Consider the following 57,671-nt stretch of genomic DNA (forward strand, 5'->3'; position numbering starts at 1 on the left):
AACGACACGCTTAAAGCGTGTTTTTTTATGTCTAAAATTTGATGAGTGTGGTGATTTAGCTTATAGGATAAAGATCATCTTCACTGCATGAGGCATTCACTTCTCATAAGCGCAAGCTCCCGCCCCCCTGAGATACACTTTAAAATGTTATAAACTTCTTAAAATAAATCGTTATTACTTAAAACCTTGTTTGGTTTGTGTTAAAACGGCACAAATATTTTTAGGTTGTTACAAATATGACTGAACTTTACCACTGGTTTGATTTAATAGGCATTGCGGTGTTTGCTGTATCGGGCACTTTGCTAGCGTATGAGAAAAAAATGGATGGCTTTGGGGTCGTAGTTTTAGCGACAGTAACTGCTATTGGTGGTGGTACAGTGCGAGATCTAATTTTAGATGTTCCAGTGTTTTGGTTACACGATCAAAGTTACTTTTTTGCCATACTCGCTTCAGTATTTGTTACAACACGCCTTATAAATAAACAAAAGCCGATACCTCATTATATTTTACAAACAGCGGACGCGTTTGGGTTAGCTTTTTTTGCAGTAATGGGGGCGCAAAAAGCACAGCTTGTTGGTATGCCCGATATGACTGCGGTAATTATGGCTGTAATTACAGGCTGCTTTGGTGGATTAATTCGAGATGTGCTTGCACGCGAGATCCCTATGCTATTAAAAGGTGAGCTTTACGCTATTACCTGTATAGCGGGTGGTACTGTTTATACGCTTGGCATTAGTTTTTCGTTAGTAACCGAAATGGCGATGGTATTAGGTATGTTAATGACCTTATTACTTCGTTTAGCTGCTATAAAATGGCAAATCACATTACACGTTTTTAAATATCCTGACTAAACTGGTGTAATCACACCATTTACTAGGATAAGGAATGTCGTTAGCTCGTATATTTTCTCGTGCTCAAGTGGGTATAAATGCCCCTGAAGTTATTGTAGAAGTTCACCTAGGAAATGGTTTACCCGCTTTTCATATAGTAGGCCTGCCTGAAGCGTCCGTTAAAGAATCAAAAGATAGAGTACGTAGCGCACTCGAAAACTCACAATTTGGTTTTCCCGATCAACGAATAACTGTAAATTTAGCCCCTGCCGATTTGCCAAAAGATGGCGGACGGTTTGATCTTGCTATTGCGGTGGGTATTTTAGTCGCCTCTGGGCAAATAGTGTGTCCTGATATTCACAAGTATGAGTTTTATGGTGAGCTTGCTCTTAATGGTGAGGTGCGTGGTGTAAACGCTATTTTACCTTCGGTACTTGCTGCAAAAGAGCAAGATCGTTGCTGCTTTTTACCTCTTGCAAACGACAGCCTAGCAAGCCTAGTTAATGGCGTTAAACGCAAAGCCGTAAGCTCTATTCAAGAAGTGTGGGGGGATTTACTTAATCAACAACCCTTACCATTAAATATAGAGTATCCCGACTGCACACAAGCCCCTGACTTTTTACTTGATTTAAGCGATGTGAAAGGTCAGCCCGGTGCAAAGCGAGTACTCGAAATTGCTGCAGCTGGCGGGCATAATTTATTATTTTTAGGTCCTCCAGGTACTGGTAAATCGATGCTGGCCCAGCGAATGGCAACTATAATGCCTACTATGTCGGACGATGAAGCTATTTCGACAGCTGCGCTTTACTCTATTATTGGGCAATCCATAGATTTAACTAATTGGCGACAGCGGCCATTTCGTAATCCACATCATACTTGTTCAGCTGTTGCCTTGGTGGGGGGCTCTTCGAATCCCAAACCTGGTGAAATTTCTCTGGCACATAATGGTGTGCTCTTCTTAGATGAGTTACCGGAATTCGAGCGTAAGGTACTTGATTCACTGCGTGAACCAATGGAAACCGGTACAGTTACTATTTCACGTGCAGCTAGGCAAATGGAGTTTCCGGCGCAGTTTCAGCTTATTACAGCATTAAATCCAAGCCCAACAGGAAGTCATACAGATAAGCGGGCAACTCCCGATCAAGTTATGCGTTATTTATCGCGAGTATCAGGGCCTTTTATTGACCGTATTGATTTGCAAATAGAACTACCTCGTTTAACGAGTGTTGAACTACAAAGTACTCAGCCGGAGGAAAGTAGTGCTGAGGTTAGAGCAAGAGTTGAAACGGCTTATTATCTACAACTAAAACGTCAAGGTAAGGTTAATGCGAGGCTTAATAATAAAGAAATGAGTGTGCACTGTGAACTTGCGCCTGCAGAGTTGCAATTTTTAGCTAGAGCAAGCGAGAAGTTGTCTTTATCGCCACGCTCTTACCATAGAGTAATTAAGGTGGCGCGTACAATTAGTGATTTAAAAGGCGCTGAAAACATTAGTTTAAATGAGCTTAAAGAAGCACTTAATTACCGCGCATTTGAGCGCCTTATTGCGCAATTAACTAAGTATTAAATAGAAAGCATATAGCCTTTACCGCGTACGGTAACGATGCGTTTTTGATCTTTTTCGTCATTTAATTTTTTACGTAAACGACCAATAAGCACATCAACAGTACGATCGTTTGGACTCCAATCGGGCTGGCCTATTTCTTCAGATATTTTTTCACGGGATGTGGCTTTACCTGCATTACTAATTAAGCAAATAAGCACTTTATGTTCGGCTTCAGTTAAGCGTGACTCAACGCCCGCAGCAGTAATTAATGTGCGGTTATCAGGATGAAGCTTAAAGTCAGCATATTCTATAAACTCTTCGCTTTCGTCGTCTTCTAGGTTAACGGCAACACGCTTATAGAGCGCGCGCATGCGAAGTTCTAACTCAAGTAAATCGACGGGCTTACAAATATAGTCATCAGCACCTTGTGCAAGACCTGCAATACGATCGGCTTGGGAGTCACGACTCGATAATACAATAACGCCAATATCGGTCAGTGTGTTTAATTCTTTTGCGAGCTGAAGCCCGTCGCGCTTTGGTAAGACAATGTCAATTATGGCTAATGATATAGCACCGCGCAGGTTTACCCGCTGCCTTACAATGTTAAGTGCATCAGCGCCAGTGGGGTCTACCTCTATTGTAAATTCGGTATCTGCAAAGTGATTTTGGATGCGTTTAACGAGTAGTTCATCGTCTTCAACCAATAAAACATTAATAGCCATAGTACTTTATTTTGAATGCTTATAGCTCTGTATGGTAGCACCATTAGGTAAATGCTGAGAAGGGGGTTTATTAGTTTTAAGTAACTTAATATTTCAAAGATGTATAAGACGTTATTAGAGGATGAGGTTAGCACCTTTAAACTAATTAAAAGGTGCTAAATAATTAATTCTACTACTAATAAATCTGTATTAAGTTGTTATTTTAAAGGTTCAGGCTCAGTCATTTTTATACATCGAGTCCCACCATTGAGGCTCGTTTTTTAGCTTTTTATCAAAGTATGCGAGCATGGTGTTCCACCAATCAAATCGTTTATCGCGTGCAAAAATTTGATGGTCGGCGCCTTTGTATTCGATTAACTCTACGTCTTTATTAAGCAGTTTAAGCGCAGTGTACATTGTTAAGCTTTCGCCAACAGGTACATTGGTATCGCTATCACCATGAAGAAGTAGCATAGGTGTTGTTACTTTGTCGGCATGAAATACAGGACTATGTTGGCTGTAAAGCTCAGGGTTATTCCACGGGAAGCTATTTTTTGATGCTTCGCCAGAATATAAGTAGCCCCACCAACCTTCACCCCAATACGAGGTAATATTAGAAATCCCCGCATGAGCTATTGAAGCACTAAATATATCGGTTTTAGTTGCCAATAACATGGTCATGAAGCCACCGTACGATGCCCCTAAGTTACCTACTTTTTTACTATCAACATAGTTGTATTTATTTAAAAAGGCTTGTGTGCCTTCGATAATATCGTCTGCGGTGTAGTCGCCCCAGGCATTAACATGCTGCGCTGAAAACTTTTGTCCAAACCCTGTTGCGCCAGTAGGTTGCACTACATAAACAACATAGCCATTTTCTGCCCATAAGTTAAACGGGTACCGGCCTGTAAAACCACGCGTAACTGGTGAAGTACCGCCGTAGTAATACACGAGCGCTGGGTGCTTTTTAGTTTTATCTAAATTGCTTGGAATGTAAACACGGCCCGTTATTTCAACCCCATGTTTATTTTTAAAATTAAACTCTTCTAATGTAGGGAGTCGTGTATTTGCATAGCTACTTGGTTTTGAATCCCATATTAAATCTGTTTTATTTTTACTTACGTTCAGGCGCTTTAGTTGTTGTGGCGCTAAAGCGTTAGTGCCACTTAATAAAATTTCGGTATTACGGTCGTGTGAGTAACTAAATTGTTCAACAATATCCAATCCTGTATTTAACTTTTTAAAGCGCTGTTTACTTAAATCAAATAGGTAAAGTGGTTGAGTGTCTTGCTCTGTTACTTTAATAAGCGCATCGCCGTTTTCTAAAACGTGCAGTTGGCCAATAGCGGGGTCGAACTGTTTACTGAGTGCTTTTACGTTTTTACCGCCTTCAGTAAGTAGATAAATTTGCCCGTCGTAGTTATTAGCAAGCATTGCTTTTGGTAGAGCTCTGCCTGCGCCATTTTTAAAGTCAGGGCCTGCAACTACATAAATGTCTTTATTTGCATATTTAGCTAAATTAAACGTTTTAAATTTACCAAGCGATGAAAGCTTATTTGATTTTAAATCGAGTTCGACTAACTCTGTTTCAGGGTGTGTTGATGCCTGCATTGCCATTACTGGGCGGCTCATTAATACTTTGCCACGGTTACTATTTGAATCTTCAAGGCTGTAAGAAAGAGGACCTTGGCTAAGTGCTTTTGTTAAACCACTTTTAGTATCAAGCATATAAATTTGGCTGGTGGTACGTGCATACGACCAGCGATCTTGTAGACCTTTATAGTGCTTGGTTAAGCTGTTAGTGCTCTCAGGTGATTTAGACCAGCTAAACAAAAGGCTGGTGTTGTTATAAAAGGTAAAGCTATTAGCTCCTTCTAAATCGTTTGCTAATGTTTTTATTGAGAGGTTTTTACGGTTAAGTTGTTTAAGCTCACCATTTAACAAATACACTAAATATTGGTTATCTGGACTCCAAATAATGTTACTTGGTTGGCCTGCTTCAAAGCGATAAAGCGTTTGATTGTCTGAATCTTCAAGTACAGTAACTGTATTTGCTTGATTTTGTGTTTTATCACTATAAGTGCGAGTGGTAGTAACGTACTGCTTGGCATTAGGTGCGAGTGATAATTGGCTAATTGTAGGAGCATCAAACAGTTGTTTTGCAGATAAACGTTTTATGTGTGAAGTGCTGAGCGTAATTTTATCAACCTCGCTTTTAGGTGCAAAATCAAGCGTTACATCGTGCCAATTAGCTACTTGCTGGGCTACTATTAAAACAGTGTGAGTACTGTTATTTAAAGCTAACTTATAGCTATTTTTATCGCCTGTTTGTAGTTCGCCATTAATAAATAACTGCCCTTGCTCAATCCCTTTTAAGGTAAGCGTACCTTGCGTAAAGCGGGTTGTTTCAATATTAAATTTTAGTGCCTGTAACCCACCTAAAGTGAGCGCATTGATTTTATTAAACGGTTGCCAGTTTTGTTTTTTCCCAAATATAGAAAAACTATCGGTGTCTGCTTGTAGTTGCGGCAATAGGTTGTTAATAATCGCACTGCCATGAGGTGTCTGAAAAGGCTTTAACTGCATATCTTCGGCAAGTGGGCCGATAAACTGAATTTTTGATTTATCCAATGGTGCAGCTATTGCAGCAAAGCTTAAGCTGCTAAGTGTTAAAAGAGCTGCTGCGTACTTAAATAGCTTATTTTGATGACACCATGGTGCGCTAAATTTCATTATTATGCCTATTATTATTGGAAGTTTGGCCAAATATAGCATGTATTGTTACCATGCTCACATATCCAATATAGAGGAGAGAAAGTGACTTTACTGATAGTTTATATGGTAGTGGCGATTGTTATTTCGTTTTTATGTTCTGTGATGGAGGCTGTGTTATTAAGTATTTCGCCCAGCTATGTTGCATCACTTAGAAAAAAACACCCTGAGCTTGCTAAACAGCTCGAAAAGCTTAAAAACAATATAGATCAGCCTTTAGCTGCTATTTTAACTTTAAATACAGTTGCCCATACAGCAGGTGCAGCGGGAGTTGGCGCACAAGCGGCTGTCGTTTTTTCCGATGCGGCTGTAGGTATTGCATCAGCCATTATGACATTTCTCGTATTAATTCTTTCTGAAATTATACCTAAAACCTTGGGGGCTAATTACTGGCGAGCTTTAACGCCAAGCGTTACCTACGCTTTGCGTTTTTTAGTTATATCGCTAAAGCCTTTTGTATGGTTTGCTCAAAAGCTAACAAATTTAATGGGTCCAAAGCACGATGAGGCTTATTATATTCGTCAAGAGATAGAGGCAATGGCAGATATAGGCACGGAGTCGGGAGCATTACATCAAGATGAATCTGATATTATCCGTAATTTGTTGCATTTTAAGCATGCAAAATTATGTGATTTAATGACGCCGCGAACTGTTATTTTCAAAATCCATAAAGATTTAACAGTTAATCAGTATTTAAATGAACATGGGTCGTCATCGTTTTCTAGAGTGTTGGTATTTGATAAAGATGCCGATGATATCGTTGGGTTTGTGCATAAAAACGATATTATGCTGGCATTTCACCGCTTAGGCACCGATTACAAAATTAGCAAATTGATTAAGCCTATTTATACCGTACCAACTTCTCAGAACGTATCGTCGTTACTGCAAACACTTTTAACAAAGCGCACTCATATATGCTTAGTTGTTGATGAGTACGGTGACGTGCAGGGTATTGTAACGTTAGAGGATATGATTGAAGCTTTAATGGGGTTAGAGATTGTAGATGAGCGTGACCAATCTACTAATATGCGCGCAGTAGCAAGGCAGCGTTGGCACAAACGTTTAGCAAGCAGTGCGCATATAGTCAGTGAAGAAGATAAACACACTCGGGGTGATAATTAGTTAACCAGCCCCGATTAAATATTAATACCGCTTTAAGCGGGGCTGCCATCAGTTTTTAGCCAATCTTTAGCCCAAGATATAAATTCGTCTTGTGGTTTAGGGCGGCTAAATAAAAAACCTTGTATGGCTAGTTTTCTTCTATAATGCCTTAAATAAACGAGCTCTTCTGGTCGTTCAACACCTTCTGCTACTAAGTCTAAATTATCTTTACTCGTAATATTAAATAACGAACTTACGACCACTTGAGAAAATAAATCTGTTTCTATATGGCTAATAAGTGAACGGTCTATTTTAATTTCAGTAAAAGGAAGATTTCGAAGCTGATTCATATTAGTAAAACCAACACCAAAATCGTCTAGCGATATACCAAAGCCATGCATTCTTAATCTGTTTACTGTTTCTAATTGCATGAGGCTTGAGAGTGCATGTTGTTCTGTTATTTCTATAATTATATTACTAGGTGTGAGTTGGTTTAGTTCTAAAATAAGTAGTAATTTATTAGGGCAGTTTAGGTCATCGAGCTGGGTTGGCGATAAGTTAAAGGCCATTTTAAAATCATGACCTAGTTGTGCTTTCATATTTTTGAATTCGCTGGTGGCCTTTTCAAAAAGAGAAAATGTAATTTGATTAATTAAGTTGTGTTGTTCGGCAGTATTTATAAAACGGCAAGGTAAAATAATATTGTCGTCTTTACTTGATAAAATACGCGCTAACACTTCAACGCTTTCAATTTTATTGTTATCCGCGTTTATTTTTGGTTGGTAAAAAGGCGTTATTTCATCGTTTTTTAATGCATCAATAAGCTCATCTTTTGAAATGGCTGGCTCTTTTAATAAAGTGTGGCTGTTTAATTGCGCCACTTTAGTAAGTAACCTACTAACCTGAGACAGTTGCACTGGCTTTGAAATATTACCAATGAGGTGCGCGTTATGTTGTTTCGCGAGATTGGCAGCTAAGCTAATAACTTTATGGTCCATTTCAGAAACAATTATTATACCGCCTTGATAATGTAGCTCTCCTAAGTGGCGGATTAATTCCATGCCGTCCATTTCGGGCATATTGAGATCAGTAAAAATAGCATCAAAGTAGTTGATATCTTCTTTAACTTTTTCAAGCGCTTCTTTTGCATTCAGGTACGTAGTTATAGTGTTAGACATACCCAATTCGTTAAGTATAGCTTCCATAACGATCAAAATTGCTTTTGAATCGTCAACAACTAAAATATTAGGCACTATCTTCTTCACTGTTATCCCTTTCAATGTATCGCTTGGAGTTACTATAAAAGTAGTAGTGTTTTTTTATTTTGTCAGTATCAAATGCTTTTATTTTGAAAATAGTTACCTAGCACCTTCCCTCGTGTTTTTGAGCTGATTAGGTATACTAGCGCCATTATTTTAAACGGTCTTAATTATGATAAGAATAGATCTTACTTTAGCCGAGCAACCATTTTCGCTTATGGTGTCTGGGCAAAGAATTGTGCAGGTATTTCATGCGCAACAAGCCATTACCTTTGATAACCCTCGTGAAAACTACTATCAGTTTACTTACGATACCAAAAAAATAGGTATCGATACGGGGGCAGTCGAAGAGCAAAGCATTTCGCTCTTTGTAGATGATCAATTTGCAACACAACTTGCGTTGCCAGCACCTACAAAAGGGTCACCTAAAAAAGGCTTTTTAGGGCTAGCTGCGTTAGGTTTTAAGCTTTTTAAAAGCGCTAAGGTAATTAAAGTAGTGCTTGCAGGGGCTTCTGTTGCAGGCTATGCGTGGTTATTTAGTATTGAATTTGCACTAATGCTAATTGGTTGCTTAGTCGTACACGAGTACGGCCATGTGCGAGCAATGAAATACTTTGGCATAAAAACCAAAGGTATTTACTTAATCCCGTTTGTTGGAGGGCTTGCTGTAAGTGACGATAAAATAACAACCCGTTGGCAAGATGTCGTTATATCACTGATGGGGCCTGCATTTGGTTTAATTACCTCGGTACTGGGTGTCGTTTTATATTACGCCACCGAGATGGAAATATTTGCAGGTGTGGCGGTTCTTAGTGCGTTATTAAATTTATTTAACTTGTTACCTATTTTACCGCTTGATGGCGGGCATGTATTAAAAAGTATTAGCTTTTCAATGCGTTCATGGATTGGTTTAAGTGTGTGTTTACTCGGTGTGTTATTTGGCTTATGGCTTAGTTATACATTTGGTTTAATGTTACTGGTATTCTTTTTGTTTGTAGGTGCGCTGGAAATTGTATTTGAATGGCGAGGCCGACATTACTCCCATTTAATACCACTAGATAAATACGGACAAGGTTTTTCAGCGGTTATGTATGCACTGGTAGTTGCAGGCCATGTGGCAGTGATGATGCATTTTGCAGATTCTGACAATCCAATACTGAGTTTGCCGATGACGATTTTATCTAGCTAACAATAAAAAAACAGCATGGTAAGTTTGAAAAATGCTCAATCTGCTGTTTTTTTGCTCGGTTGTTGTTGTTTTTAAAAGTTTTTGTATTTTTATTGTTGTTTTTTTGTAACTGAAGATGTAGCTTACGGATATAAAGTTGTTCAGGGATTGTTCAGGTATGTTATTTAGAAAGGAAGCTATCGCTCAGCAAAGTGAGCGTTTAACGGGGGCGATTACCCTCGCCCAACCTTTATCAATAAAATTAACTGTGCTTATTTTGGCTTGTGTGGCTATCGCAGTTATTACCTTCTTGTTTACCGCGGAATACTCTCGTAAAGAAACTGTGCGTGGCTTTTTAATGCCCAATAAAGGGGTGATCCAAAGCTTTGCTAATCAAGGTGGCATGATTGAGCGGTTGTTGGTACAAGAGGGCGATGCCGTTACTAAAGGTCAGCCGTTGGCGACCATCATTGTGCAGCAAAATAATAGTCAAGGTATTGCATTAAGTACTCAACTTGTTGAGCAGCTAAGTATGCAAATACAACTGCTTAATGACGAAATTACACAAAACCACACCCTACAAAAGCAAGAGTCACTTAACTTGCAGGCACAAAAACGTGCACTAACTAATGAGCAAGCTGCATTACAAAGCCAACTTAAACTGACTGATGAAAAACTAGCGCTACTTAACCGCCAACAAAGTAACCTTAACCAGCTTAATAAAAATGGCTTTTTATCAAACATAGAGCGTGAGCAACAACAGCAAGCACTGTTAGATGCTAAGCAAGAAAAACAAAACCTAGCGCGTTTGCTGATGCAGCAAGAAAACCAGTTAAGCCAACTAAGCTTTAACATTGCCAACGTACCCCAGCAATATACGCTGCGTATAAATAGCCTTAAACGGCAGCAAGCAGATATTCAAAACCAGCTCACACAAATTAAAAGTAACTATCAATACACCATCACCGCAAGTAATAGCGGTACGGTTACTGGGATTCAAGTGGTTGAGGGTGAAACGCTCACCCAAGCCAAACCGCTACTGCATATTATTCCCGAAGGTTCTGAGCTAGTAGCAGAGTTGCTGCTACCAACACGCTCAGCAGGTTTTATACAGCTAGGTAACGATACGCGCCTGCGTTTTGATGCTTTCCCTTACCAACGCTTTGGTTTTATTAACAGTAAAATTAGCCGTATCGACAAGGCGCTCATTACTCCAAATGAAATACGCCTGCCTATCACCCTGCAAGAGCCAGTGTACCGTTTGCGAGCGACACTCAGCCAACAACAAATGCAGGCCTATGGTAAGGCGTTTGAGCTGAAAAGTGGTATGTTGTTTGAGGCAGATATTATGTTGGAGCAGCGCACATTAATCGAGTGGTTACTCGAGCCACTGTACAGCCTAAAAGGGCGCGTAAGTTAAGTGTAGCGTTTTATGAAATAAAGAAAAATTTGAAAGTTTTGGTGGTTTGCTAAATGCAAATAATCGAAAAGGCGGCCAGCTTTAGTTAACTTTAGCGAGCAGCTAAAGCTAGCCTATTAACCGCTCACCTTATTGAAGGGGAGCATATTAACAACCCGACGACTTAACTAAAAAGCGTCGGACTTATGGAGTATATCAAAATGAGAGAGCTAAAGACTAGTGAGCTTCAACAAATTCATGGTGGAGATGGTTGGGATGCCGCTGCTGGCGGGCTAACTGGTGCTGGTGTTGGTGCTACTGCTGTTGGCGTTGCGGTAGCTGTTGGGGCTGTTGTTACAGCACCTGTGACAATTGGTATTGTTGTTGGAGGCGCTGCTGTTGGTGCTATCTATAGCTGGTTTACAAATTAAGGAGCTACAATGAGAGAGTTAAAATTGGACGAATTAAATGCTGTTATCGGCGGTAGCATTAGTCAAGCAGCTGGAGAGGGGGGCGCTAGTGGTGCCGCTACTGGTGCCGGAGTTGGCGCTGTCGTTGGCGGTGCAGTAGGTGGTCCCCCTGGAGCTCTAATCGGAGGTTTGATTGGTATGGGAGTTGGTACGATAATTGGTGCTGCTGATGCAGTAGTTGACTACATGCAGCAGCCGTAATTGGTTAGAATAATGTGGTAACATTGGACTGCAAAGCAGTCCAATTCAATAATAATTTATGGATTAATCATGAAAAAAATTTATTGTTATGCGTCATTGCTAATTAGTTTTAGTTTTTTATTTGTAGCTTTACAAAGTGCTAGTTATTTTATTGCTTTATTAGTTTTTATGATTATTTTGCTAGTAAGCTCTAAAATGTATAAGTTTCAAGTTGGAAAAGAACTAAAGGACTCTTACCGGGGCTTACCTATAGTGAAGTTCATGGCCTTTCTTTTTCAAGATAAAAATATTTTAACATCACAAAATTATACATCATTAAGGATACTCATGCTGAGCGCTACTCTTGGGTTATCTATGATAATAACTTTTTACTTATATAGCGGTGTAATTAGACATCTATTTCTCATTACAGGATGTATATTATTTTCAATAATCTTTTCGAAAGTATTTTTAGGCCGTTACATTAAAAACAGTAGGTAATATGCTTCAATTTAGCCCCGTGAGATCTACTCCTCTCATCCTTCAATCTGAAATAGCCGAATGCGGTCTTGCCTCTATGGCCATGGTGGCGTGCTATCACGGCCATAAGTTGGATATGCCTGCCATGCGCAAGCGTTTTTCGGCTAATCTAAAGGGCATGAACTTACAGCAGCTGATTGAGCTGGGTGATAACTTGGGGCTCGCCAGTCGTGCATTACAATGCCCGCTTGATGAAGTTCATAAACTGCAAACGCCGTGTATTTTACATTGGGATATGAATCACTTTGTGGTATTGACCAAAGTCTCTGGTAAAGGATCTTCAGGTAAGTTTGCAATTAATGACCCTGCTGTGGGTAAACGCAGTTTAAATAGTGAAGAATTTAGCAAGCACTTTACCGGTATTTGTTTAGAGCTCACGCCAACGAGTAAGTTTGAAGCTAAACAAGAAAAAGCGCAGATGAAGTTTACCCAACTTTGGAGCACCATGAAGGGCTTAAAAGCAGGGTTACTAAAACTGATAGCATTATCACTTGTATTGCAGCTATTTGCCTTGATGACCCCTTATTATATGCAGTGGGTGGTGGATGAAGTACTCATTAGTTTTGATGAATCGTTATTAACGGTGCTTGCTATGGGTTTTGCGCTGATTGCTATTATTTCGGTGGTGACTAATGCGGTACGAAGTTGGCTAATTTTACGTCTTTCCAGCCTTTTGAATATGCAAATGGGTGTGAACTTACTCCGGCACTTATTGCGGCTACCGATGAATTATTTTGAGTCGCGCCATGTCGGCGATATTGTCTCGCGCTTTGGCTCATTAGCGCAAATACGTGAGCGTATTACCACGGGGTTTGTAGAAACACTGGTCGATGGCGTGATGGCTATTACCGTATTGATTATGATGCTAATTTATTCGCTAAAGCTCACTGCAATAGTTGTAGGTGCAATTTTGCTTTACACCTTAGTACGTTTAGCGCTTTATAGGCCGCTGCACCAAGCTACTGAAGAAATGATTCAATCATCTGCCAAAGAGCAATCGAACTTTTTAGAAAATATTCGGGGTATGCAAACTATAAAATTGTTTGGTAATGAATCGCAGCGCCAAGGTATTTGGCAAAACCGTTATGCAGAGGTAATAAACAGTGAAATTCGTTTAGGGCGTTTAAACATTAGCTTTGATTCATTTAATAAACTGTTATTTGGCCTTGAAAATGTATTGGTGATTTACTTTGCTGCATTGCTAGTTATGAGCAATAGCTTGTCTGTTGGTATGGTACTGGCGTTTATTGCTTATAAAAACCAGTTAACCAGCCGCTTTGCCAACTTAATTGAGCAAATTATTCAATTCAAAATGATGCGCTTACACTTAGACCGTATTGCAGATATAGCACTCACGAAACAAGAAGCTAATCGTGACGGTGAAATGGCATATACAGGTGATGACGAAGGTAAAGTTAAAGGCCAGCTTACCCTTGAGAATATTTGCTTTAGTTACAGTGAAGAGCAAGCGCCCATTTTAAATAATGTTAATTTAACGCTGAATACGGGTGACTCGATTGCGATTACAGGGCCTTCTGGTGCAGGTAAAACTACGCTAATGAAAATTATGCTCGGATTACTACAACCTACCTCAGGTAAAGTGCTGCTTGATGGTAAAGATATTACCCAACTAGGCCTTAAAAACTACCGTAAACAAATAGCTGCGGTAATGCAAGATGACACGCTATTAGCTGGCTCAATCGCCGATAACATCAGCTTTTTTGACCCACAGCCCAATTACTTGAAAATAGAGACGTGTGCTCGTCATGCGGCTATTCATGATGATATTACCAAAATGACTATGGGTTATAACTCATTAGTAGGTGATATGGGATCAAACTTATCTGGCGGTCAAGTACAGCGTTTACTCCTTGCACGCGCATTGTATCAATCGCCCTGCGTGTTATTTATGGACGAAGCAACCAGCCATTTAGATAAGGATAACGAGGCGAAAATAAGTGAGCAAATTCAGCACTTACCAATCACACGGATTATGATTGCTCATCGCCAAGAAACTATTAATATGGCTGGCAAAGTCTATCATTTAAATGCAGGTGAATTAGTGGACTTAGACCAGCAAAGTGAGAGTGCATAAAACAATCAAGGCGTGTGTATTACACGCCTTTTTATTATGCTTGCCGTTAGTAAAAGCTCAATACCAGCGATATAAAAATCCCTGTTACAAATAGCTGCACTACACAAAAACCCATAATATCTTTTGCTTTTAGGCCCGCTATAGCCAATACGGGTAGTGCCCAAAAAGGTTGAATTAGGTTAGTCCACGCATCGCCCCATGCTACAGCCATTGCAACGCGCGATATATCGGCGCCTAGCTCTTGCGCTGCGGGTATAACAATAGGCGCTTGTACTGCCCATTGGCCGCCGCCAGAGGGCACAAACATATTAACGAGTCCTTCACTTATAAAGCTGTAAAATGGCAAGCTATCGGCATCTGCAATGGCAATAAAGCCTTGTGATATTTGTTGTGCTAACCCTGTATCGACCATCACCGCCATAATGCCAGCATAAAACGGAAACTGAATAACAATACCCGCACCACTTGGAATTGCTTGTTGTAAGCTATTAAGCACATTGTGAGGAGTTTTATGTAGCGTAATAGCTAAAAACAAAAATACGGCAATAACGCTATTAAGGTTTAAGTTTCCGCCAGCAATAAAAAAGTAATAACCTAAATATGCCAAACCTAATAAGCCAATTGTCATACCGAGTAGTTTGCTTTGTTCCAAATGTTGGGCAGGTCTGGTTATTGTTGTGGGCTTAGGTGTTGTCTCTTGTAAAAGAGCTGGGTCGATATATACGCTTTCTTGCTCGCTTGGCAGCATATAGCGATTAACGAGCGGCATAATAATGAATAAACCAACTAATATGGCTATATTAAAGCCCGCAAATAAAGTGTGCTCTGTACTAATAATACCAATGCTGGCCTCTGAAAAGTGACCATCGGTTGCGATGGTTAAAGGAATCGAACCCGCTAATCCGCCATGCCATACAACAAAACCTGAGTAAGCGCTGGCTACTAATAATCGATAATCAACACGAGTATGTTTAGCAATTGCTTTGGCAAAAAGGGCACCAATAACTAAGCCAAATCCCCAATTTATCCAGCTCGCTAAAAGCGAAATAAGCGTGACTAATATAATTGCTTTAGGTGCGGTGCTTGCAAATGTTGCTAGCTTTTCTAATAACTTACTTATAGGTGGCGTACTTGCCAACATATAGCCTGTAATTAACACTAGTAGCATTTGCATAGCAAAACTTAATAAGTTCCAAAACCCACCTCCCCACGCTTGTAATACTTCAATGTTAGTTGCGGTTGTAAATAAGCTCGCACTGACAAGAGTAATTATTGTAAGTAAAATTACAAATATAAAAGGGTCGGGAAGATAGCGCTCTACAATTTTAGTAAAAGGGCGGGCTATTTTATTAAGCATAAGCACAACTGTTTTGGTTATTATTTTAACGCTAATTAATCATGAAAAATCACCATTGGCAAACAGCATTTAGTCTAATATTTGCGGTTAAAAGCTTAAACATTGCTTAAAAGCATCGCTTACAGTAACGTACTGTTTATAGATAATTTACTAACGAAGACTTTGTATTATGCCGGTGATATTTAAAAGGCTAGCGTTACTTGTTCGCGCTCATATAGATCAGTTGAGTTGGCAAGCAGTGGCATTAGCTATTTTGACTCATATGCTATTAACATGGAGCTTACTATTTATAGCGAATGAGAAAGCGTTAACCTCGCTTACTACCTTTTTTTACTATTACACAGTAACAACATCAACAGTGGGATATGGTGACTTTAGTCCAACTACTGATCTTGGTCGTTGGGTGGTTGCATTAATACAAATTCCATTTGGTTTAGCTTTATTTGGTGTTTTGCTAGGAAAAGCAGGACAAACTGTTACTTACTTAATTAGGCGCGCTATGACTGGTGATAAAAACTTTGCCCACAGTAACCACCATATTATTATTTTTGGTTGGCACGACACTCGTACAAAAAAGATGATTGATTACATTTTGGCAGATACGAAACGTACTGACCGTCGTATTTTACTCGCGGTAACAGAGCAAATGGATCATCCTTTTTTAGCTAACGAAAGCGTTGATTTTGCACGTTTAACGAGCTTTACTAATTTAGCTGAGCTAGAGCGGGTAGCTATTCGTAGTGCTGATAAGGTGATTATTGATGGTCAAGATGACGATCAGACATTTACAACAGCCCTGCGCATTAGTCGCTTAGTAAAAGATGATTGTCATATAAGTGCTCACTTTTTGGATGAAACCAAAGTTGAGATGATGTTAGAGCATTGCCAAAATGTAGAGTGTAGTAGTGCAAAATCAGCTGAGATACTCGTACGCTCAATGCAAGATCCAGGTTCGAGCCGTGTGCAAGAGGAGCTGCTATCTACTTTGCATGGTGATACACAATTTAGTTTGAAAATACCAAGCGGCTGCAAAGATATTGAGTTTGGTAGTTTGTTTCATCATTTTAAGCTTGAGCATGATGCAATACTGTTGGGTGTTGCTCATAATTTAAGTGCGCAAAATATGGATTTAAATCCACCATTAGATTACAAAGTAAGTGAAGGCGATATTTTGCACTATATATCGGTAGATCGAGTATTAAGTAGTGAAGTAGACTGGTCGAGCCTAGAAAAATAATGAATGAAGTTGTATTTTTAATTGTTGTTTTAAGTGCTTATATATTACCTGTCGTTATTGTACTCAACAGTAAGCGTACACAGGGTCATGAAAAGAATGGCTGGCTAATGGGAATAATTATATTTTCTTGGTTAGGGTTAATGATGTACTTTGCCATTGTGCCCAAGTATGGGCACAAAAAGAAAAAGGTTAAATAGAGTAGTTGGCCTTTACAGCCGCTTTTACTGGCGTAATTACTCTTCTAGTTGCTTAATTTTATGCTCAATTAAAGGATCGTCAGGTACAAGTTGTTGAGCAACTTCTAATAACTGAATGGCATCATTAGGATGCTCATCTTGATGCTTGAGGGCAACATCTATTAATGGCTGAATATCAATTTTTGCCTGATGTTCCTGTACGTGAACTTCTTTTTCATCAATCAAAATATTATGAGCTTTGCTTAATAGTGTTTGACGGTGAGCTGAGTTTACATTCGCTTTATTAAGGCTTTTGTAATAATCCTCTTTAAAGCGTAAGGTTTTAGTTTGCATACGAAATTGCGCAATATCAATTTGCTGATGCTGGATAAAATCGACGGCTACTTGCTTATAAAATCCAAACTTATTCAAATATGTGGCATGTGTGCCATGTCCCATACCAAATACTCGTAAGTGAGTTAACTGCTTATAGCGCTTAGCGTGCATTCGGTCTATACGATTAGTAGGATCGTAAATAATATAGCCTTGGGCATCTCCTAAATCTAGATCGTGATAATCTTGCTGCCAATCAAACTGCTGAGCTATATCGGTACTAGAGCGGTCATCCCACGGTACTAATTCTTTATTTTTAGTACTTACCGGATGGAAGAACAACACCTGATTTAGCTTTAATAGTTTAGCAAAAGCGCCAACAGCAAATCCGCCACGACTTAAACCATAGCCAAGTCGACAATTAAACGGCGTAAGTAATGTTGATAATTGCTCGAGAAAAAAGATTAAATTACGATTACGAAACCAATTACTTTTACCCAAATGCTGAAAAGCGATTACGTTTACGTTTTGTTTTTGAGCTAAGTGATAACCCCATGGTGCAAAATCAGGATGAAGATCTTGCTCTTGCACGTTAGTGCCAGCTGGGGAAAAGGTAAAAAGCAGGGGTTTATTAACGTCAACAAAATCATACTTAACAAATACATCGCCGAGTAAATCACTACCCGTCATGGGTAATCGAGTTTGTTGCTCATTGTGCGGGAGAGTTAACCATTCATCTAACCAATACAGTAATTTCATTAATCCTCCAGCTATAAGTCAGCATAGATCATATCAAACTCAATGAAATTAGGTCAAACCGATAGGGTATTACTGCGCCATTTTGATTATTACATCCCAGTCATTTTTAGTAACAGGCATTATTGATAGACGTCCGCCCTTTTTAAGTGCGATTTCAGTAATATTGTCATTGGCTTTAATATCTTTAAGGCTAATTAATTTTTTTAAATGGCTTTGATAAGTAACCTCAACAACAACCCAACGTGGTTTGTCGCTGGTGGCTTTTGCATCGTAATAGTCGCTGCTTAAATCAAATTGAGTGGGGTCTGGGTAGGCTTCTTTAGTAACCTCGGCAATGCCCGCTACGCCCACGTGTTTACAGCTTGAATGGTAAATCATGACTGAATCACCGACTTTGACGTCGTCACGCATAAAATTTCGTGCTTGGTAATTACGCACACCTTCCCAAAGAGTCGTTTGTTTTGGTGCGTTTTTTAAGTCATCTAATGAAAACGCATCGGGTTCAGTTTTAAATAGCCAGTAAGCCATAACAGTATTCCTAACAAATATTTACTTCCCACTATTGTATAGTATCATTTGGACACTAGGGTAATGAGGAAGAAATAATGAGCCAAGTATTAGATGATTTATTGTCGTTGTTAACACTTGAAGAAATTGAGCAAGGTTTATATCGAGGACAAAGCCAAGATTTAGGCTTTGGTGCTGTATTTGGTGGTCAAGTAATGGGGCAGGCGCTTTCTGCTGCCAAAGAAACTCTACCTGAAGGGCGAATAGTTCATTCATTACATTCTTACTTTTTACGCCCAGGCGATCCGGCTAAACCCATTGTTTATGACGTAGAAACTATTCGCGATGGAAAGAGCTTTAGTACGCGCCGAGTCAAAGCAATTCAGTACGGTAAACCAATCTTTTATATGACCGCGTCGTTTCAGGGTGAAGAGAGTGGGTTATCGCATCAAGCGACAATGCCTGATGTTCCCGCACCTGAGGAATTACGTTCATCGCTTGAGTTTTACCAAGATAACGCTTCGCATATCCCAGAGGTTATCCGTAATAAGTTTACCCGTGAAATGCCAATTGAAATGCGACCGGTTACTTTTCATAACCCGTTTAAACCAGAAGTTATGGAGCCGGTAAAGCATATTTGGTTTAAAGCTAATGGTGAAATGCCGGACGATCAGCGTATCCATAATTACTTATTAGCGTATGCGTCTGATTTTGAGTTTTTACCAACTGCATTACAACCTCATGGTGTATCGTTTATGCAGCCAAATATGCAAGTAGCTACTATTGATCATGCAATGTGGTTTCATCGTCCATTTAGAATGGATGATTGGATTTTGTATTCAATTGATAGTCCAAGTGCGAGTAATGGGTGTGGTTTGGTACGCGGGCAGTTTTTTGACCGCCAAGGCAACTTGATTGCCTCAACAATGCAAGAAGGGGTTATGCGTCAGCGCTAACCCCTTCTGTAAATGCATTGCTAGTTACACTGATCTTGAACTATATCGCTGATTGACTGCCAGACGCGTGCTGGCAGTAATGTTTTAAGGTGTGCGTAGGTTTCACATAGTTGTGTGCTACCTACTAAGCCCTTATCACCCTCTGTTATTAATGACTCGCCACGTAAGTTTTCGATAAAACTAACAAGTACTTTTTTGTCAAAAAACTCAGGTGTTTTTATGCCGTGCAGTGTACCTAAACGTTGTGCGAGTACTTGGCTTTCTCTTTCAAGCTCGGCTTTTTCAATGCCATCACTTGTTTGAATAAAACCAATCACAATAGCGTAACGTTGTAGGGTAAAGCTAAGTGCTCGTCCAAGCATTTCAAGCTTAGCTAAGCAGTCATTACTGTTCGTTATATGAATGTTATCGCCATCAAACTCAATTAAATTTTGATCGGCAAAATTAGCTAAAATTCGTGTTATGTAGTTTTCATCAAGAGGTTGTAAATACCATTCTTTAGCAAATAGCGGATAAAATGTTTTTACAAGTTGTTGGCATTGAGCAATCGTAGTGCTGTGTTGTTTAAATAGATGTAGTGCAATTAAGCTTGGTACTGCAAACAAGTGCAAAATATTGTTTCGGTAGTAATTAAACAGTACTTTTTCTTTATCGCTAATAGTAATAATTTCGCCAAACTCATCACTGATAACTTCAAACTTATTAAGCTTTAATGCATGCGTTAGTAATTGCTCTGGTGTTTCGTCTGGTGTAGTTACTTTATTACTGTAGCTTGCATCACGTTGTAAGCGCAGATAAAAATCAAGCTGTGCTAATAGCTTTGGTTTACTCAATGCTTGCTTATCATTAACCAGCAATATCATCGCTAGTAAGTTAACCGCATTAAGCGCCGCTGCATTATTAATTTTAACCATTACTTGGTCGGCAAGTTTAGTTACTTGTGGTGCTAACCATTGTGGCTTTTGCACGTCAGTTGGGTGTATTGAATCACGCCAATCAGGTTGGTTATCGTTTAAGTATTGGTTAATAGAGATTGGATCGCCAAAGTTTAAATTACCACGACCATAGTTTTTAAGGTTTTTGATTGCCTTAAAAATACCAAATATAGATTCGCCTTTTTTATCTTTACCATCCAGCTCTTTAAGGTAGGTGTTAATTTCCATGACGTGCTCGTAGCCAATGTAAACAGGAACAATAGATATTGGTCTGTCTATTCCGCGTAGCATTGCTTGTAATGTCATAGATAGCATACCCGTTTTAGGCGGAAGTAAGCGTCCAGTCCGGCTTCGACCGCCCTCCGTGTAAAACTTAACAGAGTAACCTTTAATAAACAGTTGGCTTAAATACTCTTTGAATATGGCAGAATAAAGTTTATTACCTGCAAATGAACGGCGAATAAAAAACGCACCAGAGCGTCTAAATATGCCTCCGGCAGGGAAAAAGTTAAGATTTATACCAGCAGCTATATGCGGAGGTACTAAACCCAAATGATAAATAGAGTAAGTAAGCAGTAAGTAATCCATATGGCTGCGATGACAAGGCATATAAATTATTTCATGTCCTTTATCTGTTAGTTCATGAATTTGTTCGGCGTGTTTAATATCAATACCATTATAAAGCTTATTCCATAACCAAGTTAAAAACCTTTCGGCCACACGTATCATTGCTTCAGAGTAATTAGCGGCTATTTCATCAAGTAGCTTAAGTGCATTTTGACGAGCTTCTGTTTGGCTAATGTTTTTAGCGTTAGCTTCATCTTGAATTGCTTTTTTTATAGTAGGTGACGCTAATAATGAATTAAATAATTGCTCACGAGATGGCATTTTAGGGCCTGTAGCAGCTAGCTTTTGGCGCTTAAAGTGAACACGCGCTACGCGTAATAATTTATGAGGTAACTCGCTTACATCGGCTTTTTCATTGACTAAAAGTGATAAGTCGAGTGGTTGGCTAAAGCGAATAAAGTTATCGCGCCCTGAAAATAACACCACAAAAAACTTTCTAAACCAGCTTGGAGTAAGAGAGTGTGTAATTAAAGTACGTAGTCCTGGCTTTTCTTTACCTGGATCGCGCCCCCATAAAATAGTAACAGGCACCACTTGTACGTTTTGCTGACCGCTTTTTATTAAGTACTCAATAATTTGCTTGCCTTGGGCTAAAGCATTGGTTGGTTTTGCTTCATCACCAAATAACGGTGGAGGATTTTTAATACCAATAAAACGGTCTAAATTTTGAGTCCCTAGCACTTGCTCTTCTGTTGGGCTAGGTAGGCCATTCTTTTTACAAACATGCGCCAGCGCGGCTAAATCAAAACGTGAATTTAAACGCACTATGTAAAATGTAGGGTACTCAGGGTTTAGATCATACTGTTTAATAGGATTTTCTGGCAGCACTTTGCTTTTCACAAATAAGCGACTAAATCCAGCAGACATAACATTTAAACAATAATTAAAAATACGCATCGACTCACCATATTGAGAGTATTAAGGGCAAAATTAGCGCAACAGGATACCATAATATCTAAAAATCCCTTAGTTTGCGCAATTAAGATGTTTAGTTGTTTGTTGACTAGCATCAAAAGCATTAGTTCAAGTATAGCTATTGAACATGTATGGACGCATATTTAATCAAATTAGTATTCATTACATTGTTTCTAAATAGTTGTTGCATTTATCACCAATACCTCTATAATACGTAGGCTTTCAAAATTCCTCTGGGAATTAGAAAGGATAAATTAAGCTTGGATTTCAAGCTAATAAACAGGAGTTCCGATTTGGAACTCAACGTAGATATAATCAAACAGCCGACATCTTAAGTTTTAAGATTGTTTCGGTCGTTTTTTTATGCTCTTTTATATGCTCTTTATATTGAGGTTAAGAATGTCAAATCAACGCATTCGTATTCGCCTAAAAGCTTTTGACCACCGTTTGATTGACCAATCAACGGCAGAAATCGTGGAAACTGCGAAACGCACTGGCGCACAAGTACGTGGTCCAATCCCACTACCTACACGCTTTGAACGTTTTACTGTACTAACTTCACCGCACGTTAATAAAGATGCGCGTGATCAGTACGAGATCCGCACCCATAAACGTCTGATAGACATCGTAGAACCAACTGACAAGACTGTAGACGCGCTTATGCGTTTAGATCTTGCTGCTGGTGTTGATGTTCAAATCAGCCTGGGTTAATCGAAAGATTAGAGAGGTTTTAGGAAAATGGCATTAGGTCTAGTCGGTCGTAAAGTGGGTATGACACGAATCTTCACTGAAGATGGTGTATCTATCCCTGTGACAGTTATTGAAGCGACACCTAACCGCATTGCTCAGATCAAATCTGACGCAACAGACGGTTATAACGCGCTTCAAGTAACCGCAGGCACTAAAAAAGCAAGTCGTGTAAACAAAGCTAAAGCGGGTCATTTCGCTAAAGCTGGTGTTGAAGCGGGTCGCGGTCTGTGGGAATTCCGCCTTAACGGTGGTGAAGGCGATTTTGAAGTAGGCGCTGAGCTTACTGTTGAATTATTCAACGAAATCAACAAGGTTGACGTAACCGGTACTTCTAAAGGTAAAGGTTTCCAAGGTGGTGTTAAGCGCTGGAATTTCAGCATGCAAGACGCTACACATGGTAACTCTCTATCTCACCGTGCTCCTGGTTCAATCGGTCAAAACCAATCACCTGGTAAGGTGTTTAAAGGTAAGAAAATGGCCGGTCATATGGGTGCTGAGCGTGTAACGACTCAAAACTTAGAACTAGTTCGCGTTGACGCTGAGCGTAATTTGCTTTTAGTTAAGGGTGCAGTACCTGGAGCTATTGGCGGTGACGTTATCGTTAAACCAGCTGTTAAAGCATAAGTCCTGGAGATTTAGTGATGGAATTAGCAATTAAAGACGCTTCTGGCGGTCTTGAAGTTTCTGAAGCTACTTTTGGACGTGAGTTTAACGAAGCATTAGTACACCAAGTAGTTGTTGCATACGCAGCAGGTGCTCGTCAAGGTACTCGTGCTCAGAAGACACGTTCTGAAGTAAGCGGTGGTGGTAAAAAACCATGGGCTCAAAAAGGTACTGGCCGTGCACGTGCCGGTACAATCCGTAGCCCAATTTGGCGTTCAGGTGGCGTTAGCTTTGCAGCTAAACCACAAGACCACAGCCAAAAAGTAAACCGTAAAATGTACCGTGGTGCGATTAAAAGCATCTTATCTGAATTAGTTCGTCAAGAGCGTTTAATCGTTGTTGAAAGTTTTGCTCTAGCAGCACCAAAAACTAAAGAACTAGTTGCTAAGCTTAAAGAACTTGAGCTTAAAGATGTTCTTATCGTGACTGAAGAAGTAGATGAAAATCTTTTCTTATCGGCACGTAACCTTTATAAGGTTGACACACGTGATGTAGCTGGTATCGATCCTGTAAGCTTAATTGCTTTCGATAAGGTACTTATTACAGCCGCTGCTGTTAAGCAACTTGAGGAGGCGCTAGCATGATTCGCGAAGAACGTCTTTTAAAAGTGATCCTTGCTCCACATATCTCTGAAAAAAGCACAATTGCTGCTGAAGAAAACAATACTATTGTTTTTAAAGTAGTAAATGACGCAACTAAAGCTGAAATTAAAGTAGCAGTTGAGAAGCTTTTTGAAGTAGAAGTAACGGGTGTTCGCACACTTAACGTTAAGGGTAAAACAAAACGTACTGGCGCACGTTTCGGTCGTCGTAGCGACTGGAAAAAAGCTTACGTTACTCTTAAAGAAGGCAGCGAGCTAGACTTTGTCGGCGGCGCCGAGTAATAAGGGGATAGAATTATGGCACTTCAAAAGTGTAAGCCTACTTCTGCGGGCCGTCGTCACCTAGTTAAAGTGGTTAACTCTGATCTACATAAGGGTAAGCCATACGCACCACTTTTAGAGAAAAACTCTAAATCAGGTGGTCGTAATAACAATGGTCGTATTACGGTTCGTCATATCGGTGGTGGTCATAAACAACATTACCGTTTAATCGATTTTAAACGTACTAAAGATGGCATTCCAGCCACTGTTGAACGTTTAGAATACGATCCAAATCGTAGCGCAAACATCGCTCTTGTATTATATGCAGACGGTGAGCGTCGTTACATTATCGCACCAAAAGGCTTAAAAGCTGGCGATGCAATCCAGTCTGGTGTTGATGCACCAATCAAACCTGGTAATGCATTACCAATGCGTAATATGCCTGTAGGTTCGACTGTTCACAACGTAGAATTAAAACCAGGTAAAGGTGCTCAAATCGCACGTTCTGCTGGTGCATACGTTCAAATCCTTGCTCGTGATGGTCAGTATGTAACATTACGTCTTCGTTCAGGCGAAGTTCGTAAAGTTGAATCTGATTGTCGTGCGACTCTAGGTGAAGTAGGCAATGCTGAGCATATGCTTCGTTCACTTGGTAAAGCAGGTGCAAATCGCTGGCGTGGTATTCGTCCGACAGTTCGTGGTGTTGCCATGAACCCGGTAGATCACCCACACGGTGGTGGTGAAGGTCGTACATCTGGTGGTCGTCATCCTGTGTCTCCATGGGGTAAGCCGACTAAAGGTGCGAAGACGCGTAAGAACAAGCGTACGGATAAATTTATAGTACGTCGTCGTACTAAGTAATATTGAGGAATAGCCATGCCACGCTCTCTCAAGAAGGGTCCTTTTATAGACCTACACTTGCTGAAGAAGGTAGAGAAAGCTTTGGAAAGCGGTGAGAAAAAGCCAATTAAAACTTGGAGCCGTCGTTCAATGATCATACCTAACATGATCGGATTGACCATTGCTGTCCATAATGGTCGCCAGCACGTACCAGTTTTCGTTTCTGACGAAATGATCGGTCACAAACTAGGTGAATTTGCACCAACTCGCACTTACCGTGGCCATGCTGCGGATAAGAAAGCGAAGAAACGATAAGAGGGGAAGATAAATGCAAGCATTAGCTAAACATAAATTCGCCTCTGGTTCGGCGCAAAAAGCACGTCTAGTTGCAGATCAGATCCGCGGGTTACCTGTAGATCGCGCACTAGAAATCCTGGCGTACAGCCCTAAGAAAGCGGCTGTATTAGTTAAGAAAGTACTTGAGTCTGCTATTGCTAACGCAGAGCATAACGAAGGTGCTGACATTGATGAGCTTCGTATAACAACGATCTTTGTGGACGATGGTCCTACAATGAAACGTATTATGCCTCGTGCTAAAGGACGCGCAGATCGCATCCTTAAGCGTACAAGCCATATCACTGTTATGGTTTCAGATAGCTAGGAGTATAAGTAATGGGACAAAAAGTTCATCCTACTGGTATTCGCCTAGGTATATCTAAACCTTGGGTTTCTACCTGGTACGCGAGTTCAAAAGATTTCTCTGCACAGCTTTTTGGCGATCACAAAGTTCGTACATTCCTTACTAAGGAATTAAAAACGGCTTCTGTGTCTAAAATCGTTATTGAGCGTCCAGCAAAATCAATCCGAGTAACAATTCACACGGCTCGTCCGGGTGTTGTTATCGGTAAAAAAGGCGAAGACGTAGAAAAATTACGTCAAGCGGTAACTAAAATCGCTGGTGTACCTGCTCAGATTAATATCTCTGAAGTACGTAAACCAGAACTAGATGCACAACTAGTAGCAGACGGCATTGCCTCTCAACTAGAACGTCGTGTTATGTTTCGTCGCGCTATGAAGCGTTCGGTACAAAATGCAATGCGCATCGGTTCTAAAGGGATTAAAGTTGAAGTTAGCGGTCGTCTTGGCGGCGCTGAAATCGCACGTTCAGAATGGTATCGTGAAGGTCGTGTACCTCTACATACTCTTCGTGCTGATATCGATTACGCAACTTCTGAAGCCTTAACCACTTATGGTATCATTGGTGTTAAAGTTTGGATCTTCAAAGGCGAAGTTATTGGTGGTTTACCACTAGTACAAGAGCAAGAGAAGCCAGCTAAACGCGCACCAAAGAAAGCCAAGAAAAGTGCTAAGTAGAGGTAGCGAGTAATGTTACAGCCAAAACGTACAAAATTCCGTAAAATGCACAAAGGCCGCAACCGCGGTTTAGCGCAAAACGGTAACAAAGTAAGCTTCGGTACTTTCGGATTGAAAGCAACTGGCCGTGGCCGTATGACTGCTCGTCAAATCGAAGCAGCTCGTCGTGCTATGACGCGTCACGTGAAACGTCAAGGTAAAATCTGGATTCGTGTCTTCCCTGACAAACCGATTACAGAAAAACCTCTTGAAGTTCGTATGGGTAAAGGTAAAGGTTCTGTTGAATATTGGGTTGCTGAAATTCAGCCTGGTAAAGTACTTTACGAAATGGAAGGTGTTTCAGAAGAGCTTGCTCGTGAAGCGTTTGACCTTGCTGCTCGTAAACTGCCATTCAAAACAACTTTCGTAACTCGGACGGTAATGTGATGAAAGCTAGCGAACTAAAAGATAAAAGCGTAGAAGAGCTTAATGCTGAACTTCTAGGACTACTTCGTGAGCAATTTAATATGCGCATGCAAGCTAGCACTGGTCAGTTAGCTCAGACACACACGCTAAGAACAGTACGCCGCGATATCGCGCGTGTAAAAACAGTTATTAACCAGAAGGCAGGTCAATAATGAGCGATAAAATTCGTACTCTTCAAGGCCGTGTAATCAGCGACAAGATGGAAAAATCTTTCACTATCGCTATCGCACGTTATGTGAAGCACCCAATCTATGGGAAATTCATTAAACGTACGACTAAGTTACACGTACATGACGAAAATAACACAGCAAAAGCGGGTGACGTAGTTACTATCCGTGAATGCGCACCAATTTCTAAGAATAAATCTTGGACTTTAGTAGACGTTATTTCTAGTCCAAAACAAGCTTAATTTTTAATTAAGTTAGTTTTGTAAAAAAGCCCTGGCATTAGCCGGGGCTTTTTGTTTTCTGGAACTGCCTTGTCTTGAAACGTGTTTACACATTTAGGACTTATACCAATCCGCAATAATACTTAATCATTTTGTGATGCTAAACGTGTCGCTACCTGCTTTAAAAAATGCTCATTTAGAACAACTAAATAGCGAATTTCTGCCTAGCTATCAACACGTTTTTCCAGCCTCAAAATAGATCACTTAATTAAGCGAATTGGTATTATCTTTTTATCAGAAATACAAAAGCATGCAGGGTAGTTTTCTGGTTTGTGTCATCAACTCCGTTGTTGCTATATATTTCTTAGTATCAGAACTAGTGGCTGAATCATAAAAGTTTGATTATAAGCTTACATATCTCAGTAACTTTAATACTGGCTATGGGCATATAAGCCGTAGCGTTACTTTTCTCTTACTTTATTTCAATGTTACAGTTTTAAGGTATCGAAAATAGATATTCAAATATAACTTAATCATTCGCTTGTCTGGTTTTTTTATGTCTAAAACCTCAATTTATCGCCTTAAATGAATATTCTGGTATGATTAGCAAATATGCGCTTTTGAATGAATTTTTGAGGTAATAATGACGCGTAGTTTTGAATTTCATTTAACTGATGAGATTGCCACGGTTACAATGGGTAATCGCGTTGCTGATATTATAGAGCAAGGTGCGGTTATTTATTTACATGGTGATTTAGGTGCTGGTAAAACAACGTTTACACGAGGTGTAGTGCAAGGCTTTGGCCATACAGGTAAGGTTAAAAGCCCGACCTATACACTAGTAGAACCTTATGAGCTTGAGCGTGCAAATGTTTATCATTTTGACTTATACCGCTTAGGTGATCCTGAAGAACTCGAATACATGGGAATACGCGATTATTTCTCAGCAGACGCAATTTGTGTTGTTGAATGGCCTGAAAAGGGTGGTGAATTTATTCCTGTGCCTGATTTAGATATTACTCTAAGCTATGTGGGTAACGAACGTAAAATTGTTATAAATAGTGCGAGTGAGCGCGGTATAGCAATTGTCGAAAAACTAAATAATCAATAATAATATAGTTAAGGCAGTAATTATCCAATGAGCCGAGGTGTAGTTAAACTTTTTATTTATCTTATGGTTATCACCATAAGCTTGCCGCTATGGGCTAAAAACACAATCAATAGTGTGCGTGTATGGCCGTCTCCAGATAGCACGCGCGTGGTATTTGATTTAAATGATAAGCCCGACTTTAGCTATTTCATGCTTAAAAACCCTAGCCGCCTAGTGATTGATTTAGAAAATACTAGCGAGTTAAAAACATTGCCAGGTGTGCCCCCGAAACATCAAATAGTAAGCAAATTACGTTACTCAAAACCTAAAAATAAACAAAGCGTACGTTTAGTATTTGAATTAAGTGCGCCAATAAAGCCAGTGGTATTTGCCCTCGCACCTACAGGCCCTTATAAAAATAGACTCGTTGTTGATTTATACAATAAAAGCCAAGCTACTACAGTTGTTTCTCCTGCTCAAACAGCCGCTAAAAACCGTCAACTAAGCCAAGAGCGCGACATTGTTATTGCAATTGATGCGGGGCATGGCGGCGAAGATCCTGGTTCAATTGGGCCATCAGGCACCTACGAAAAAACAGTTACACTGCAAATTGCGAAACGTTTAGAGCGCATGATTGATGGCGAACGTGGCATGATTTCGCGCATGGTACGAAGCGGTGACTATTTTGTAAAATTAAATACCCGTACTAATCGAGCCCGTGAAAAAAAGGCAGATTTTTTTGTTTCTATTCATGCTGATGCATTTACAAGCCCTGGGCCAAATGGTGCCTCTGTGTGGGTTTTGTCATTAAGACGTGCTAATTCAGAAATAGGTAAATGGATAGAAGATAAAGAAAAACACTCCGAGCTTTTAGGTGGCGCTGCTGATGTAATGAAAGATGCCGCCAATGAAAAATATCTAGCACAAGCGTTGCTTGATATGTCGATGGACCACTCTATGAAAACTGGCTTAAATGTAGCTGACGAAGTGGTTAAAGAGCTTCGTAAGGTTGCCAAACTGCATAAAAAAGATCCCCAGCATGCGAGCCTTGCAGTACTAAAATCACCAGATATTCCATCTATTTTGGTAGAAACAGGGTTTATATCTAACCCGCGAGAAGAAAAGCTACTTAAAAGTCCTAATCATCAAGAGCGTTTAGCTAAAGCTATATTTACTTCAATTAAAAATTATTATTTGAAAAATCCGCCGGATGATTCTTTATTTGCTAAATTAAAGTCGCAATATCCAACAAAGCATAAAGTACGCCCCGGTGAATCTTTAAGTATGTTAGCGAGTCGCTATGGCGTTACAGTCAATAAATTAAAACAAGTTAATAAGCTTAGTTCTAATACCTTATTTATTGGGCAAGAGCTCGATATACCTCAAAGTTAGTCATTATTAGCGCAATGTTTGCTAGGAAGTCTCATGAATATTGAAATATTACCCGCGCGTTTAGCCAACCAAATTGCCGCAGGCGAAGTGGTTGAGCGCCCAGCGTCGGTAGTAAAAGAGCTTGTTGAAAATAGCTTAGATGCTGGCGCAACGCGTATTCAAATTGATATTGAGCGCGGCGGCCACAAACTTATTCGTATTCGTGATAATGGCGCAGGGATAAGTAAAGATGAGCTAACGCTCGCACTTTCTCGCCACGCGACAAGTAAATTAAAATCACTTGATGACCTTGAAAACATTTGCTCACTTGGCTTTAGAGGGGAAGCACTTGCGTCAATTAGTTCTGTGTCGCGTTTAACGCTGAGCTCAAAACCAAAAGAGCAAGAAGCGGCTTGGCAAGCTTTTGCAGAAGGCCGCGACATGGCCGTTCAAGTAAAACCTGTAGCGCATCCCGATGGCACAACCATTGAAGTAAAAGATTTATTTTTTAATACTCCAGCACGTCGTAAATTTTTACGCACCGAAAAAACTGAATTTAGCCATATTGATGAGTTGATAAAGCGTATTGCGCTTAGTCGCTTTGATGTCTCTATTACACTAACTCACAACGAAAAAGTAGTAAGGCAGTATCGTGCCAAAACTGATCCCTCTCAGGCTATAACACGCGTAGCACAAGTTGCAGGCAAGGCCTTTGCCGAGCAAGGTTTGCATATTCAATCAGGAGAAGGCGGTTTACAGTTGCATGGTTGGGTGCTACCTGTAGGCTCAGCTAATACGACTCAGTACACTTATGTGAATAATCGCATGATGCGCGATAAGCTTATTTTGCATGCTATACGCCAGGCATTTGAAGAAGTAAGTGGAACACAAGAATTACCCGGTTTTGTCATTTATATTGATATTGACCCGCGACAGGTTGATGTAAATGTTCACCCTGCTAAGCATGAAGTGCGTTTTCATCAAGGGCGGTTAATTCATGATTTTATATTGCAAGCTATTAAGCAGGTAGTAGTGCCATTGCAAGGCGAATTCACTAACGAATCAGCGAGCACAGCAGCAGAACTCACGCCAGCGTTCATTGAGTCAACGCATAGCAGTGCTAATAATATAGAAAGCGAAGGAGTGTTTGATTACCCTAAATCGCAATTACAGCCCTCTTACTCTGGAAGTGCTGGTAGCTCAAGTTCGTCCTCAGGTACTAGAAGTGTTGGCGGTGCATACCGTGCTGCACCAAGTACGAGCCATCATGACGTAAATGCGTTTTATCAAGGAGTGAGTGAGCAACACGCCGCGCATTTTGATAATGCAGCCAATATATCTGCAGCACCACACCAGTCCGTATCTGTGGATAATGTCTTAAAAGCTGTTTCTATTATAAGCGTTAGTGAAGGAGTGTGTGTCTTTAGTGAAGAGCAGCAATTGTATTGCTCACATTTTAAATATGCATTAGTTGATGATTGGCATAATCAAATTAAAGAGTTCGGAAGTTTAGAAGGGAAAGCCCTTTTGTTACCAGTGCGAGTAAACTTAGAAAAAGAAGATTGCTTACTTATAGAATCCCAGCAATCGTGGTTTACCTTACTTGGTTTTGAACTTGTAATAGAAAAACAATTTGTAATGGTTAAAAAATTGCCAGCGTGTTTATATTTACTTGACGTAAGTGCAGCGGTAGGTGAGCTACTTGATGCGTGTAAAGCAAAACTTGAAAATATAGAAAATTGGTTAGAATGGCAAATGAAATGCGTGCCGACCCGATTTTATTTAAGCAATGTATTTTTAGCGCAACAAATGCGCTTACAAAATAATCCACAAACTATTGAACGCTTGCGTAAAAAAGCAGTTAAAATAGAGCTAAATCACTATTTAACGCAATTAGAGCAATTAGATTAAGGTATCAGTGTTGAGTAATTTACCAGTTATATTTTTAATGGGTCCAACTGCAGCAGGTAAAACAGCATTGGCAATCTCGCTGTGCGAGCATTTAAATACAGAAATAATCAGCGTAGATTCAGCGCTAGTGTATAAAGGTATGGACATTGGTACAGCAAAACCTGATGCGGAAGAATTAGCCAAAGCTCCGCATCATTTAATTGATCTACTTGACCCGAGTGAAACGTATTCAGTTGCAGATTTTAGGCGCGATGCAGTGCAAAAAATTGACGAATTTCACAGACAAGGTAAAGTGCCTGTATTGGTTGGAGGTACAATGCTGTACTTCAAATCTTTAATTGATGGTTTATCGCCTTTACCTGAAGCAGATACAGAGATAAGAGCAGAGTTAGAAGCGCAAGCGAAAGAATTTGGCTGGCCTCATTTATATAAAGAATTAGTTAAAGTTGACCCAAAAGCAGCCGAAAAAATAAGTGAAAATGATTCACAAAGAATTAATCGAGCTTTAGAGGTTTACAGGTTAACTGGTAAGACCATGACTGAGTTGCAAATGCAAAAACAGCCGGCTTTACCTTATACTTTTCATCAATTTGCGATTGCACCGCAAGAACGCAGTGAATTACACCGCCGAATTGAAGAAAGGTTTAAAATAATGATTGATCAGGGGTTTGAAAATGAAGTTTCGACCCTATATCTACGTAAGGATTTACACCCCAATATGCCTTCTATTCGTTGTGTTGGTTATAGACAAATGTGGGATTACCTTGCGGGTGAAACAAACCATGATGAAATGGTTTTTCGTGGCATCGCAGCAACACGTCAGCTGGCAAAACGGCAGTTAACGTGGCTCCGTAGTTGGCCTGATGTTACTTGGTTAACAACAGGCGACGAAGAAAACTTGCATCGTGTAGTAAGTTCGCTAAGCTAGTAGTAGTTGAATATTGTTTTTTATCAAATAAGTTCAGCCACTTAATTATAATAACACCTAGAACGAAGGAACAATAACATGGCAAAAGGCCAATCGTTACAAGACCCATTTTTGAATGCACTACGACGTGAGCGCATTCCAGTATCAATCTTTTTGGTAAATGGCATAAAATTACAAGGCAAAATTCAGTCATTTGACCAATTTGTTATTTTACTAGAGAACACCGTAAATCAAATGGTTTATAAGCATGCAATTTCTACAGTTGTCCCTGCTCGCGCAGTTAACTTCCAAGCAGTTCAAGGGAGTGAAGACACTGAAGAGGCAGAAGCTGGAAACTTTTAATTAGGAGCATAATGTTTGTTTGACCGCTATGAATCCGGCGAACAGGCAATTTTAGTTCATATCGACTTGCCTAAAGAAGGAGATCGTGAAGATCTTCACGAATTAGAAATGTTGGTATCTTCTGCTGGTGTTAGTAGTTTGGCGGTTGTGCAAGGCAGCCGTCAAGCACCACATCCGAAACTATTCGTCGGTACCGGTAAAGCAGAAGAAATAGCTGAGATTGTCAAAATCCACAAAGCAGATGTCGTAATTTTTAATCATCAACTCAGGCCATCACAAGAGCGTAATTTAGAGCGCGTTTGTCAATGTCGTGTGCTTGATAGAACGACGCTAATTCTTGATATTTTTGCCCAACGCGCACGTACCCACGAGGGTAAGCTGCAAGTTGAATTGGCTCAACTTCGCCATATGTCGACTCGATTAATTCGAGGCTGGACTCACCTTGAACGTCAAAAAGGCGGGATTGGTTTACGTGGTCCTGGTGAAACTCAACTTGAAACTGACAGAAGATTACTTCGTGCCCGTATTCAAAATATTCGTGCACGTTTAGCTAAAGTTGCAGTGCAACGTGAACAAGGTAGGCGAGCTCGTACTCGCAACGAAATACCTACAGTTTCATTAGTTGGTTATACCAATGCGGGTAAATCTACATTATTTAATCGAATTACAAATTCAGATGTATACGCGGCCGATCAGTTGTTTGCCACGCTTGACCCGACTCTACGTAAGCTTGAGTTAGGTGATGTTGGCCCTGTTATCTTAGCTGATACAGTGGGCTTTATTCGTCACCTACCACATGACTTAGTTGCTGCTTTTAAAGCAACGCTTACTGAAACTCGCGAAGCTGATTTGCAGTTACATGTAATTGATGCCGCAGACTCACGTCTGCAAGAAAATATTGAACAAGTACAATCGGTGCTTAAAGAAATTGAGGCCGATGAAGTACCACAGCTATTAATTTATAATAAAATTGATGCGCTGGATAACGTAAGCCCACGTATTGATCGAGATGACGAAGGTCAACCTATAAGAGTATGGCTTAGCGCTCAGACTGGTGAAGGGTGTGAATTACTTAGCGAGGCTATCAGTGAGTTACTAGCTAAGAAGATGTTTAACGAAACATTATTTCTTACGCCATTGTATGGTCGCTTAAGAGCTGCATTGTTCAGTTTAAATGCAGTGCATGAAGAGCAATTTGATGAGCAAGGTAATTGGCTGTTAGATGTTAGAATGCCAATGGTTGAGTGGAATCGTTTAATTAAAGAATTTGGTCCTGAAATTGCTGGTTTTATCAACCGTAATTAAAAATTGACGTTTTAATGTCGGTTTTTGTATGAGAAACGCGGTAGATTTGTTAGATTTAACACAATTTCCTAATTTATTTAGATAACAATGGAGTATAGCTATGGCCTGGAATGAACCGGGTAATAATGGCAATGACAAAGATCCGTGGAATAATAAAGGCGGACGTGATCAAGGCCCACCTGATTTAGACGAGGTGTTCCGCAAGTTTAGTAACAAGTTCAGCGGCTTATTTGGCGGGAAAAAATCCGGCAATGGTAGCGGCGGTGGACTTGGCGGAGCCGGTATTTCATTCATACTTATTATCGCCGTTATTGTATGGGCGTTAAGTGGTATTTATACGGTTAAAGAAGCCGAGCGTGGTGTGGTTCTACAATTTGGTAAATATGACCGAATTGCTGATCCTGGTTTGCGTTGGAAAATGACTTTTATCGAAACGGTAATCCCAGTAGATATTGAAGCTGTTCGTTCATTATCGGCTTCTGGTTTTATGCTTACTGAAGACGAAAACGTAGTGAGCGTTGAGTTTCAGGTGCAATACCGTGTTATTGACCCATACCTTTATGAATTTAGCGTAACTAACGCTGATAGTAGCTTAGAAGAAGCGCTAGACAGTGCCCTGCGTTATGTTGTGGGCCATGCAAAAATGGACCAAGTATTAACTAATGGCCGTGAGGTTGTTCGTCAAAATACATGGGATGAGCTTAATAAGATTATCGAACCATATAACTTAGGTTTAATTGTTACTGACGTGAACTTTAAAGACTCTCGTCCACCAACTGAAGTTAAAGATGCATTTGATGATGCAATTGCTGCACAAGAAGATGAAGAACGTTTCATCCGTGAAGCAGAAGCATATGCTCGTGAAATTGAACCGCGTGCTCGTGGTCAAGTAACGCGTATGACTCAAGAAGCGGAAGGTTATCAAGAGCGCATTACATTGGAAGCACAAGGTGAGGTAGCTCGCTTTGAAAAGCTTTTACCTGAATATCAAGCAGCTAAAGAAGTTACTCGTGAGCGCTTATACATTGATGCAATGGAAGAAGTGTTAGGGAGTAGTTCTAAAATATTGGTTGATGTTAAAGGCGGCAATAACATGATGTATTTACCTCTTGATAAAATCATGGACAAGCAAGGAACCGCAACACGAGTTGCACTTCCAAGTTCAAGTGATATTCAAGACTTACGTAATAAAGTTAATACGTCGCGCAATAGCTCTGTTAATAGTGGCAATGACCGCTTTAACAACGACCGCTTCAATGATGGGAGATAATCATAATGAAAAACTTTAGTTTAGTAATACTATTAGCTGCCATTGTTATGTCTTTCTCATCGGTATTTGTTGTACCTGAAGGGCAAAAAGCAATTGTAATGTTATTCAGTAAAGTACAAAAAGATAGCGACGACAAAGCGATTGTATATGGCCCAGGCCTACAATTTAAAGTACCATTTTTTAGCCAAGTACGTCGTATTGATGCACGTATTCAAACGCTAGATGGTGCGCCAGATCGCTTTGTTACTAGCGAGAAAAAAGACTTAATTGTTGATTCGTTTGTAAAATGGCGAGTTAATGACTTTAGTGCTTTTTACTTACGTGCTCGTGGCGATAAGCAATATGCTGAAACGCTACTTAAGCAAAAAGTAAACAATGGTCTTCGTACAAACTTTGGTACACGTACAATTCGCGAAATTGTATCAGGTGAGCGTAGCGAGTTGATGGAAGAAGCGTTAGTACAAGCTTCTGAAAGTGCACGTGAGCTAGGTATTGAAGTACTAGACGTACGTGTTAAGCAAATCAACTTACCACAAGAAGTGAGTAGCTCTATTTACCAACGTATGCGCGCTGAGCGTACTGCGGTTGCAAAAGAGCACCGTTCTGAAGGTCAGGAAAAAGCAGAGACTATTCGTGCGGGAGTTGACCGTCGAGTAACTGTAATGCTTGCTGATGCTGAGCGTAATGCACGTTCTGTACGTGGTCAAGGCGATGCTGATGCTGCAGGCATTTATGCTAATGCGTATAACAAAGACCCTGAGTTCTTTAGTTTTGTACGTTCACTTGAAGCTTACAAAAAGACTTTTAAAGATAAGCAAGATGTTATGGTGCTTTCACCAGATAGCGACTTCTTCCAATATATGAAAGGCGCTAAAGCTCAATAGACTTTACGTTAATTATTTAAAAGTTAAAAAGCCTCGCATTTGCGGGGCTTTTTGTTAAATACAAACTAGTGCGTTAAATCACTGTTATTTATGTGGTTATTGGTCAATATTTGGATATAACAATTGCCCGCAGAAAAAATAAGCTGAACAGGGGTGATCTTTACTTTAGTTTTCTGGTAAAATCTCGTCCTAATTTTCTCTAAGTGAATTTACGATGGGTAAAAACGTTGTTGTATTAGGCACCCAATGGGGTGACGAAGGAAAGGGTAAGGTAGTTGATCTCCTTACAGACAAAGCATCTTTAGTAGTTCGTTATCAAGGTGGCCACAATGCGGGTCATACTTTAGTTATCGAAGGTGAAAAGACGGTTCTACACCTTATTCCATCGGGTGTATTACGTGACAATGTTAAATGTGTGATTGGTAATGGTGTAGTTTTATCACCAGAAGCGCTAATGAGAGAAATTGGCATGCTTGAAGAGCGCGGCGTACCAGTACGCGAGCGTCTTTTAATAAGTGAAGCATGTCCGCTAATCTTGCCTTTCCATGTTGCATTAGATGTAGCCCGCGAAACAGCTCGTGGCGATAAGCCTATTGGTACAACTGGCCGTGGAATCGGTCCTGCGTACGAAGATAAAGTAGCACGTCGTGGTTTACGCGTAGGCGATTTATTTAATCCTGAAGTATTTGCAGCTAAATTAAAAGAAGTGCTTGAGTACCACAACTTCACTTTAGTTAACTACTACAAAGTAGATGCTGTAGATTTCCAAAAAACGTTTGATGATGCAATGGCTGTTGCTGATATCTTAAAAGCAATGGTTGTAGATGTAACTGAGCTTTTAGATCAAACGCGTTTAGCAGGCGAAAACATTTTATTTGAAGGTGCACAAGGTACGTTACTTGATATAGATCACGGTACTTACCCTTATGTAACATCTTCAAACACTACCGCTGGTGGCGTTGCGACTGGTGCAGGTTTTGGTCCATTAAACCTTGATTACGTTTTAGGTATTATTAAAGCGTACACGACACGTGTTGGTTCAGGTCCTTTCCCTACAGAGCTTTACGACGGTCTTGATAAACAAGATCCAGTTGGTAAGCACCTAGGTGATAAAGGCCATGAGTTTGGCGCTACAACAGGTCGACTTCGTCGTACTGGTTGGTTAGATGCAGTGGCTATGCGCCGTGCAGTTCAAATCAACAGTATTTCAGGTTTTTGTTTAACTAAGCTTGATGTTTTAGATGGCTTAGAAACACTTAAAATCTGTACTGGTTACAAGCTTGAAGATGGCACAGTTACTAACGTAACACCATTAGCGGCTGAAGGTTACGATAAAGTAACACCAGTATACGAAGAAATGCCAGGTTGGTCAGAAAACACTGTTGGTGTAACTAGTCTTGACGGTTTACCAAAAGCTGCGATTGACTACATCAAACGTATTGAAGAAATTACGGGTGTTCCAATTGATATTATTTCTACAGGTCCTGACCGTGTAGAAACTATGGTGCTTCGCAATCCGTTTGCGTAATTACCATTAGATTAAAAAAAGCTGCTTCGTGCAGCTTTTTTTGTGTCTAAAATTCACCTTGGAACGATCTTTGTATATTATTTAATAAGTTTATTTATATAAGTGGTGAATATGCGTTTATTTAATCGTAATTGCGTACTAAGGCTTTCGTTAATACCGCTGTCTTTATTTATTGCAACCAACAGCTTAGCTACAGAAAGCCCTGCTGCTGTGCCGCTGTATACAGAATCAGAGCTAATTGCGTTAATAAATAAAAATACGCATTTAGCGCGCGTAAAGGCAGATGATTGCCAGTTGGTGCAAGATATAGAAGCACGAGCCAATAAAATGGCATTGCCGTCTTATCAATTTTTATACGGCGATATGCTGGCTTATAACGTGTGCGTTGATCGCAATGTAGAGTTAGGTGTGTATTACATGCGAAAAGCAGCTGAGCAAGGCTTAGCGGCAGCGCTAGAGCAATTGGGACGATACTACGACACTGGTCGCTTAGTTCAGCAAGATAAAGCAATGGCAATTACGTATTTGCGTGAAGCCTCGTCGCAAGGCAATTTAAAAGCACAGCTACGTTTAGTTAAATTATTTAATGATGGTTATGGCAGCCCGCGTGATTTTGAAGATGCCTATCGTTGGCTATTCAATTCTATGGTGGCAGATAAAGCGACTCATAGAAAAATTGAGCGAGCGCTGACTAAGTTAGCGCAAAAAATGCCAGATAGTGTGGTTGCTCGAGCCCGCCTTCCTATTTAATGGCTGTTAAAAACAAAACCCTAACTTTTTAAGTTAGGGTTTTTTAGTTTTTACAGTTTGTAAAAGTATTTAACTGTCTTCTTTAGCCTTTGTTTGCGGGTCTTTTAAAACTGACATTTTAGGCGGCTGTAAAGCAACAACGCGTTCGCCTTCTTGCGGCGGTTTTTCCATGTTGATTGTAAACGGTCTTAGCTTAATTGGTGTATCGTCATCACTGTCTTTATCACCTTTGAGAATAAATAAAGGGATAGCCTCAGGGTTCATTTCTAAGTATTGTTCCCAGCTAAACTCATCCGAGATACGTGTTGAACTAACCTTACCGCCTTTAGCTATAATACTGCTTAAACGTGCATACGAGCCTTCGTCTCCAAACAGTATTTGTCTAGATAAAAACGTTGCGCTGTCTTTATTTGCTTTTGCATGCGACGTTGATGAGCGTAGCGAAAATACATTTTTCTCATTAAGTAAATGCGAAAAGTATTGAACACCTAACGCATTATGATGACGATTTGGCGATAATGCTAATACACTACGAATCGTTGTTAGAGGTAAGTAGCGTTCAGCATGCTCTGATTGCGGGTTACCATAATAACAAGCTAAACCATCCATACGTGCCATTCTGCAGTTTTCCCATGCAGGATCTGACAGGTGAACCGGAATGTTTTGCTCTTGTAAGCCTCGGCCGATTGCACGCGATACATGGTTTGCACCAATAATTAATATTGTATTTGGCGATGGCTGGCGTACACCTAATAGCTTGGCGACAGGAATGGCGGTTAAGCTCTGTAGTACAACGGTAATTATAATTACTGTAAATATAAGAGGTACCATTTTTTCAGCATCCGCAACACCAGACTCCATCATGCTAAGCGCAAATACCGACCCAACGGCTGCGGCGACTATACCGCGTGGAGCTATCCAGGCAAGTACCAAACGAGACTTCATTGGTAAGTCAGTACCAAAGGTCGAAATAGCAATACACAGTGGCCGAGCAACAAAAAGCACGATAGCTAAAAATATAAATACATCGCTGTCGAGCATCATTAAATCAGAGAGCTGTAAGCGTGCTGCAAGTAAAATAAACAGCGTTGATATTAATATCATCGACAAGTCTTCTTTGAACTCAAGTACAGAATCTATTTCTAAATCGTCTTGGTTAGCAAGCCAAATACCAAATACAGTCACTGCTAATAGGCCTGATTCATGGCTTAAATAGTTTGATACAGAAAAACTAATGAGTACTAATGCCAATATACCAAACTTATGTAATTCAAATGGTAGCCACTCGCGGCGCATTAATAGTGTTGTTAACCAACCAGCAGCAACACCAATACTTAATCCAACACCTAGGGTTTTAACTAAAGCAATAATAGTGTGGCTAAATACTTCGCCTTGGCCTACCAGCATTACGGCTTCAAATACTAATACAGCGAATAATGCGCCGATCGGGTCTATTACAATACCTTCCCATCGAAGTATGCGGTCAATGTCTTGTGTTGGGCGCATTGAGTTTAATAGCGGTGCTATAACAGTAGGGCCTGTTACAACTAGCACTGCACCTAATACCGCAGCTACACGCCAATTAAGTTCAAGCAACCAATAGGCGCTGAGGCTAATAATAATACAGGTAGTAAGCATGCCGATGGAGCAAAGGTTTCTTACAACTTTTCCGATTCCTTTTAGCTCTCTGAAATGCAGAGTTAAGGATCCTTCAAATAAAATGATGGCAACACTTAGTGATACAACTGGAAACAGTAAATCACCTAACAATGCATCAGGGTCTAAAACACCACTAAATGGCCCAAGTAAAAGACCAGTAAGCAATAAGAAAAGAATAGCGGGCACTCTAAAAGCCCACGCGACCCATTGGGCAAGCACAGAGCAAAGTGCGATACCGGCTATGTAAATTGCTGACATAGATTAAGAATTCCTTATTTATGACGGTTTGTTTAGAAAGTATAACTTTTGTTAATTATTAATACAGGGGTATACACGGGAAATTCAAATATTACTAATCAATTTTAGCTGCTTATAGAAGATTAGTAGGCTTAAATTATTTTGCGCGTGTTAAGCCGCCTTATTTTAGGCTGTATTAATTGTTTAATTGGTTGAATTTTAATAACAATCTAACACCACAAACGAGGAGGAATTAGCTTTGCTCGAATTTTAACCTTGATTTTTAAGGGGTATTTAGTGTAATATGCTTCGTGTTCTAATAATTAGTTATCTAATGAAGTTTATTGGAAGTAAAAGTGATTTGTTAATCTTAACGTCATTTTTAATCTTTATAATCATGAATTAGTGGTGTTACTAGTATTCGAACACTATATAATTTCATTTGCCGAACTCTTGGTATGGTTTTGCTAAACAAGTTTATTTAATTATTTAAGTAAATAAAGGTTTGAGTTGAACTATTACTTTCAATGTTTAACCCCCATCGTGGCGGTTAAATCTCGGTCCTTTGGTCTTCACCCTATCTGTTGGTGTATCAGACTTTAGAGGCTCTATGTATGTTGTTAATAAAAAAGCCACACACAGCTTTTTACAGCGATGCATAAACAACACTTTTAAATTTTTTGATTAGTGCTGCTCGATATTATTGGGTTGTTGCTACTTTATACTTAACCTTAAATCTAAGCTTATTGTTTTAGATATGGTTTTCGCGTGTGTGTAAAAAAGTGTTGCCTAAATGAAAGACAAATTCGAAGCTATGTTTTAAACCTAGCTACTTAGTTTTAGCTCGTCTAATTAAGGTGAGCGCAGATAAAATGGAAAGTTGAGCATTTATGCAAAAGTTAAATTGGCGACGTATCGTACTTAAAGTAGGTAGTGCATTAATTGCACCAGATCAAGATGGCTGTCGTTCGCGTTACATATTAACCATCGCACAGTTCATTGTTCGTTGTCGTGCCCGTGGAATCGAGGTGATTTTAGTATCATCGGGTTCTGTAGCTGCTGGCGCGCATTTATTCCCATCAGACAAACCACGCTCTGTGGTAATGAAAAAAGCAATGGCGGCAGCAGGTCAAACAGAAATGATTGCCATGTGGGACCGCTTTTTTGACTTTCCATCTGCGCAGCTATTATTAACGCATGGCGATTTACGTGACCGCGAGCGTTACCAGAGCATCCGTGAAACCGTGTTCACTTTACTTGAACATGGTGTACTTCCTATCATTAATGAAAACGATGCCGTAACCACCGACGATTTACGAGTAGGTGACAACGATAACTTATCAGCAATGGTCGCAGCAGCTGCCGATGCCGATGCTTTATTAATATTCTCAGACGTTGATGGGCTATATGATAAAAACCCTAACTTACATGATGATGCGGTGTTACTGCCTGAAATAAAATCAATTGATGAATCTATTTATGCTATGGCAGGATGTGCTACAAGTGCGGTTGGTACTGGTGGTATGAAAACTAAAATAGAAGCGGCAGAAAAAGCAACGTCACATGGTATAGCGACTTATATTATAAATGGCTTTAAAGAAGAAACATTTACAAAACTGCTAGCTGGAGAAAACCCAGGTAGTGTATTTTTACCGTACGAAAAACCGATGCAGGACTCTATTCATTGGATGACACATACAGCAAATGAGCAAGGTGAAGTTGTTGTTGATGGATCATTTGATGAATCTCTTGAAGGTGAAAGTGGATGTATTCGTGGTGACGAAATCATGGAAGTTCACGGTGAATTTGCCGTGGGTGATACCATTTTAGTACGTAGTGAAGACGGTACGCGTTTAGCTAAAGCGACCGCAAATTATAGTAGCTGTTTGTTAAACTTTATTGCAGACAACGAACAGAGTGAATTCAGCGAAAAAATGCAGGATTCAATTGGACCAGTTATATCTGAAAAACATATCGCATTATTGGAGAAGTCATGAGTTTAATTACGGACATTTCACGTCAGGCAGCTAAAGCTGCACATACACTTGCTTTACTCGATACCGAGACTAAAAACAAAGTACTAGTTGAAATGGCAGCGGCACTAAGAGAGCAAAAAGCATTTATAATAAAAGAAAATGAAAGTGATTTAAGCGCAGCACGCGACAATAACTTAGCTGCCTCAATGATCGACCGCTTAACGTTAAACGATGAGCGTATTGAAGCAATGGCTGAAGGAATTGAAGTAATAGTAAGCCTTGATGATCCTGTTGGTCAGCTGCGTGATATTACTGAGCGCCCAAATGGTATTAAAATTCGCAAAATGCGAGTACCTCTTGGCGTTGTGTGTATGATTTACGAAGCACGTCCGAATGTGACAGCAGACGCTGGTGCACTATGTTTTAAATCAGGTAATGGCGTAATTTTACGTGGCGGCAAAGAAGCACTTAGAAGTTCACAAGCTATCGCAAGTGTAATGCATAGCGTACTTGAGAAGCACAACTTACCGGTATCACTTATTTCAGTGATTCCAGATCCAGACCGTGCGCTGTTAATGGAACTGATGCAGCAACGCGAAAGCATTGATTTAATCATTCCACGCGGCGGCGAGGGTTTAATTAACTTTGTTACTGAAAACAGTACGATCCCAGTAATTCAGCATTACAAAGGCGTTTGTCATCTATATGTAGATAAAGATGCCGACCTAGAAATTGCGCTTAACTTACTGCTTAACGGTAAAACCCAGCGTACCGGTGTTTGTAATGCACTAGAAGGTTTAGTTGTGCATCAAGATGTGGCAGATGAGTTTTTAAATTTGTGTGCAGTTGTATTACGCCAAGAAGGTGTAAAAATAAATGCTGACAGCTTTGCAGCTAAATACTTTGATAACGCAACAGTCCTAGCTGATAACGAATTTGGTGAAGAATATCTAGACCTAGAAATCGCTATTCGCGTTGTACCAAACTTTACGGCAGCGGTTGAACACATTGCACAGTTTGGATCAAACCATACAGAAGTAATTTGTACTAAAAATGAAGCTGCTGCAGAGTTATTCCAACGTAGTGTTGATGCTTCTGTAGTAATGGTTAACGCATCGTCTCGTTTTTCTGATGGCTCACAATTGGGCCTAGGTGCAGAGATTGGAATAGCTACTTCCAAGCTACATGCATACGGTCCTATGGGCCTCGAATCACTAACAACCGAAAAGTATTTAGTTAATGGAGTTGGCCAAGTTCGCGAGTAACCGCAAAAATTAAGTCCATAAAAAGCCGAGCATATTCATGCTCGGCTTTTTAGTTTATAAATCACGCTACAGTTACTTTAACTTTTTAAACCAATCACTTGCAGGTTCTGGTCTATGCAAATAATAGCCTTGCAGAATAACCTCAGGATACTCCTGTAGTAAATCAAAGTGGGACTGGTTCTCTACGCCTTCAGCAACTATCTCGAGTTCAAATAAACGACCTAAGCTTACAATCATATCAATAATTAGTTTATCGTTGTTATCGGTAGGAGCCTCTAAAACAAAAGAACGATCAATTTTAAGTTCTTGTATTGGTAATTGTTTTAGGTAGGTTAAGCTCGAATATCCAGTACCAAAGTCATCAATTGATACTCTAATACCTAGCTTCTTGAGAAAGTGAACGGCTTCAATAGCCGCTTCCATATGATTAAGTAACGTACCTTCAATTATCTCAATAGTGAGTTGTTGAGGATTAATGTTATGTTGCTTTATCTGTTGGCTAATAAAGTTTAAAAAACGCGCTTCATGAAAGTGCCTGCCACTTATATTAATTGATAAGTTTAACTCAGGGTGGGTTTTACCAAGTTGCGTTAGTATTTCAAGTGCATTTGAAGTTACCCAGCAATCTAAATCATAAATTATGTCTGACTCTTCGGCTATAGATATAAACTCACCAGGGCTAATAAAGCCTTTTTGAGGGTGCTCCCATCTTAATAAAACCTCAGCGCCCTTAAGAGTTTGGTTTCGATCAAATTGGGATTGTAAATATAGCGATAGCTCATTATTTAAAATAGCTTTACGTAAATCTTGTTCTATTTCAAAACGGCGTTTTGCTTGCTCGCCAAATGAAGTATCAAAAAAGGTAACTCTATTGCCGCCTTTCTCTTTTGCCTTGTAACAGGCCGCTTCACAGTTACGAATAGTCTCAATAGCACTTTCCCATTGATCTTCTCGTGGAAAAATATAGGTGCCTATACTTACTGTTAAGCTAACGTCTTGTTCAGCAACGACAAATGGATGGTTTACACTTGCAAGTAGCTCTTGGGCTTTATTTTCAGCCATTGCTTGAGCTCTAGCTCTGCCCACACCTTTTTCAACTGTACATAGTACTGCAAATTCATCACTACCTAAGCGAGCAATAACATCTTTTTTACTCACGTGAGTATGGATTCGTTTAGTTAATTCTTTTAATATGTTATCGCCAGCGAGTAATCCTAATCCATCATTGATTGAGTGGAAGCTGTCTATGTCAATAATATAGATATAGGCATAACTATTTTCGGTACTGCAAACCTGAAGTTGCTGCTCTAACTGCTTTAAAAAACCATTTCGGTTTGGTAAACCTGTAAGGTCATCGTGCCATGTTAGGTAGTCAATTCTTTCTTGGGTTACTTTAACGCTCGAAATATCACTAAATACACCAATATAGTGCACGTTAGTATCTTGATCGCCTTTAACCAAACTGAGAGTTAGTAGCTCTGGATAAAGTTCGCCATTTTTTCGTCTGGTTACAAGCTCACCACTCCAATAGCCTGCTTGATTCGCATGTTCCCATACTTGGTCAAAGCTAATACTAGGGTGGTTGTTTTGTTTAATATCGTGCAACTGCATTTGCAGTGAGTCTGATTCACAGTAACCGGTTATACGGCAAAATGAAGGGTTTACGGCTATAATTTTGCCATTACTATCGGCAATAACAACACCATCAGCGGTTCCCGTTAGGGCTTGATAAAATAATTTTTGTTTTGATGAGAGTTCTTTTAATTCTTCTTCTCGCTGGCTAAGCTCTTTCGCAAGAGACTCTATTTCGAGTAGCTTGTCGTGCAGGTCAAAGTTTTTTTCTATAAGCCTATCTAGCATGCCTTGAGCGGTAATATGAGTGCGAATGCGTGCTCTAACGAGCGCTAGCTTGTAAGGTTTGTGTATGTAGTCAATTGCGCCCATCGCGAAGCCTTTTTCTTCAGACTCTTCCTCGGTAAGCGCTGTTACAAATATGACAGGGATCCCTTTGGTATTTTGTTTCGCTTTGAGTATATTACATACTTCGTAGCCGTCCATGCCTGGCATCATTATGTCTAATAAAATCAAGTCAGGCCGAGTTGACTCAATAAAGATCAAAGCCTGCTCACCACTAGTAGAAATACGTACATCGTAGTCAGTTAAAAGTCCTTCTACTAATACGTGTAAATTACTAGGTTCGTCATCAACAATAAGAATTAAAGGTTTATGCTTTTGTTCTGTGGTTAATCCATTACTGTTTGCGAGGTAATTTGAATGCACTATCTGTCCTTCTCTGCGTTCTTTACAATATTAAATCTAGTTCAGGTTAGTGGTTATGCCTAATTTTTATTATCGTTTCTATACATATCAATAAGCTCAATTACTAACGCGTAGTTAAAATGATCAATTGCTTCTTTGAGCTTAAATAGGGAGTGGGCTCTCTCATATTGATTCATTTCTAGCTGTCTAACCAAACTGCTAGGTACGGGGCGAGCCGTTAATGCTAATGAGTATATATTATCAATAACCGAGTCTTCGTTTTCTAGTTGATGTTGCTGTATATGTTCTTTTTTAAAGCTGTCAGCTATCAAAAATTGTTTTACAGCAAAAAGTGTAAGTGTTAATTGTTCATTAAAATGAGATAAGTTAATACTTTTCTTATCTATTAAGCTTTTCTCAACACTTTGCGCGCTGTGTTGCAGTAGCTCAAAGCCTAATGTGCCGGCCAGTCCTTTGAGTGTATGTACTAGTCGAATTAAGCTTTCTAACTCTCTATTTTTGATTAATATATCAGCTTTAGTCGAAAAGTCATTGTAATCGTTGACAAACTGAGTAAATAATTTAGTTAACAATTTGTCATTGTTTTCTAGGTTTTCTTTTGCTAATGGCAGGTTTATAGTGCTCAGAGGTTCACTACTTTGCAGATGCTTTTCTATACTTTTGTAAAGTGCATCAAAAATAATCGGTTTTACTAAAAAGTCATCCATACCGGCTCTAAATGCTGCTTTTTTATCATTAGGGTCTGCGGCTGCCGTAATAGCAATTATAGGAGTTTTGTAGCCTCGCTCTCTTAATATGCTTGTTGCTTCTAGTCCGTCCATAACTGGCATTTGAACATCCATAAAAATAATATCGATGTCATTTGTCTCTATTTTATCTAATGCATCATGTCCATTATCAGCAATGATCACGGTCATATCTAATCTGGCTAAAAGAGCGGAAGCTATTTCTTGATTAATTTTATTGTCGTCAACAACTAATGCATTAAAACCCGAGAATTTAGGGTGAGGCTTTAATTGCTTTTCTTTAAAATTATTTGGTGCGAGTGCTCTTAAAATTTCTACTTCACTATTTTTATTACCAATAATTATAATGTTTATATTTTCATTTTTTGCAATTGGTTCTGGAGACTCTTCATCGGTAATTAATAAAATAAGTGTCAATTTTTCATTAGCGTTTTTATTTTGAGCGTACAGTTGTTGTAAAATAAAGTTATCGTTGAGCTCTTTTTTTTCTATCGACATTATTACAATACTAAATGGGCTACTAGGCTGAGACATTTTTGCAATGGCTCTTAATGGTTCTTTTGTTGTTTCTGTCGTTATGTCTATACCACTTAGTAAGTCCATTAATTTTTTAATTTGCTCATTATCAGGGCTAATTAATAAGGCGTGTTTTTTAAGCTTTTGTTGCTCAGATAAAGTAAAGGGTAGAGTAAAGAAAAACTCGCTACCTTGATTAATCGTGCTCCTTACTTGTATATCTCCGCCCAGCAATTTAGTTAATTGTTTGCTTATAGTGAGTCCTAAACCGGTCCCACCATACTTTCTTGTTGTGCTTGAATCACCTTGCGAGAAAGACTGGAATATAATTTTTGATTGCTCTTCAGTCATCCCAATACCCGTGTCTTTTATACTAAAGCGAAGGTTTATTGTTTTTTCGTGTTGAGATGTCGCTTCTATAATTAATGATATTTCACCATGCTCAGTAAACTTAATTGCGTTACCTACACAGTTATTTATTATTTGGCTTAAGTGCATTGGGTCGCCAATAAGTTCAAGCCCTGCATCAACGTGTAAAGTAAAGTTTAATAACAAACCTTTTTGCTTGGCATTTGTTGAGAATAAATTTTGAACGTTAGAAACTATAGTATGTAAGGTAAAAGGGATTTGCTCTAACTGAACTTTTTCCGATTCTAGCTTAGAAAAATCCAGAATATTGTTTAAAATCTGCAATAAATTTTGAGCACTTGAAAAAGCTTTATCTGCGTAGTGTTTTTGCCTTGAGGGAAGCTCGCTGCTTTGTAAAAGTTGCAACATACCTAATATGCCATTCATTGGGGTGCGAAGTTCATGACTCATATTGGCTACAAAATCTATTTTTGTTTTATTGGCTTTATCGGTTTGCTCCATGGCACTCGTCAGGTCGGCATTCATTGCTTCCATTTGGGAATTTAATACGCGGGTTTCATTGAGTAGCTCTTTGGTTTGCTTATTTTTTAAATATAAAGCGTTAGCTGCTTTTATTACCGATGCTATTTCAGTTTGATTTTGGCTGTTATTTGAAATAGTTACTGGCTTTTCGCTATTCATATCTTTAAGTAATAAAGTGAGCTGAGTAATTGGTTTTATAACCGATCTAAAAATAAAATAGCTTAAAAATAAAATGATTAACATAATTAAAACGGCAAATATATTTGCCTGTTCTGTATTTTTTGTTAAGTGGCTACTTAGTAGCTCTTCTGTTTTGATTAGTTTATTTTTTTCTATGTTTTTAATTTCATTAGTTAAATACAGCAATTCGTTTTCTATGCCTGTAAGCACTACATTTACAGAAAAAGTGTAGCTACGGGTGAGTAATACAAGTTGGTTATAAGCTTGTTTTAAGCTTGTTGTTTTATTGGAGAGGGATTCATTTATTACAGAGGTGCTCGTTAGTTTTTTATGTAAGTGATTTAAGTTTTGTTTTACATTTTGTGCTTCATCAAAATTAGGTTTATAGAGGTAGCTTATAATTGCATGTTTTAAATTACTTATTGTGAGTAAAACATCGTTAAAAATAACTTTATTATCATTGTTTGAAGACCCTTCTAAATCACTAATTGTTACTTGTAAGTCATCAATAGGTTGTTTGAACTGAGTAATGTAAAGGTGTTCGCGTTTTTGTCTGTTTACGACAACTTGGCCAAATGTATCTTGGTAATTACTTAAATACTCGCCAAGGCGTATTAGTGAGTTTTGATACTCAGGGGTCTGGTTTTGAGTGTTTGTTTTTAGCTGCTCGAGATTTAGATTTGCCTTATTTAAGTAAAAATTAAATTTGGTAATCGTATTTTCATTTGCATTGTCAATAAATGAAACTGCATGCCCTTGCAGGGAAATAATATCGTTTTCTAAGTTAGTTACAGCTTCACTTTGAATAAGCGCGTTATGTTGCGATTTTTGCAAGTTAAGTAAAGACGTTTGCGAATAGTTAAACAAATAGCTCTGTAAAAGAAGTAATCCAATCAGCGAACACAGAGCTAATATTATTTTTGATTTAATTGAGTTTATTATCATTATCGGCTAATCAACTCATACCATTTTTGCAGGCTGTAGTCATAGGTTGGCATAACTGTATTCCACACTGCTACATTACTAAAGCGTTTATGGTAACTACCGCCATTACGTTGCCCACCTGCTTTTACTGCTACGTCGCCATTGGTATTTAATAAATCTATGTTTGTTGCTTTTCCACCGTACCAGTAATCCCATTCAGACTGAGATAGGAGTAGTTTAGAGCGCTGCGGGTTACTAATGTAATAACCTTGGCGAGCAATAAATGCACCAGGCCAGCCTGAAAGCCACCAATTCATATAATCGTAAGCTGCATCTTTTGCGCTACTTTGTATTTGTGACGATAAACACATAACACCATGCCAGCCTCGGTAGCCTTCTTTTGGCGCGGCAAATCGTACATTAATATTTTGGCTGTTTAATGCAGAAACTGCAGGCGAAAACATGCTTTCTATATGGGCTCGTTTACTTTTCATAAATTCAATCGACTCAGGAACCGAGTTCCAATAGCCACTAAAGTGACCTTGGCGTTTAAAGTCGAGTAATATACTAAACAATCTATCAAGTTCTGGGCGGGTCATTGCACCTATATTGTTAAATTTTATAAGCCCTTTACTTTGTGCTGCTAGGGCTAGGTCAAATAATCCAATGGTAGGCGCATTTACAATAGCTACTTTACCTCTGTTCTCGTCATCAAGCAGCCAACTCCAGCTTTCTGTTTCGTATGCTATACCGGGCTTAATAAAGTCGGTGTTGTAACCAAAAGAGTCAACATTATGCACATAAGGTAAAAAGCTAAGATGATCGCTTTCTTGTGCGCTTAATGTGCCATCGGGTTGAACATTTAATAATTTATAGGGGGAATCACCTGCACCAATACTTGCAGTTTCGGTTAGTTTTCCCGTTTTAGTAAGTGGATTTATCTCGTTAAAGTAGGTGAGTCGTTTTTTTTCTATTGGCTGAATGGAACCTGCATCCCAAAGCACATTAATGCTGTCTGACCATTGTTCGTATAAATCAAAGGAGCTAGGGTCCATTGATGCCTTTTGCAAAACAGCAGCGCTGCCTGCGGGAGTAAATTCTATATTAATACCCAAGTCACTCATCGCTTGCTTGCGGATAGCCTCTTGGAGTGTTACATGCGTACCAAGCACTCTTAATGTGACTTTTTTTCGGGCAAAAACATAAGGCGCATGTGTTATTGCACCAGCTGTTAAACCTATTGCAGCTAGCTTTTTTAGCGTTGAACGCTTAGGGTTGTCCATGTTAAGCCTAAAGTACTAATGTGTGACATTATGTATAGCTAAGAACTTGTAAAGACACAAGTTGAATGGATAAATTTAAAATTATATAGAATGAAAAATTAGAATGTTAGGGTGTCAAAAAATAATAAAAACAGTGGAAAAATAGAAGAGTAGAACGAATTTGAAAAGGAGTAGGAAAGTGGTGGAGCTAAGCAGGATCGAACTGCTGACCTCCTGCGTGCAAGGCAGGCGCTCTCCCAGCTGAGCTATAGCCCCACATTCCTAAGTTACATATAATGTAACTGCTTGACTGCTGAGTTCCAAGCGGGACGAACTTTAAGTTTTTTTATAAATTTGGTCAAGTATTTTTTCGTAAATTTTCACTGTTTACGTCAATTTTTGTTAGACTCGGCTTAATTCAAAACTAAAACGATAAAAAACAATGAAAAAATGTGTTCTAGCGCTTATGGTTTTACTCGCTGGCTGTGCCTCAAATGATGAGCCGCCTTTTGAAATAAATAATAAACAGTTTCACGAAAAGCAAGATGATCAAGGCAATAAGCTTTTTGCTTATGTTGTTTCGGTAAAAGCTAAGCATCGTGAAAACTTTAACCTTGACCGTGGTTCTAATAAGAGACCAAGTCGTGGTGAGGTTAAGCAGTATATAGAGAAAGAGCATTTTGAAGAGTCGAGCATTCTGAAGTTACAGCTAGAAGACCAAGCAGTTGAATTATTAAATCAGGAGCTAAAAGATCGTAAGTATTGCGACAACAAGCATGAAGTTAATGATGTTTTATGGCGAGATTTGAGTGTACAACTAAGAGGGCGTTGTTTGTAATATGTTGGCTGATAAAACTAAGTTAGCAGAGCTTTTGGCGCACCTAGATATTAACTATGATGTAATAGAGCATCCGCCGCTACATACTAGCTTAGCGGCAGATGAGTTTATGATTGAGCGCCCAGGTACTCGTCTTAAAAACCTATTTTTACGCGATAACGAAGGCAAGCGACACTTTTTAGTTATTACAGCGCACAATAAGCAGCTCGACTTAAAGGCACTATCAAAGCAACAAGGGCTTTCACGCTTAGGGTTCGCATCGAGTGAGCGGCTAGCTAAATATTTAAAAGTGGCTCCTGGGTGTGTATCTATGTTGGCTCTTTTAAATGATAAGCAAAACGAAGTGAGCTTATGGGTTGACCAAGATATTTGGCACGGTGATTTGTTTCATTGTCATCCGTTTGAAAACACCCAAACATGGTTGCTTAGTAAAGCTGATTTAGAAACATTTTTTAATTACACAAAGCATCAACCGCGCGTTGTATTTTTACCCTCAAAATAAGCCCACATAATTAACGATAAACCACATAAGCAAACCGCAAGCAGCGTAAACATAAACGCTGTTTGCCCATGATGTTGGTATACCACACCGGGTAATAACGACCCCAATGCGCCACCACTGTAATAAAACGATACATATCCGCCATTGGTTACACTTGGTGGGGCTTTACTTATTTTATTAACGAGCGGTGCGGCAGTTGAATGAATCACAAACATAGCACCACAAAACAAAGTAAATGCGATTAAAAATAAGCTAAGCTGATGGCTCATTAATAAAATAATACTCACACTATAAAAACTAAATACCGCAGTTAATAAGTGCCAAGGCGAAGGGACTTTTTTAAGTAACCAAGGTGCAGCAATAGAGGCGAGGGCACCAATTAAATAACCACTGTAAACTAAACCTATGTCACGAGTATTGGTAATTAAAAACGTGTTTTGTAATATAAACGGTAAGTAATTAAGCAGTGCAGCGAAACAAAAAAACATACAAAAAACGGCGCCGTAAACTTTAAGTACAGCGCCTTCTTTAAGTTGTTTAATGTAATCGAGTGGGGAGAGCTGCGACTGTTTAGCTGGGTTTGTAAAGCGGGAATGCTTAACTGTCAAAGCTAAGCAAAGAAGCATAAAAGCAATTACGTAATAAAAGCTCTGCCAATTCCATAAGTCGCTAAACAAAGCGGCAAGCACACGTCCAAAGTAACCACCAACTATACTGCTACCAATATATAGGGTCATATTTTTTTGAAGTGTATCAGCGCTATAACTCATGCCTATATAGCTAGTCATTGCTGTTAAAGCTGCGGGGAGCGTTAAACCCTGTAAAAATCTGACTAATAATAAAAGCTCAAAGCTAGGTACATAAATAAAAAGTAAGCAGCTAAGGCCTAAAAGCACCATTGCAATACGTAATATAAGTAGTGGATTTATTTTTGCTAAAAATAAACCATAAACGAGCGGGGCAATGGCTAAGGGCAGCATAGTTGCAGTCATTAAGCTGCCAGCTACCGCAGGTGCTACATTAAATTCGCTCGCAAAAAGGCTAAGTAGGGGTTGCGGTGCATAAAGCACAAAAAATATAAATACCGAGCAAACGAGTAGATGAGGTAAACGCATTATATGGCTTGTGCATTTGCTGATTGGTTGTCTGGTATTGTATTAAAAATTGGTTTTAATTCATAATTAAAACCATAGTCATTGCGCTATATCATGGTTTGTTTTAACTAGTTTGCTAGATTAATGTCGATAGCGCTGTTATTTGAACTCGTTGGTGATTAAAATAGCGATAATATTAGTTTTTAGTGGAACAAAGTCATGGGTTCATTACAAGACCAATTGCTTCAAGCAGGATTAACAACATCGCATAATGCTAAAGTTGCTAAATCAGAAAAGCGTAAGCAACAAAAAAAGCAAAAGAAAGGGGCTACTAGCAACCCAAGTGATCTGCAAAAGCATATTCAACAAACCAAGCTAGAGCAGCAAAAAAAAGCTGAAGAGCTTAACCAAACACGCCAAGTGAGCTTAAAGCAGCGCGAACAAGAAGCGCGTGTTAAACAAATTTTAGAACACCACAACCAAGATGCTATTCGTGGTGAGCGCACATTTAATTTTACTTATCAAAACAAAGTAAAAAATATCGACGTGAACGAGAAAACGCAAAAAGCGTTATCGGGCGGTCGTTTAGCTATTTGTGTACTAGAAGGGCAATTTTACGTATTAGACGACGAACCAGCACGCAAAGTGGCTGAAGTTGACGAAAAGTATATTGTTTTTCATGTAGAGCCAGAAAACAAACCAAAAGATGAAGATGACCCATACGCAGACTTTGAAGTACCAGATGATATAGTGTGGTAATAGTTATTAAGGGTAAGCTCATTTTTATTTGCTAAAGTATATAAAAGTGAGATAGAAACGAGTTAGCGGTTTTTGGTTAAGTTGATCGTCTAGCGTCGTTTCGTACGTATGCTTTTTATTTGATTGTTTACTACAATCAATAGAACAGTTTTTCTAACCGTCAAAAAAGAAGAGTAAATACAATGAGCAAGATGAAAACACTACTATTAGGCGCGGGTATTACTTTAGCCGCAAGCTTCTCGTTTAATGCAGCAGCTGCCGATGGCGCTGCACTTTATACCGCTAAGAATTGTCAAACTTGTCATGGCGCTGAAGGTAAAGCACCAATTATGGGTATGTACCCTAAACTAAACGGTCAAAACAAAGACTACTTAGTAGCGCAAATGAAAGATATTAAGTCAGGTGCACGTAATAACGGTATGACCATGGCAATGAAAGCAATGGTTGCAACGGTAACTGATGAAGAGTTTGAAGCAATTGCAGATTACCTAGCTAACGTAAAATAATTTACGCAGTTATACCATTTTAATGCAATTGGTATTTTAGTTTTACAAACAGCCACACAATAGTGTGGCTGTTTTGTTTGGTGTTTGCTATAAAATAGAGACTGCTTTAGACTTCTAAACATCTGTTCGTACAGGTTAATAATGTACGTTTTTAAAAGGCTCATTATGTTTGATTTACCCCAACTCGATTTAAAAAATAAAGTATCAGCACAAGAGTGGCAACTTCGTGTTGATTTAGCCGCGTGTTATAGACTGGTAGAGCACTTTCGTTGGGGGGATTTAATCTATACGCATTTATCAGCACGTTTGCCTGGCACCGACCACTACTTAGTGAATGCGTTTGGTTTAACCTTTGATGAAGTAACTGCCTCTAATTTAGTAAAGGTCGACTTAGACGGCAACATTATTGACGATACGCCATTTAGTATTAATCCAGCTGGATTTACTATTCACAGTGCGATTCACGAGGTACGCGAAGACGCTCATTGTGTTATTCACCTTCATACCAAAGAAACAATCGCAGTCGCTACACAAAAAAATGGTTTATTACCGCTTAGCCAATATTCAATGTTTTCACTGCCATCGCTTTCTTATCATGGCTACGAAGGGCTTGCAGTAAACGACGACGAGCGAAAAGTGCTGCAAGATGATTTGGGCAGCACTAACCATATGTTATTGGTAAATCACGGTGGCTTAACAGTAGGCCCAACGGTAGGCGATGCGTTTATGCGCTTTTATGATTTACAGCGAGCGTGTGAAATTCAACTAGCGCTACAATCAAGCTCGCAAGAGGTGATTGAAGTACCGCAACCTATAATCGACAATATTTATAATCAAGCAAACGTAGTACACAGTGGCAGCACTGGCGGGCAACTTGCGTGGCCTGCGATGTTACGTAAAGCGTATCGACTTGACCCTAGTTTTGCAAAATAACCCATAGCGGTTAATAAGGAATTTTAATGAAAGTAAATCGCGTTGAAGTATTTGATATTCACTGTCCTGATAGACCTTCTTGGACACCTGTGTTTGTACGTATTCATACTGACGAAGGTATTAGTGGTGTTGGCGAAGCGGGCCTTGCATACGATTTAGGTCACAGTGCTGCAGCGGCTATGATTAAAGAAATGGCCGACGCCTTTTTAATCGGCCACGACCCATTTCAAACAGAAAAACTATGGTCACGTATGTTACGTGAAAGCTTTTGGGGTTTAGGCGGCGGACCTGTTGTATATGCTGCAATGAGCGCAATTGATACCGCACTTTGGGATATAAAAGGTAAAGCGCTTGGTTTACCTGTATACCAGTTATTAGGCGGTAAAGTTAACGACAAACTACGCACTTACGCATCGCAATTACAGTTTGACTGGGATAGCGAATTTAAAGCGCTAGTACAACCGCAAGAATATGCAGAAGCGGCTTTAAAGGCGATGGCCGAAGGTTACGATGCAGTAAAAGTAGATCCAATTCAGTACGATAAAGACGGTAACACTTATTACGATCGTACAAAAATAATTTCACGTACTGAAATGAAGCTATACCGTGCACGTATGCAAGCTATTCGCGAAGCAGTAGGCGACGAAGTGGATATTATTTTTGAATGCCACAGTTTACCTGGCGTGACAACAGCCATTCAGTTGGGTGAAATTGCAGAAGAATTTGACTGTATGTACTTTGAAGAGCCAGTTAACTATTTAAACCATTCATTGCATGCAAAAGTAGCAGATAAAGTTAATGTGCCAATTGCTGGTGGTGAACGTTTGTATAATCGCTGGGGTGTGCGCCCGTACTTAGAAGATCAAAGTATTGATGTTCTGCAACCTGATATTGGTTTATGTGGTGGCTTTACCGAAACTAAAAAAGTATGTGATTACGCAGATATCTTTGATGTGCGTATTCAAGCTCACGTATGTGGCGGGCCTGTTGCAACAGCAGCATCACTGCACTTAGAAACGGCTATCCCTAACTTTTTGATTCATGAGCACCACACTTATGCGATTAAAAAGTGGAACCGCGAGTTATGTTTACAAGACCCACAACCTAAAAATGGTTTCTTTGAAGTGTCAGAAGAGCCAGGGTTGGGTATTGAATTAAATGATGAGATTGTTATGCGTTCTCAACGCGTAGAAATAAAATAATAGTCTTTTAACCTAACTTTAGGTCATGCATTAAAAAGCCGGTAAGTGATTAGTCACTTACCGGCTTTTACTCGTTTGGTAAAGTTTTAGCTTGTTATAACTCGTTAATTCTACATTCTACGTCTTTAAGCTCAATAGTGGCTTTACTATCAAGGTGGCGTATATAGCATTGCTTGCCTTTAATCATCAATTCAAACTGATCGGGTGTATTGCGACTTTGCGTGTCGATAATATTATTACCATCCACATTGCTAAGGGTTACTGTGCTGCTGGTAGTAAATACATTCTCAGCTAATTGAGTTTCTTGTATATGTACAAGTGTTTTAATTGCTTTGCTAACGGCTGTTTTATTTGGCTTTGCCAGTAGAGCATGTTGCAGCTTAGGTGTCGGATCTGGATTTTGAGATATGCAGCCATTGAGAAAAAACGCAGAAAATACAACGATTAGTAAAAAGTACATTTTCATAAATTGGCCGTATTATTATAAAAAGAGAGTTTAATATAACTAGTTTTACTTAAACTTGGTAGTAGTGCTTAGCGTTTGCATAGCTAAGGTTATGCCATGTCTTATCGTTTGAGCATAACGCCTTATGGCAGTGCCATAGAGTGTTGTAGCTTGTATTTATTTGGCACACAGGAAAGTTGCTTGCAAACATAATACGCTGCTGGCCAAAGTGATTAAAAAGAATATTAAAACACGCTGCTTGTTGCTCACTGGTAAGTTGTAGTAATTCAAAACCAGAGAATTTAATTGCTATGTTGTCGTGCTGAGCAAGTAACTCAGCACCTTGTTGCCAGTCATTTAAATTACTTGGTAGTCCTGCATGATTAATTATAATTTGAAGCTGCGGTAGCTGCTTAGCGTAGTAAGCTATTTGTTTGGTTATTTCGCTATTTTCAATATCAAATTGAGCTTCAAAATGCAGTTTATTTGTAGCCAATAAATTAAGGTTATTAATACAATGAGGGCTTTTTAGTCTCACTGCATCATCGTCTTCGGTTATATCTCTTATACCACAAAGGCTTGAATGAGCCAGTGCATTTAGCGCGTGATTAAATTGCTCTGCGGGCGCATCAATTTGGTTGTAACTAATAGCCTTAAACGAAAGGTTTTTTAAATGCGAGCTTAGCCAGTTTAACTCGTTTATAGGTGATTGATTATCAAACCCAGCCTCAATGTGCACAATACCCGCAAGTTCAAAATCAGTACTTTTAACAAGTTGCTTTGCACTTATTGGTTGTTTAATTTTTTCTAGGTTAGGCCATGCTGGTGGGTTTTCGCCTTGTAGCCAAGTATATTGCCCCTCGGCAAGATTA

The 57,671-nt window shown here is 39.4% G+C and carries 54 protein-coding genes and 1 tRNA gene (1 of these 55 cut by a window edge); 40 read left to right on the top strand and 15 right to left on the bottom strand.

Annotated features, from left to right (window positions below):
* Positions 1-236 precede the first annotated feature (236 nt).
* On the top strand, positions 237-851 hold the full coding sequence (locus tag H5092_RS02735; protein WP_007587018.1) for a trimeric intracellular cation channel family protein: 615 nt from the start codon (positions 237-239) through the stop codon (positions 849-851).
* A gap of 34 nt (positions 852-885) precedes the next feature.
* Entirely contained in the window at positions 886-2,397 is a 1,512-nt protein-coding gene (locus H5092_RS02740) for a YifB family Mg chelatase-like AAA ATPase (RefSeq protein WP_182732865.1), read from the top strand.
* On the opposite strand, the gene H5092_RS02745 is transcribed toward H5092_RS02740, so the two are convergent.
* Entirely contained in the window at positions 2,394-3,098 is a 705-nt protein-coding gene (locus H5092_RS02745; RefSeq protein ID WP_002957913.1) for a response regulator transcription factor, read from the bottom strand. The genes H5092_RS02740 and H5092_RS02745 overlap by 4 nt on opposite strands.
* Positions 3,099-3,314: 216 nt before the next feature.
* Positions 3,315-5,810 carry a S9 family peptidase gene (locus H5092_RS02750; RefSeq protein ID WP_182732866.1) on the bottom strand — a complete coding sequence of 832 codons (2,496 nt, stop codon included), beginning with the start codon at positions 5,808-5,810 and terminating at the stop codon, positions 3,315-3,317.
* An 84-nt stretch (positions 5,811-5,894) separates the two neighbouring features.
* On the opposite strand from H5092_RS02750, the gene H5092_RS02755 reads away from it, so the two are divergent.
* Positions 5,895-6,971 carry a hemolysin family protein gene (locus tag H5092_RS02755; RefSeq protein ID WP_002957910.1) on the top strand — a complete coding sequence of 359 codons (1,077 nt, stop codon included), beginning with the start codon at positions 5,895-5,897 and terminating at the stop codon, positions 6,969-6,971.
* A gap of 32 nt (positions 6,972-7,003) precedes the next feature.
* Here the strand turns inward: H5092_RS02755 and H5092_RS02760 are convergent, their stop codons facing one another.
* Positions 7,004-8,215: an EAL domain-containing protein gene (locus tag H5092_RS02760; protein ID WP_182732867.1), complete on the bottom strand. Its 1,212-nt coding sequence runs from the start codon at positions 8,213-8,215 to the stop codon at positions 7,004-7,006.
* Positions 8,216-8,381: 166 nt separating this feature from the next.
* Between H5092_RS02760 and H5092_RS02765 the strand changes: the two genes are divergently transcribed.
* The 5 genes from H5092_RS02765 to H5092_RS02785 all read left to right on the top strand — a co-directional run bounded on the left by H5092_RS02765 (position 8,382) and on the right by H5092_RS02785 (position 14,061).
* Entirely contained in the window at positions 8,382-9,398 is a 1,017-nt protein-coding gene (locus tag H5092_RS02765) for a metalloprotease (RefSeq protein WP_182732868.1), read from the top strand.
* Positions 9,399-9,555: 157 nt separating this feature from the next.
* The gene (locus H5092_RS02770; protein ID WP_182732869.1) at positions 9,556-10,797 is read left to right on the top strand and encodes an HlyD family efflux transporter periplasmic adaptor subunit; all 1,242 of its coding nucleotides are present in this window, start codon (positions 9,556-9,558) and stop codon (positions 10,795-10,797) included.
* 185 nt (positions 10,798-10,982) lie between these two features.
* Positions 10,983-11,207, top strand: a complete 225-nt coding sequence (locus H5092_RS02775) for a Blp family class II bacteriocin (RefSeq protein WP_404936172.1) — start codon at positions 10,983-10,985, stop codon at positions 11,205-11,207.
* A 9-nt stretch (positions 11,208-11,216) separates the two neighbouring features.
* Entirely contained in the window at positions 11,217-11,447 is a 231-nt protein-coding gene (locus H5092_RS02780) for a hypothetical protein (protein WP_220492455.1), read from the top strand.
* A gap of 481 nt (positions 11,448-11,928) precedes the next feature.
* Entirely contained in the window at positions 11,929-14,061 is a 2,133-nt protein-coding gene (locus H5092_RS02785; protein ID WP_182732871.1) for a peptidase domain-containing ABC transporter, read from the top strand.
* A gap of 46 nt (positions 14,062-14,107) precedes the next feature.
* On the opposite strand, the gene H5092_RS02790 is transcribed toward H5092_RS02785, so the two are convergent.
* Positions 14,108-15,418 (bottom strand): short-chain fatty acid transporter, encoded by a 1,311-nt coding sequence (locus tag H5092_RS02790; protein ID WP_182732872.1) that lies wholly within the window; start codon positions 15,416-15,418, stop codon positions 14,108-14,110.
* Between the two features lie 169 nt (positions 15,419-15,587).
* Here H5092_RS02790 and H5092_RS02795 point away from each other — a divergent pair, with 169 nt between their 5' ends.
* Together H5092_RS02795 and H5092_RS02800 are read left to right on the top strand one after the other, a co-directional pair.
* On the top strand, positions 15,588-16,655 hold the full coding sequence (locus H5092_RS02795; RefSeq protein WP_182732873.1) for a potassium channel family protein: 1,068 nt from the start codon (positions 15,588-15,590) through the stop codon (positions 16,653-16,655).
* Positions 16,655-16,852 (top strand): PLDc N-terminal domain-containing protein, encoded by a 198-nt coding sequence (locus H5092_RS02800; RefSeq protein WP_182675765.1) that lies wholly within the window; start codon positions 16,655-16,657, stop codon positions 16,850-16,852. The genes H5092_RS02795 and H5092_RS02800 overlap by 1 nt, the downstream gene beginning before the upstream one ends.
* Before the next feature lie 36 nt (positions 16,853-16,888).
* Here H5092_RS02800 and H5092_RS02805 read toward each other — a convergent pair whose 3' ends face one another.
* Complete coding sequence (locus H5092_RS02805) at positions 16,889-17,923, bottom strand: cytosolic protein (RefSeq protein ID WP_182732874.1); 1,035 nt, start codon at positions 17,921-17,923, stop codon at positions 16,889-16,891.
* Between the two features lie 69 nt (positions 17,924-17,992).
* Positions 17,993-18,451 carry an EVE domain-containing protein gene (locus tag H5092_RS02810; protein WP_182693725.1) on the bottom strand — a complete coding sequence of 153 codons (459 nt, stop codon included), beginning with the start codon at positions 18,449-18,451 and terminating at the stop codon, positions 17,993-17,995.
* A gap of 77 nt (positions 18,452-18,528) precedes the next feature.
* Between H5092_RS02810 and tesB the strand changes: the two genes are divergently transcribed.
* A complete protein-coding gene (gene tesB / locus H5092_RS02815) occupies positions 18,529-19,386 on the top strand; it encodes an acyl-CoA thioesterase II (protein ID WP_182695524.1) in 858 nt (285 codons plus the stop codon).
* Between the two features lie 20 nt (positions 19,387-19,406).
* Here the strand turns inward: tesB and plsB are convergent, their stop codons facing one another.
* Positions 19,407-21,845 carry a glycerol-3-phosphate 1-O-acyltransferase PlsB gene (gene plsB / locus H5092_RS02820; RefSeq protein ID WP_039489010.1) on the bottom strand — a complete coding sequence of 813 codons (2,439 nt, stop codon included), beginning with the start codon at positions 21,843-21,845 and terminating at the stop codon, positions 19,407-19,409.
* Positions 21,846-22,262: 417 nt separating this feature from the next.
* On the opposite strand from plsB, the gene rpsJ reads away from it, so the two are divergent.
* From rpsJ to H5092_RS02925, 21 genes are all read left to right on the top strand, one after another.
* Complete coding sequence (gene rpsJ, locus H5092_RS02825) at positions 22,263-22,574, top strand: 30S ribosomal protein S10 (protein ID WP_002957900.1); 312 nt, start codon at positions 22,263-22,265, stop codon at positions 22,572-22,574.
* A 27-nt stretch (positions 22,575-22,601) separates the two neighbouring features.
* Positions 22,602-23,237, top strand: a complete 636-nt coding sequence (rplC, locus tag H5092_RS02830; protein ID WP_002957898.1) for a 50S ribosomal protein L3 — start codon at positions 22,602-22,604, stop codon at positions 23,235-23,237.
* Positions 23,238-23,254: 17 nt separating this feature from the next.
* Entirely contained in the window at positions 23,255-23,860 is a 606-nt protein-coding gene (gene rplD / locus H5092_RS02835; protein ID WP_002957897.1) for a 50S ribosomal protein L4, read from the top strand.
* A complete protein-coding gene (gene rplW, locus H5092_RS02840) occupies positions 23,857-24,159 on the top strand; it encodes a 50S ribosomal protein L23 (protein WP_002957896.1) in 303 nt (100 codons plus the stop codon). Before rplD ends, rplW begins: the two co-directional genes overlap by 4 nt.
* A 15-nt stretch (positions 24,160-24,174) precedes the next feature.
* Entirely contained in the window at positions 24,175-24,999 is an 825-nt protein-coding gene (gene rplB / locus H5092_RS02845) for a 50S ribosomal protein L2 (RefSeq protein ID WP_002957895.1), read from the top strand.
* A gap of 15 nt (positions 25,000-25,014) precedes the next feature.
* Complete coding sequence (gene rpsS / locus H5092_RS02850) at positions 25,015-25,293, top strand: 30S ribosomal protein S19 (RefSeq protein WP_004588689.1); 279 nt, start codon at positions 25,015-25,017, stop codon at positions 25,291-25,293.
* Between the two features lie 13 nt (positions 25,294-25,306).
* Positions 25,307-25,639, top strand: coding sequence for a 50S ribosomal protein L22 (gene rplV, locus H5092_RS02855; RefSeq protein WP_002957892.1), 333 nt, complete (start codon positions 25,307-25,309; stop codon positions 25,637-25,639).
* 11 nt (positions 25,640-25,650) lie between these two features.
* Positions 25,651-26,352 carry a 30S ribosomal protein S3 gene (gene rpsC, locus H5092_RS02860; protein WP_002957891.1) on the top strand — a complete coding sequence of 234 codons (702 nt, stop codon included), beginning with the start codon at positions 25,651-25,653 and terminating at the stop codon, positions 26,350-26,352.
* A gap of 12 nt (positions 26,353-26,364) precedes the next feature.
* Positions 26,365-26,778, top strand: a complete 414-nt coding sequence (gene rplP, locus H5092_RS02865; protein WP_002957890.1) for a 50S ribosomal protein L16 — start codon at positions 26,365-26,367, stop codon at positions 26,776-26,778.
* Positions 26,778-26,969, top strand: coding sequence for a 50S ribosomal protein L29 (gene rpmC, locus H5092_RS02870; RefSeq protein WP_002957889.1), 192 nt, complete (start codon positions 26,778-26,780; stop codon positions 26,967-26,969). Before rplP ends, rpmC begins: the two co-directional genes overlap by 1 nt.
* Entirely contained in the window at positions 26,969-27,226 is a 258-nt protein-coding gene (rpsQ, locus tag H5092_RS02875) for a 30S ribosomal protein S17 (protein WP_002957888.1), read from the top strand. The genes rpmC and rpsQ overlap by 1 nt, the downstream gene beginning before the upstream one ends.
* A gap of 622 nt (positions 27,227-27,848) precedes the next feature.
* The gene (gene tsaE / locus H5092_RS02880) at positions 27,849-28,316 is read left to right on the top strand and encodes a tRNA (adenosine(37)-N6)-threonylcarbamoyltransferase complex ATPase subunit type 1 TsaE (protein WP_182712012.1); all 468 of its coding nucleotides are present in this window, start codon (positions 27,849-27,851) and stop codon (positions 28,314-28,316) included.
* Positions 28,317-28,343: 27 nt separating this feature from the next.
* Positions 28,344-29,687, top strand: coding sequence for an N-acetylmuramoyl-L-alanine amidase (locus H5092_RS02885; RefSeq protein ID WP_138489744.1), 1,344 nt, complete (start codon positions 28,344-28,346; stop codon positions 29,685-29,687).
* Between the two features lie 33 nt (positions 29,688-29,720).
* Positions 29,721-31,577 carry a DNA mismatch repair endonuclease MutL gene (gene mutL / locus H5092_RS02890; protein ID WP_182732875.1) on the top strand — a complete coding sequence of 619 codons (1,857 nt, stop codon included), beginning with the start codon at positions 29,721-29,723 and terminating at the stop codon, positions 31,575-31,577.
* Positions 31,578-31,587: 10 nt separating this feature from the next.
* Positions 31,588-32,505 (top strand): tRNA (adenosine(37)-N6)-dimethylallyltransferase MiaA, encoded by a 918-nt coding sequence (gene miaA, locus H5092_RS02895; protein ID WP_002957884.1) that lies wholly within the window; start codon positions 31,588-31,590, stop codon positions 32,503-32,505.
* A gap of 78 nt (positions 32,506-32,583) precedes the next feature.
* A complete protein-coding gene (gene hfq / locus H5092_RS02900) occupies positions 32,584-32,847 on the top strand; it encodes an RNA chaperone Hfq (RefSeq protein ID WP_024597268.1) in 264 nt (87 codons plus the stop codon).
* Positions 32,848-32,862: 15 nt separating this feature from the next.
* Complete coding sequence (gene hflX, locus H5092_RS02905; protein WP_024597267.1) at positions 32,863-34,152, top strand: ribosome rescue GTPase HflX; 1,290 nt, start codon at positions 32,863-32,865, stop codon at positions 34,150-34,152.
* Between the two features lie 100 nt (positions 34,153-34,252).
* Positions 34,253-35,422, top strand: coding sequence for an FtsH protease activity modulator HflK (hflK, locus tag H5092_RS02910; protein ID WP_002957881.1), 1,170 nt, complete (start codon positions 34,253-34,255; stop codon positions 35,420-35,422).
* 5 nt (positions 35,423-35,427) lie between these two features.
* Positions 35,428-36,306: a protease modulator HflC gene (gene hflC / locus H5092_RS02915; protein ID WP_002957880.1), complete on the top strand. Its 879-nt coding sequence runs from the start codon at positions 35,428-35,430 to the stop codon at positions 36,304-36,306.
* Between the two features lie 214 nt (positions 36,307-36,520).
* Positions 36,521-37,834 (top strand): adenylosuccinate synthase, encoded by a 1,314-nt coding sequence (locus H5092_RS02920; RefSeq protein WP_024597266.1) that lies wholly within the window; start codon positions 36,521-36,523, stop codon positions 37,832-37,834.
* 111 nt (positions 37,835-37,945) lie between these two features.
* Entirely contained in the window at positions 37,946-38,584 is a 639-nt protein-coding gene (locus H5092_RS02925) for a tetratricopeptide repeat protein (RefSeq protein WP_039489024.1), read from the top strand.
* A gap of 69 nt (positions 38,585-38,653) precedes the next feature.
* On the opposite strand, the gene H5092_RS02930 is transcribed toward H5092_RS02925, so the two are convergent.
* On the bottom strand, positions 38,654-40,501 hold the full coding sequence (locus H5092_RS02930) for a sodium:proton antiporter (RefSeq protein WP_002957877.1): 1,848 nt from the start codon (positions 40,499-40,501) through the stop codon (positions 38,654-38,656).
* An 869-nt stretch (positions 40,502-41,370) separates the two neighbouring features.
* Here H5092_RS02930 and proB point away from each other — a divergent pair.
* Together proB and H5092_RS02940 are read left to right on the top strand one after the other, a co-directional pair.
* The gene (gene proB, locus H5092_RS02935; RefSeq protein ID WP_002957876.1) at positions 41,371-42,477 is read left to right on the top strand and encodes a glutamate 5-kinase; all 1,107 of its coding nucleotides are present in this window, start codon (positions 41,371-41,373) and stop codon (positions 42,475-42,477) included.
* On the top strand, positions 42,474-43,721 hold the full coding sequence (locus H5092_RS02940) for a glutamate-5-semialdehyde dehydrogenase (protein WP_182732876.1): 1,248 nt from the start codon (positions 42,474-42,476) through the stop codon (positions 43,719-43,721). The genes proB and H5092_RS02940 overlap by 4 nt, the downstream gene beginning before the upstream one ends.
* 72 nt (positions 43,722-43,793) lie before the next feature.
* Here H5092_RS02940 and H5092_RS02945 read toward each other — a convergent pair whose 3' ends face one another.
* The 4 genes from H5092_RS02945 to H5092_RS02960 all read right to left on the bottom strand — a co-directional run bounded on the left by H5092_RS02945 (position 43,794) and on the right by H5092_RS02960 (position 50,796).
* Positions 43,794-46,001, bottom strand: coding sequence for an EAL domain-containing protein (locus H5092_RS02945; protein WP_182732877.1), 2,208 nt, complete (start codon positions 45,999-46,001; stop codon positions 43,794-43,796).
* 59 nt (positions 46,002-46,060) lie between these two features.
* Positions 46,061-49,279: a hybrid sensor histidine kinase/response regulator gene (locus H5092_RS02950; protein ID WP_182732878.1), complete on the bottom strand. Its 3,219-nt coding sequence runs from the start codon at positions 49,277-49,279 to the stop codon at positions 46,061-46,063.
* Positions 49,279-50,541 (bottom strand): PotD/PotF family extracellular solute-binding protein, encoded by a 1,263-nt coding sequence (locus H5092_RS02955; protein ID WP_182695517.1) that lies wholly within the window; start codon positions 50,539-50,541, stop codon positions 49,279-49,281. The genes H5092_RS02950 and H5092_RS02955 overlap by 1 nt, the downstream gene beginning before the upstream one ends.
* A 179-nt stretch (positions 50,542-50,720) precedes the next feature.
* Positions 50,721-50,796, bottom strand: a tRNA-Ala gene (locus H5092_RS02960).
* Between the two features lie 166 nt (positions 50,797-50,962).
* Between H5092_RS02960 and H5092_RS02965 the strand changes: the two genes are divergently transcribed.
* Positions 50,963-51,358 carry a hypothetical protein gene (locus H5092_RS02965; protein ID WP_182694033.1) on the top strand — a complete coding sequence of 132 codons (396 nt, stop codon included), beginning with the start codon at positions 50,963-50,965 and terminating at the stop codon, positions 51,356-51,358.
* A gap of 1 nt (position 51,359) precedes the next feature.
* Entirely contained in the window at positions 51,360-51,860 is a 501-nt protein-coding gene (locus H5092_RS02970; RefSeq protein WP_154903604.1) for a prolyl-tRNA synthetase associated domain-containing protein, read from the top strand.
* On the opposite strand, the gene H5092_RS02975 is transcribed toward H5092_RS02970, so the two are convergent.
* Positions 51,827-52,975, bottom strand: a complete 1,149-nt coding sequence (locus H5092_RS02975; RefSeq protein WP_165723902.1) for an MFS transporter — start codon at positions 52,973-52,975, stop codon at positions 51,827-51,829. The two genes, H5092_RS02970 and H5092_RS02975, sit on opposite strands and share 34 nt — an antisense overlap.
* 198 nt (positions 52,976-53,173) lie before the next feature.
* On the opposite strand from H5092_RS02975, the gene H5092_RS02980 reads away from it, so the two are divergent.
* From H5092_RS02980 to H5092_RS02995, 4 genes are all read left to right on the top strand, one after another.
* A complete protein-coding gene (locus H5092_RS02980) occupies positions 53,174-53,713 on the top strand; it encodes a DUF2058 domain-containing protein (protein ID WP_002957867.1) in 540 nt (179 codons plus the stop codon).
* A gap of 182 nt (positions 53,714-53,895) precedes the next feature.
* The gene (locus H5092_RS02985; protein WP_002957866.1) at positions 53,896-54,219 is read left to right on the top strand and encodes a c-type cytochrome; all 324 of its coding nucleotides are present in this window, start codon (positions 53,896-53,898) and stop codon (positions 54,217-54,219) included.
* 165 nt (positions 54,220-54,384) lie between these two features.
* Positions 54,385-55,152, top strand: coding sequence for a class II aldolase/adducin family protein (locus H5092_RS02990; RefSeq protein ID WP_010554363.1), 768 nt, complete (start codon positions 54,385-54,387; stop codon positions 55,150-55,152).
* 26 nt (positions 55,153-55,178) lie between these two features.
* On the top strand, positions 55,179-56,354 hold the full coding sequence (locus tag H5092_RS02995; RefSeq protein ID WP_007375956.1) for a mandelate racemase/muconate lactonizing enzyme family protein: 1,176 nt from the start codon (positions 55,179-55,181) through the stop codon (positions 56,352-56,354).
* A 94-nt stretch (positions 56,355-56,448) separates the two neighbouring features.
* On the opposite strand, the gene H5092_RS03000 is transcribed toward H5092_RS02995, so the two are convergent.
* Together H5092_RS03000 and H5092_RS03005 are read right to left on the bottom strand one after the other, a co-directional pair.
* Positions 56,449-56,820, bottom strand: coding sequence for a hypothetical protein (locus tag H5092_RS03000; RefSeq protein WP_024595815.1), 372 nt, complete (start codon positions 56,818-56,820; stop codon positions 56,449-56,451).
* Positions 56,821-56,869: 49 nt separating this feature from the next.
* Positions 56,870-57,671: the 3' portion of an amidohydrolase gene (locus tag H5092_RS03005; protein WP_182732879.1), read on the bottom strand. Its footprint extends 38 nt past the window's final position; 802 of the gene's 840 nt are visible here — the last part of the coding sequence; its start codon lies beyond the right edge, outside the window; its stop codon occupies positions 56,870-56,872.

It is taken from the genome of Pseudoalteromonas sp. SR41-7, assembly GCF_014163935.1.
Taxonomy (GTDB): Bacteria; Pseudomonadota; Gammaproteobacteria; order Enterobacterales; family Alteromonadaceae; genus Pseudoalteromonas; species Pseudoalteromonas distincta.

Coding starts and splice junctions, on each gene's coding strand:
- H5092_RS02735 (WP_007587018.1), top strand. CDS start 237: ATGACTGAACTTTACCACTGGTTTGATTTAATAGGCATTGCGGTGTTT.
- H5092_RS02740 (WP_182732865.1), top strand. CDS start 886: ATGTCGTTAGCTCGTATATTTTCTCGTGCTCAAGTGGGTATAAATGCC.
- H5092_RS02745 (WP_002957913.1), bottom strand. CDS start 3,098: ATGGCTATTAATGTTTTATTGGTTGAAGACGATGAACTACTCGTTAAA.
- H5092_RS02750 (WP_182732866.1), bottom strand. CDS start 5,810: ATGAAATTTAGCGCACCATGGTGTCATCAAAATAAGCTATTTAAGTAC.
- H5092_RS02765 (WP_182732868.1), top strand. CDS start 8,382: ATGATAAGAATAGATCTTACTTTAGCCGAGCAACCATTTTCGCTTATG.
- H5092_RS02770 (WP_182732869.1), top strand. CDS start 9,556: ATGTTATTTAGAAAGGAAGCTATCGCTCAGCAAAGTGAGCGTTTAACG.
- H5092_RS02775 (WP_404936172.1), top strand. CDS start 10,983: ATGGAGTATATCAAAATGAGAGAGCTAAAGACTAGTGAGCTTCAACAA.
- H5092_RS02780 (WP_220492455.1), top strand. CDS start 11,217: ATGAGAGAGTTAAAATTGGACGAATTAAATGCTGTTATCGGCGGTAGC.
- H5092_RS02785 (WP_182732871.1), top strand. CDS start 11,929: ATGCTTCAATTTAGCCCCGTGAGATCTACTCCTCTCATCCTTCAATCT.
- H5092_RS02790 (WP_182732872.1), bottom strand. CDS start 15,418: ATGCTTAATAAAATAGCCCGCCCTTTTACTAAAATTGTAGAGCGCTAT.
- H5092_RS02795 (WP_182732873.1), top strand. CDS start 15,588: ATGCCGGTGATATTTAAAAGGCTAGCGTTACTTGTTCGCGCTCATATA.
- H5092_RS02800 (WP_182675765.1), top strand. CDS start 16,655: ATGAATGAAGTTGTATTTTTAATTGTTGTTTTAAGTGCTTATATATTA.
- H5092_RS02805 (WP_182732874.1), bottom strand. CDS start 17,923: ATGAAATTACTGTATTGGTTAGATGAATGGTTAACTCTCCCGCACAAT.
- H5092_RS02810 (WP_182693725.1), bottom strand. CDS start 18,451: ATGGCTTACTGGCTATTTAAAACTGAACCCGATGCGTTTTCATTAGAT.
- tesB (WP_182695524.1), top strand. CDS start 18,529: ATGAGCCAAGTATTAGATGATTTATTGTCGTTGTTAACACTTGAAGAA.
- plsB (WP_039489010.1), bottom strand. CDS start 21,845: ATGCGTATTTTTAATTATTGTTTAAATGTTATGTCTGCTGGATTTAGT.
- rpsJ (WP_002957900.1), top strand. CDS start 22,263: ATGTCAAATCAACGCATTCGTATTCGCCTAAAAGCTTTTGACCACCGT.
- rplC (WP_002957898.1), top strand. CDS start 22,602: ATGGCATTAGGTCTAGTCGGTCGTAAAGTGGGTATGACACGAATCTTC.
- rplD (WP_002957897.1), top strand. CDS start 23,255: ATGGAATTAGCAATTAAAGACGCTTCTGGCGGTCTTGAAGTTTCTGAA.
- rplW (WP_002957896.1), top strand. CDS start 23,857: ATGATTCGCGAAGAACGTCTTTTAAAAGTGATCCTTGCTCCACATATC.
- rplB (WP_002957895.1), top strand. CDS start 24,175: ATGGCACTTCAAAAGTGTAAGCCTACTTCTGCGGGCCGTCGTCACCTA.
- rpsS (WP_004588689.1), top strand. CDS start 25,015: ATGCCACGCTCTCTCAAGAAGGGTCCTTTTATAGACCTACACTTGCTG.
- rplV (WP_002957892.1), top strand. CDS start 25,307: ATGCAAGCATTAGCTAAACATAAATTCGCCTCTGGTTCGGCGCAAAAA.
- rpsC (WP_002957891.1), top strand. CDS start 25,651: ATGGGACAAAAAGTTCATCCTACTGGTATTCGCCTAGGTATATCTAAA.
- rplP (WP_002957890.1), top strand. CDS start 26,365: ATGTTACAGCCAAAACGTACAAAATTCCGTAAAATGCACAAAGGCCGC.
- rpmC (WP_002957889.1), top strand. CDS start 26,778: ATGAAAGCTAGCGAACTAAAAGATAAAAGCGTAGAAGAGCTTAATGCT.
- rpsQ (WP_002957888.1), top strand. CDS start 26,969: ATGAGCGATAAAATTCGTACTCTTCAAGGCCGTGTAATCAGCGACAAG.
- tsaE (WP_182712012.1), top strand. CDS start 27,849: ATGACGCGTAGTTTTGAATTTCATTTAACTGATGAGATTGCCACGGTT.
- H5092_RS02885 (WP_138489744.1), top strand. CDS start 28,344: ATGAGCCGAGGTGTAGTTAAACTTTTTATTTATCTTATGGTTATCACC.
- mutL (WP_182732875.1), top strand. CDS start 29,721: ATGAATATTGAAATATTACCCGCGCGTTTAGCCAACCAAATTGCCGCA.
- hfq (WP_024597268.1), top strand. CDS start 32,584: ATGGCAAAAGGCCAATCGTTACAAGACCCATTTTTGAATGCACTACGA.
- hflK (WP_002957881.1), top strand. CDS start 34,253: ATGGCCTGGAATGAACCGGGTAATAATGGCAATGACAAAGATCCGTGG.
- hflC (WP_002957880.1), top strand. CDS start 35,428: ATGAAAAACTTTAGTTTAGTAATACTATTAGCTGCCATTGTTATGTCT.
- H5092_RS02920 (WP_024597266.1), top strand. CDS start 36,521: ATGGGTAAAAACGTTGTTGTATTAGGCACCCAATGGGGTGACGAAGGA.
- H5092_RS02925 (WP_039489024.1), top strand. CDS start 37,946: ATGCGTTTATTTAATCGTAATTGCGTACTAAGGCTTTCGTTAATACCG.
- H5092_RS02930 (WP_002957877.1), bottom strand. CDS start 40,501: ATGTCAGCAATTTACATAGCCGGTATCGCACTTTGCTCTGTGCTTGCC.
- proB (WP_002957876.1), top strand. CDS start 41,371: ATGCAAAAGTTAAATTGGCGACGTATCGTACTTAAAGTAGGTAGTGCA.
- H5092_RS02940 (WP_182732876.1), top strand. CDS start 42,474: ATGAGTTTAATTACGGACATTTCACGTCAGGCAGCTAAAGCTGCACAT.
- H5092_RS02950 (WP_182732878.1), bottom strand. CDS start 49,279: ATGATAATAAACTCAATTAAATCAAAAATAATATTAGCTCTGTGTTCG.
- H5092_RS02955 (WP_182695517.1), bottom strand. CDS start 50,541: ATGGACAACCCTAAGCGTTCAACGCTAAAAAAGCTAGCTGCAATAGGT.
- H5092_RS02965 (WP_182694033.1), top strand. CDS start 50,963: ATGAAAAAATGTGTTCTAGCGCTTATGGTTTTACTCGCTGGCTGTGCC.
- H5092_RS02970 (WP_154903604.1), top strand. CDS start 51,360: ATGTTGGCTGATAAAACTAAGTTAGCAGAGCTTTTGGCGCACCTAGAT.
- H5092_RS02975 (WP_165723902.1), bottom strand. CDS start 52,975: ATGCGTTTACCTCATCTACTCGTTTGCTCGGTATTTATATTTTTTGTG.
- H5092_RS02980 (WP_002957867.1), top strand. CDS start 53,174: ATGGGTTCATTACAAGACCAATTGCTTCAAGCAGGATTAACAACATCG.
- H5092_RS02985 (WP_002957866.1), top strand. CDS start 53,896: ATGAGCAAGATGAAAACACTACTATTAGGCGCGGGTATTACTTTAGCC.
- H5092_RS02990 (WP_010554363.1), top strand. CDS start 54,385: ATGTTTGATTTACCCCAACTCGATTTAAAAAATAAAGTATCAGCACAA.
- H5092_RS02995 (WP_007375956.1), top strand. CDS start 55,179: ATGAAAGTAAATCGCGTTGAAGTATTTGATATTCACTGTCCTGATAGA.
- H5092_RS03000 (WP_024595815.1), bottom strand. CDS start 56,820: ATGAAAATGTACTTTTTACTAATCGTTGTATTTTCTGCGTTTTTTCTC.